General features: G+C 46.2%; 64 protein-coding genes and 5 pseudogenes (1 of these 69 running past the window's edge). 27 read left to right on the top strand and 42 right to left on the bottom strand.

Translation table 11 applies throughout. The features are described 5' to 3' along the window. The 23 genes from NFS31_RS15040 to NFS31_RS14930 all read right to left on the bottom strand — a co-directional run. Positions 1-1,252, bottom strand: the 5' portion of a protein-coding gene (locus NFS31_RS15040) for an MSCRAMM family protein (protein WP_251496607.1). Its footprint begins 389 nt before the window's first position; only the first 1,252 of its 1,641 coding nucleotides appear in the window; its start codon is at positions 1,250-1,252; the stop codon falls past the left edge of the window. Positions 1,253-1,265: 13 nt separating this feature from the next. Next, positions 1,266-1,991 carry a class D sortase gene (locus NFS31_RS15035; RefSeq protein WP_251496602.1) on the bottom strand — a complete coding sequence of 242 codons (726 nt, stop codon included), beginning with the start codon at positions 1,989-1,991 and terminating at the stop codon, positions 1,266-1,268. Further along, on the bottom strand, positions 1,975-2,184 hold the full coding sequence (locus NFS31_RS15030; RefSeq protein WP_251496599.1) for a hypothetical protein: 210 nt from the start codon (positions 2,182-2,184) through the stop codon (positions 1,975-1,977). The genes NFS31_RS15035 and NFS31_RS15030 overlap by 17 nt, the downstream gene beginning before the upstream one ends. A gap of 3 nt (positions 2,185-2,187) precedes the next feature. Then, positions 2,188-3,213: a DUF4366 domain-containing protein gene (locus tag NFS31_RS15025; protein ID WP_251496596.1), complete on the bottom strand. Its 1,026-nt coding sequence runs from the start codon at positions 3,211-3,213 to the stop codon at positions 2,188-2,190. Continuing rightward, positions 3,203-3,454 carry a DUF4315 family protein gene (locus tag NFS31_RS15020; protein WP_251496594.1) on the bottom strand — a complete coding sequence of 84 codons (252 nt, stop codon included), beginning with the start codon at positions 3,452-3,454 and terminating at the stop codon, positions 3,203-3,205. The genes NFS31_RS15025 and NFS31_RS15020 overlap by 11 nt, the downstream gene beginning before the upstream one ends. Next, positions 3,423-4,343 carry a radical SAM protein gene (locus tag NFS31_RS15015; protein WP_331482680.1) on the bottom strand — a complete coding sequence of 307 codons (921 nt, stop codon included), beginning with the start codon at positions 4,341-4,343 and terminating at the stop codon, positions 3,423-3,425. The genes NFS31_RS15020 and NFS31_RS15015 overlap by 32 nt, the downstream gene beginning before the upstream one ends. 35 nt (positions 4,344-4,378) lie before the next feature. Further along, complete coding sequence (locus tag NFS31_RS15010) at positions 4,379-7,573, bottom strand: CD1108 family mobile element protein (protein WP_251496591.1); 3,195 nt, start codon at positions 7,571-7,573, stop codon at positions 4,379-4,381. Continuing rightward, on the bottom strand, positions 7,570-8,469 hold the full coding sequence (locus tag NFS31_RS15005) for a DUF6674 family protein (protein WP_251496588.1): 900 nt from the start codon (positions 8,467-8,469) through the stop codon (positions 7,570-7,572). The genes NFS31_RS15010 and NFS31_RS15005 overlap by 4 nt, the downstream gene beginning before the upstream one ends. A gap of 27 nt (positions 8,470-8,496) precedes the next feature. Continuing rightward, a complete protein-coding gene (locus tag NFS31_RS15000; protein ID WP_251496645.1) occupies positions 8,497-10,851 on the bottom strand; it encodes a VirB4-like conjugal transfer ATPase, CD1110 family in 2,355 nt (784 codons plus the stop codon). Between the two features lie 40 nt (positions 10,852-10,891). Continuing rightward, positions 10,892-11,314 (bottom strand): PrgI family protein, encoded by a 423-nt coding sequence (locus NFS31_RS14995; protein ID WP_251496585.1) that lies wholly within the window; start codon positions 11,312-11,314, stop codon positions 10,892-10,894. Then, the gene (locus NFS31_RS14990; protein ID WP_251496582.1) at positions 11,315-11,830 is read right to left on the bottom strand and encodes a DUF3849 domain-containing protein; all 516 of its coding nucleotides are present in this window, start codon (positions 11,828-11,830) and stop codon (positions 11,315-11,317) included. It abuts the gene before it with no gap. Between the two features lie 52 nt (positions 11,831-11,882). Then, positions 11,883-12,500 (bottom strand): septation protein SpoVG family protein, encoded by a 618-nt coding sequence (locus tag NFS31_RS14985; RefSeq protein WP_251496580.1) that lies wholly within the window; start codon positions 12,498-12,500, stop codon positions 11,883-11,885. A 12-nt stretch (positions 12,501-12,512) separates the two neighbouring features. Then, positions 12,513-13,382 carry a VirB6/TrbL-like conjugal transfer protein, CD1112 family gene (locus NFS31_RS14980; protein ID WP_251496577.1) on the bottom strand — a complete coding sequence of 290 codons (870 nt, stop codon included), beginning with the start codon at positions 13,380-13,382 and terminating at the stop codon, positions 12,513-12,515. Positions 13,383-13,396: 14 nt separating this feature from the next. Continuing rightward, a complete protein-coding gene (locus NFS31_RS14975; RefSeq protein ID WP_251496575.1) occupies positions 13,397-13,612 on the bottom strand; it encodes a Maff2 family mobile element protein in 216 nt (71 codons plus the stop codon). Between the two features lie 225 nt (positions 13,613-13,837). Beyond that, positions 13,838-15,562, bottom strand: coding sequence for a VirD4-like conjugal transfer protein, CD1115 family (locus tag NFS31_RS14970; protein ID WP_251496641.1), 1,725 nt, complete (start codon positions 15,560-15,562; stop codon positions 13,838-13,840). 50 nt (positions 15,563-15,612) lie between these two features. After that, the gene (locus NFS31_RS14965) at positions 15,613-16,080 is read right to left on the bottom strand and encodes a PcfB family protein (protein WP_251496573.1); all 468 of its coding nucleotides are present in this window, start codon (positions 16,078-16,080) and stop codon (positions 15,613-15,615) included. A 37-nt stretch (positions 16,081-16,117) separates the two neighbouring features. Continuing rightward, entirely contained in the window at positions 16,118-16,585 is a 468-nt protein-coding gene (locus tag NFS31_RS14960; protein WP_251496571.1) for a hypothetical protein, read from the bottom strand. After that, positions 16,582-17,037 (bottom strand): DUF3846 domain-containing protein, encoded by a 456-nt coding sequence (locus NFS31_RS14955; RefSeq protein ID WP_251496569.1) that lies wholly within the window; start codon positions 17,035-17,037, stop codon positions 16,582-16,584. Before NFS31_RS14955 ends, NFS31_RS14960 begins: the two co-directional genes overlap by 4 nt. A gap of 95 nt (positions 17,038-17,132) precedes the next feature. Continuing rightward, positions 17,133-18,101, bottom strand: a complete 969-nt coding sequence (locus tag NFS31_RS14950) for a DUF6017 domain-containing protein (protein ID WP_251496566.1) — start codon at positions 18,099-18,101, stop codon at positions 17,133-17,135. 136 nt (positions 18,102-18,237) lie between these two features. Continuing rightward, on the bottom strand, positions 18,238-19,155 hold the full coding sequence (locus tag NFS31_RS14945) for a ParB/RepB/Spo0J family partition protein (RefSeq protein WP_251496563.1): 918 nt from the start codon (positions 19,153-19,155) through the stop codon (positions 18,238-18,240). Next, positions 19,152-19,934 carry a ParA family protein gene (locus NFS31_RS14940; RefSeq protein WP_251496558.1) on the bottom strand — a complete coding sequence of 261 codons (783 nt, stop codon included), beginning with the start codon at positions 19,932-19,934 and terminating at the stop codon, positions 19,152-19,154. The genes NFS31_RS14945 and NFS31_RS14940 overlap by 4 nt, the downstream gene beginning before the upstream one ends. Positions 19,935-19,936: 2 nt before the next feature. After that, positions 19,937-20,383 (bottom strand): DUF5348 domain-containing protein, encoded by a 447-nt coding sequence (locus NFS31_RS14935; protein WP_251496555.1) that lies wholly within the window; start codon positions 20,381-20,383, stop codon positions 19,937-19,939. Then, entirely contained in the window at positions 20,370-20,618 is a 249-nt protein-coding gene (locus NFS31_RS14930; RefSeq protein WP_251496552.1) for a SymE family type I addiction module toxin, read from the bottom strand. Before NFS31_RS14930 ends, NFS31_RS14935 begins: the two co-directional genes overlap by 14 nt. A 173-nt stretch (positions 20,619-20,791) precedes the next feature. On the opposite strand from NFS31_RS14930, the pseudogene NFS31_RS14925 reads away from it, so the two are divergent. From NFS31_RS14925 to NFS31_RS14875, 11 genes and pseudogenes are all read left to right on the top strand, one after another. Next, positions 20,792-20,968 (top strand): annotated as a pseudogene (locus NFS31_RS14925) (site-specific integrase); the annotation flags it as partial. Next, positions 20,965-21,354: a plasmid mobilization protein gene (locus NFS31_RS14920; protein WP_251496549.1), complete on the top strand. Its 390-nt coding sequence runs from the start codon at positions 20,965-20,967 to the stop codon at positions 21,352-21,354. The pseudogene NFS31_RS14925 and the gene NFS31_RS14920, both read left to right, overlap by 4 nt. 98 nt (positions 21,355-21,452) lie before the next feature. Further along, positions 21,453-22,430 (top strand): AAA family ATPase, encoded by a 978-nt coding sequence (locus NFS31_RS14915; RefSeq protein ID WP_251496546.1) that lies wholly within the window; start codon positions 21,453-21,455, stop codon positions 22,428-22,430. A gap of 352 nt (positions 22,431-22,782) precedes the next feature. Further along, positions 22,783-24,132, top strand: coding sequence for a plasmid recombination protein (locus tag NFS31_RS14910; protein ID WP_251496637.1), 1,350 nt, complete (start codon positions 22,783-22,785; stop codon positions 24,130-24,132). An 18-nt stretch (positions 24,133-24,150) separates the two neighbouring features. Then, positions 24,151-24,462 (top strand): hypothetical protein, encoded by a 312-nt coding sequence (locus NFS31_RS14905; protein ID WP_251496542.1) that lies wholly within the window; start codon positions 24,151-24,153, stop codon positions 24,460-24,462. Positions 24,463-24,572: 110 nt separating this feature from the next. After that, entirely contained in the window at positions 24,573-25,022 is a 450-nt protein-coding gene (locus NFS31_RS14900; protein WP_251496537.1) for a SufBD protein, read from the top strand. A 30-nt stretch (positions 25,023-25,052) separates the two neighbouring features. Further along, a complete protein-coding gene (locus NFS31_RS14895) occupies positions 25,053-25,814 on the top strand; it encodes an MBL fold metallo-hydrolase (RefSeq protein WP_251496534.1) in 762 nt (253 codons plus the stop codon). Positions 25,815-26,153: 339 nt separating this feature from the next. After that, positions 26,154-26,570, top strand: coding sequence for a YjdF family protein (locus NFS31_RS14890; protein ID WP_251496531.1), 417 nt, complete (start codon positions 26,154-26,156; stop codon positions 26,568-26,570). 95 nt (positions 26,571-26,665) lie between these two features. Next, on the top strand, positions 26,666-27,292 hold the full coding sequence (locus NFS31_RS14885) for a DUF488 domain-containing protein (RefSeq protein WP_251496528.1): 627 nt from the start codon (positions 26,666-26,668) through the stop codon (positions 27,290-27,292). A 14-nt stretch (positions 27,293-27,306) separates the two neighbouring features. Continuing rightward, positions 27,307-27,744 carry a DUF488 domain-containing protein gene (locus tag NFS31_RS14880; protein WP_251496526.1) on the top strand — a complete coding sequence of 146 codons (438 nt, stop codon included), beginning with the start codon at positions 27,307-27,309 and terminating at the stop codon, positions 27,742-27,744. An 18-nt stretch (positions 27,745-27,762) separates the two neighbouring features. Then, positions 27,763-28,392 (top strand): dual OB domain-containing protein, encoded by a 630-nt coding sequence (locus tag NFS31_RS14875; RefSeq protein WP_251496524.1) that lies wholly within the window; start codon positions 27,763-27,765, stop codon positions 28,390-28,392. Positions 28,393-28,833: 441 nt separating this feature from the next. Here NFS31_RS14875 and NFS31_RS14870 read toward each other — a convergent pair whose 3' ends face one another. Continuing rightward, positions 28,834-29,364 (bottom strand): helix-turn-helix domain-containing protein, encoded by a 531-nt coding sequence (locus NFS31_RS14870; protein WP_251496522.1) that lies wholly within the window; start codon positions 29,362-29,364, stop codon positions 28,834-28,836. Between the two features lie 173 nt (positions 29,365-29,537). Between NFS31_RS14870 and NFS31_RS14865 the strand changes: the two genes are divergently transcribed. From NFS31_RS14865 to NFS31_RS14820, 10 genes and pseudogenes are all read left to right on the top strand, one after another. Next, positions 29,538-29,738 carry a LysR family transcriptional regulator gene (locus NFS31_RS14865; protein ID WP_251496520.1) on the top strand — a complete coding sequence of 67 codons (201 nt, stop codon included), beginning with the start codon at positions 29,538-29,540 and terminating at the stop codon, positions 29,736-29,738. Next, positions 29,739-30,569 (top strand): annotated as a pseudogene (locus tag NFS31_RS14860) (tyrosine-type recombinase/integrase); the annotation flags it as partial. A 196-nt stretch (positions 30,570-30,765) separates the two neighbouring features. After that, positions 30,766-31,014, top strand: a pseudogene (locus NFS31_RS14855) (tyrosine-type recombinase/integrase); the annotation flags it as partial. 1 nt (position 31,015) lies between these two features. Beyond that, positions 31,016-31,351, top strand: coding sequence for a plasmid mobilization protein (locus NFS31_RS14850; RefSeq protein ID WP_251496518.1), 336 nt, complete (start codon positions 31,016-31,018; stop codon positions 31,349-31,351). Beyond that, positions 31,341-32,438, top strand: coding sequence for a helicase RepA family protein (locus NFS31_RS14845; RefSeq protein WP_251496516.1), 1,098 nt, complete (start codon positions 31,341-31,343; stop codon positions 32,436-32,438). Before NFS31_RS14850 ends, NFS31_RS14845 begins: the two co-directional genes overlap by 11 nt. 320 nt (positions 32,439-32,758) lie before the next feature. Further along, positions 32,759-33,916: a plasmid recombination protein gene (locus NFS31_RS14840; protein WP_251496514.1), complete on the top strand. Its 1,158-nt coding sequence runs from the start codon at positions 32,759-32,761 to the stop codon at positions 33,914-33,916. An 8-nt stretch (positions 33,917-33,924) separates the two neighbouring features. Further along, positions 33,925-34,302, top strand: a complete 378-nt coding sequence (locus NFS31_RS14835; RefSeq protein ID WP_120409994.1) for a TnpV protein — start codon at positions 33,925-33,927, stop codon at positions 34,300-34,302. Between the two features lie 137 nt (positions 34,303-34,439). Further along, positions 34,440-34,940 carry a GNAT family N-acetyltransferase gene (locus NFS31_RS14830; protein WP_199714844.1) on the top strand — a complete coding sequence of 167 codons (501 nt, stop codon included), beginning with the start codon at positions 34,440-34,442 and terminating at the stop codon, positions 34,938-34,940. Between the two features lie 39 nt (positions 34,941-34,979). Next, positions 34,980-35,684 carry an SAM-dependent methyltransferase gene (locus NFS31_RS14825; protein ID WP_251496512.1) on the top strand — a complete coding sequence of 235 codons (705 nt, stop codon included), beginning with the start codon at positions 34,980-34,982 and terminating at the stop codon, positions 35,682-35,684. Positions 35,685-35,707: 23 nt separating this feature from the next. Then, on the top strand, positions 35,708-36,178 hold the full coding sequence (locus NFS31_RS14820; RefSeq protein WP_120393853.1) for a GNAT family N-acetyltransferase: 471 nt from the start codon (positions 35,708-35,710) through the stop codon (positions 36,176-36,178). A 333-nt stretch (positions 36,179-36,511) separates the two neighbouring features. Here NFS31_RS14820 and NFS31_RS14815 read toward each other — a convergent pair whose 3' ends face one another. The 4 genes from NFS31_RS14815 to NFS31_RS14800 form a co-directional block, all read right to left on the bottom strand. Next, positions 36,512-37,273 carry a nucleoside 2-deoxyribosyltransferase gene (locus NFS31_RS14815; RefSeq protein ID WP_251496510.1) on the bottom strand — a complete coding sequence of 254 codons (762 nt, stop codon included), beginning with the start codon at positions 37,271-37,273 and terminating at the stop codon, positions 36,512-36,514. 1 nt (position 37,274) lies between these two features. Continuing rightward, complete coding sequence (locus NFS31_RS14810; RefSeq protein WP_251496507.1) at positions 37,275-37,841, bottom strand: helix-turn-helix domain-containing protein; 567 nt, start codon at positions 37,839-37,841, stop codon at positions 37,275-37,277. 22 nt (positions 37,842-37,863) lie between these two features. Continuing rightward, positions 37,864-38,316 carry a GNAT family N-acetyltransferase gene (locus NFS31_RS14805; protein ID WP_331482684.1) on the bottom strand — a complete coding sequence of 151 codons (453 nt, stop codon included), beginning with the start codon at positions 38,314-38,316 and terminating at the stop codon, positions 37,864-37,866. 92 nt (positions 38,317-38,408) lie between these two features. Beyond that, complete coding sequence (locus NFS31_RS14800) at positions 38,409-38,882, bottom strand: GNAT family N-acetyltransferase (RefSeq protein ID WP_251496501.1); 474 nt, start codon at positions 38,880-38,882, stop codon at positions 38,409-38,411. Between the two features lie 196 nt (positions 38,883-39,078). Here NFS31_RS14800 and NFS31_RS14795 point away from each other — a divergent pair, with 196 nt between their 5' ends. Together NFS31_RS14795 and NFS31_RS14790 are read left to right on the top strand one after the other, a co-directional pair. After that, positions 39,079-39,270 carry a helix-turn-helix domain-containing protein gene (locus tag NFS31_RS14795; RefSeq protein ID WP_016228662.1) on the top strand — a complete coding sequence of 64 codons (192 nt, stop codon included), beginning with the start codon at positions 39,079-39,081 and terminating at the stop codon, positions 39,268-39,270. Positions 39,271-39,282: 12 nt separating this feature from the next. Further along, entirely contained in the window at positions 39,283-40,419 is a 1,137-nt protein-coding gene (locus tag NFS31_RS14790; protein ID WP_251496498.1) for a site-specific integrase, read from the top strand. Between the two features lie 44 nt (positions 40,420-40,463). On the opposite strand, the pseudogene NFS31_RS14785 reads toward NFS31_RS14790, so the two are convergent. From NFS31_RS14785 to NFS31_RS14775, 3 genes and pseudogenes are all read right to left on the bottom strand, one after another. Then, positions 40,464-41,237, bottom strand: a pseudogene (locus NFS31_RS14785) (tyrosine-type recombinase/integrase); the annotation flags it as partial. Positions 41,238-41,409: 172 nt separating this feature from the next. Continuing rightward, positions 41,410-42,282, bottom strand: coding sequence for a tyrosine-type recombinase/integrase (locus NFS31_RS14780; RefSeq protein ID WP_251496495.1), 873 nt, complete (start codon positions 42,280-42,282; stop codon positions 41,410-41,412). Continuing rightward, positions 42,279-43,505 carry a tyrosine-type recombinase/integrase gene (locus tag NFS31_RS14775; protein WP_251496493.1) on the bottom strand — a complete coding sequence of 409 codons (1,227 nt, stop codon included), beginning with the start codon at positions 43,503-43,505 and terminating at the stop codon, positions 42,279-42,281. Before NFS31_RS14775 ends, NFS31_RS14780 begins: the two co-directional genes overlap by 4 nt. Before the next feature lie 151 nt (positions 43,506-43,656). Between NFS31_RS14775 and NFS31_RS14770 the strand changes: the two are divergent. The 3 genes and pseudogenes from NFS31_RS14770 to NFS31_RS14760 all read left to right on the top strand — a co-directional run. After that, positions 43,657-43,842 (top strand): annotated as a pseudogene (locus tag NFS31_RS14770) (site-specific integrase); the annotation flags it as partial. Next, entirely contained in the window at positions 43,839-44,228 is a 390-nt protein-coding gene (locus tag NFS31_RS14765; protein WP_251496490.1) for a plasmid mobilization protein, read from the top strand. The pseudogene NFS31_RS14770 and the gene NFS31_RS14765, both read left to right, overlap by 4 nt. A gap of 101 nt (positions 44,229-44,329) precedes the next feature. Beyond that, positions 44,330-45,307 carry an AAA family ATPase gene (locus NFS31_RS14760; RefSeq protein ID WP_251496487.1) on the top strand — a complete coding sequence of 326 codons (978 nt, stop codon included), beginning with the start codon at positions 44,330-44,332 and terminating at the stop codon, positions 45,305-45,307. 327 nt (positions 45,308-45,634) lie between these two features. On the opposite strand, the gene NFS31_RS14755 is transcribed toward NFS31_RS14760, so the two are convergent. The 5 genes from NFS31_RS14755 to NFS31_RS14735 all read right to left on the bottom strand — a co-directional run bounded on the left by NFS31_RS14755 (position 45,635) and on the right by NFS31_RS14735 (position 49,240). Beyond that, complete coding sequence (locus NFS31_RS14755; RefSeq protein ID WP_251496485.1) at positions 45,635-47,344, bottom strand: recombinase family protein; 1,710 nt, start codon at positions 47,342-47,344, stop codon at positions 45,635-45,637. A 95-nt stretch (positions 47,345-47,439) separates the two neighbouring features. Continuing rightward, entirely contained in the window at positions 47,440-47,604 is a 165-nt protein-coding gene (locus NFS31_RS14750) for a transposon-encoded TnpW family protein (protein ID WP_251496483.1), read from the bottom strand. Between the two features lie 515 nt (positions 47,605-48,119). Continuing rightward, entirely contained in the window at positions 48,120-48,515 is a 396-nt protein-coding gene (locus NFS31_RS14745) for an RNA polymerase sigma factor (RefSeq protein WP_251496481.1), read from the bottom strand. 11 nt (positions 48,516-48,526) lie between these two features. After that, positions 48,527-48,697 (bottom strand): hypothetical protein, encoded by a 171-nt coding sequence (locus NFS31_RS14740; protein ID WP_251496479.1) that lies wholly within the window; start codon positions 48,695-48,697, stop codon positions 48,527-48,529. A 165-nt stretch (positions 48,698-48,862) separates the two neighbouring features. Beyond that, entirely contained in the window at positions 48,863-49,240 is a 378-nt protein-coding gene (locus NFS31_RS14735; RefSeq protein WP_251496477.1) for an RNA polymerase sigma factor, read from the bottom strand. Positions 49,241-49,735: 495 nt separating this feature from the next. Here NFS31_RS14735 and NFS31_RS14730 point away from each other — a divergent pair, with 495 nt between their 5' ends. Beyond that, the gene (locus NFS31_RS14730; protein WP_251496475.1) at positions 49,736-50,101 is read left to right on the top strand and encodes a helix-turn-helix domain-containing protein; all 366 of its coding nucleotides are present in this window, start codon (positions 49,736-49,738) and stop codon (positions 50,099-50,101) included. Between the two features lie 246 nt (positions 50,102-50,347). Here the strand turns inward: NFS31_RS14730 and NFS31_RS14725 are convergent, their stop codons facing one another. From NFS31_RS14725 to NFS31_RS14700, 6 genes are all read right to left on the bottom strand, one after another. Next, complete coding sequence (locus NFS31_RS14725) at positions 50,348-51,328, bottom strand: hypothetical protein (protein WP_251496473.1); 981 nt, start codon at positions 51,326-51,328, stop codon at positions 50,348-50,350. A gap of 27 nt (positions 51,329-51,355) precedes the next feature. Continuing rightward, positions 51,356-51,880 carry a hypothetical protein gene (locus tag NFS31_RS14720; protein ID WP_251496471.1) on the bottom strand — a complete coding sequence of 175 codons (525 nt, stop codon included), beginning with the start codon at positions 51,878-51,880 and terminating at the stop codon, positions 51,356-51,358. A 94-nt stretch (positions 51,881-51,974) separates the two neighbouring features. Next, positions 51,975-52,496 carry a hypothetical protein gene (locus NFS31_RS14715; RefSeq protein ID WP_251496469.1) on the bottom strand — a complete coding sequence of 174 codons (522 nt, stop codon included), beginning with the start codon at positions 52,494-52,496 and terminating at the stop codon, positions 51,975-51,977. Between the two features lie 128 nt (positions 52,497-52,624). Then, positions 52,625-52,993 carry a BlaI/MecI/CopY family transcriptional regulator gene (locus NFS31_RS14710; protein ID WP_251496467.1) on the bottom strand — a complete coding sequence of 123 codons (369 nt, stop codon included), beginning with the start codon at positions 52,991-52,993 and terminating at the stop codon, positions 52,625-52,627. Positions 52,994-53,016: 23 nt separating this feature from the next. After that, entirely contained in the window at positions 53,017-54,369 is a 1,353-nt protein-coding gene (locus tag NFS31_RS14705; RefSeq protein WP_251496465.1) for a M56 family metallopeptidase, read from the bottom strand. Between the two features lie 52 nt (positions 54,370-54,421). Next, a complete protein-coding gene (locus NFS31_RS14700; protein ID WP_251496463.1) occupies positions 54,422-54,787 on the bottom strand; it encodes a BlaI/MecI/CopY family transcriptional regulator in 366 nt (121 codons plus the stop codon). Positions 54,788-55,049 lie beyond the last annotated feature (262 nt).

The raw sequence follows: 55,049 nt of genomic DNA, 5'->3' as shown, positions 1-55,049 counted from the left end.
CCCGCAGGGTTCCGGTCTCTTTGTCTGCTGTATCCCGGCTCTCCCTGCCGTCTGTCCGGGCAGACGATGCAGAACCGGCAGAGGACGATGTGTCCGAGATCGGAACGGACGAAAGGGCGGAGAACAGGCTGTCAAACGGAGAGGTCTGTGCGCCGGTCTCTTTCCCGCTGGTTTCTTTCTTTTCTTCTTTTTCTTCCTCTTTTACGTTTTTAACGGCCTTTTCCGTCGTTTTCCCGGACTGCACACGGAATCCGATCTTTTCTTCGTCCAGACGGTATCCTTCCGGGGCTTCCAGTTCCAGGAGGTAATAACTGCCCGGTTCCAGTTCGATCTCCGCCACGCCTTTCCGGTCGGTAGTAACTTCCCCCATGCAGTTATCGGTGTTTTCATCATAAATGCCGAAGATAGCGCCCTTTAAGCGTTTCCCGCTTTCCGGATCCCGTTTTGTGATACGCAGTGCGCCGGGGATTTCGACCTCTTCTGTTTTCTTTTCCCTGCGGTTTGTGACTGTCAATTCCTTTATGGTGCCTGCCTGCAGGGAGATCCGGATCGGATCAGCAGAAAGGGCGTACCCTTCGGGGGCGGAGGTCTCTTTTATGATATAGCCGCCAATGGGAAGTTCCACGTCTGCCATGCCGTCCTTTCCGGTCATGAGTTCCCCTGCTTTCCTGCCGCTTCCTTCTTCATAGACGGAGAACACGGCTCCGGACAGAAATGTGTCTTTTTTCTCCGCGTCGGTCTTTATGATCTTTAATGTCCCGGTTTCCGTTTTTAGATCCGGCAGGGGGCTGTTGGAGACGGTAAGGGTTTTGGTCTCCCCGCCTGCCACGGCAAATGCGTATGTTTCTCCTGACAGCTGGTAGCCTTCCGGGGCGCACTGTTCCAGCAGGTAATATTCCCCCGGAGTGAGGGCTGTCTGTGCCGTGCCGTCGCTTCCTGTCAGCAGTTCCCCGGCTTCGGTGCCGTCTACCGCATGGTACACTTTGAACGACGCTCCGGGCAGTGATCCGCCGGTCGTTTCATCCGTTTTTGTCACATGAAGCCAGCCTGTTTCCGGTGTGGTCTCCTCCAGGGCTGTCTCTGCTGCACGGTTTTCTGTTTCCGGTGTCCCCGCTCCTCCTGTATCATTTGCAGACACGCTCTCTGATGTTTCGGCGGCGGGCAGTTCCTCCGCCGCCCACACAGCCATGGGCGCTGCCATGAGGACAACAAGACACAGGGACATAAAAAATGGGATGATCTTCTTGGTCATAAATTTCCTCCTTTCATTCTTCCACGCGCAGCGCACGGACGATCAGCCGGTGCGTTGCGACTTTGGCTGGGGTACAGGTATAAAGGGTTAATTGCGCCCCGCCGCCTAAAGGCAGGGCAAACACTGCCGGGTCGTCCGGCTCTACGGTCAGGATCTCGCTTACAGAAAACGGTATGGTCTCGCCGTCAGATGTGGTAAAGACGATTGGATCCCCGGCCTCCAGTTCCTCCAGGCGGTTGAAATGTTGCCCGAACGTATAGCTGCGGTGGCCCGCGATCACGGCGTTCCCTTCACTCCCGATCCGGTCGGTCTGTCTTACCCATCCTTCGGAGACTTTCAGCTGTTCCTCTGACACGCCTGCCGTGACCGGGAGCGTCGCATCTATTTTGGGGATCGAGAGGATCCCGATCTCCGTGCCTTCTTGCGGTTTTTGGATCCTTCGGCATACAGCTTCTGTTTCTGATCCCGGGGGCGGGTTTTCTGCGGTTTTGGTTTCTGCTTCCTGGGAAGCCTCCGAAGCTGCCATAAGTGCAGGAGGTTCTATGACTGGCTCATCGGACATGGGTGCCTCCTTTTCCTGGGCTTCCCCTGCTTCCTTTTGGATCCGCGTGAGCATTGCCTCCTGTTTGCACATCTCCCTGTGCCGCACCCACAAAGGAGACAACGCCAGCAGGGTTCCGGCAAGAGCCGCAGACAGAAGTGCGGCGGTTAAAAGTGCTTTTTTATGTATTTGTTTCAAACTTCCTCCTTTTCTTGCTGGTGCCGGACAGCAGGGCCTTCATACAGAACCCGACACAGGGGCGGTCGCGTCCATAGGGACAGCCCCGGCACTTGCCGGGCAGGGAAGGCGCAGGCTCTTTTTCCCTTTCCTGCCTGGCTGACGGCTTCTGTGCCATCATGTACTCATACGGGGAATCGGTAAACTGCGCCATGCGTTATCCCTCCTGTTCCTGCCCGTCACCCATGTCGTCCCCGTCCGGATAATCGTCATAAAATACTGCATCCGGATCCGGCTGTTCCGCATTCAGTTCTTCCAGATCCGTTTGTTCCTGCATCTGGGTATCTTCATTGACTTCCGGCTCGTCCTCGTCCAGCAGGTCATCCAGATCCTCCGCATCGTCCAGGTCGTGCTTAGGCTTATAGACTTTCAGATAATATCCGGCTCCGCCGGCTGCCAGAGCAGCGAGCAGGATAAAGAGAAAAGTTCCACCCCCGCCTTTTTTCGGTTTTTCCGGCTCGGTTTCTTTTTCTTCCGTTTCTTTTGGCTCCCCTGTGCAGGCTTTTCGGTCGTTGCTGCACACCGGGCAGGCCATATCCACCTCCCCGGCCTCACATTGTCTGGTGCAGGAGCAGACTTCGGCCACCGGCACGGCGCTTTCTCCTCCGGCTGTCCCTTCCTTGCTCTTTTCCGCCAGTTCCAGCAGATCATTTTCCGTGACCGCGTTTAAGAAATACACGTTTTCGGATTCCCTCTGGCGGTCGATCACCAGGTAAAAGATGTTTTCCTCCGGCGTGACAAAGGTATAAAATTCCTTTCCTTCTTCCTCGGTGGCATGGTCAAGGACAGAAGCCTGCCCGTCCGGGGTGAACGGCCTCTGCTCCGGTTCCGGCTCGGGCGCCTGGTAGCGGGGATTTTTTACTTCCACGGTCTCTGACTGGTTCCCGGCAAAGTCGATCCCATAGACTTCCACGGTTTCCTGCCCGTCCGGTGCAAAATCCTCGAAATCCAGATCCAGTGCGCCGTCCACACGGTAGTTGACCCGCTTCCCGGAGATGTAGATGGCTTCCACACCGGAATCGTCATCCGTCGCCTCGATATGGAGCATACCGTCAGCGGCTTTGGCGCTGACCCTTGGCGGTGTGGTGTCGGCTCCGCCTGCCGCAAATGCCGTCGCAGGCGTTAAAAATGCGCCTATGCACAGCACAAGCGCGGATAATGCGTATCGGATATCAGTTTTCATATGGTGTTGTTTCCTCCTCTACTTTGATAGGGTTTCCCTGGGGTACTTCCTTCATGGACTGGATCAGCCCCAGGATCGTTCTCAGTTCTTCCGGTGATGCAGTAACGCCGCGCACAGCCTGGATGATCTCCATGTTCTCATGCTCCGTGATCTGGCGTTCAATGTCCTTTGCCCGCGCTTGCCACTGGGCGGCTTTCTGCCTTGCGTTTTCAAGATCCGCTCTCAGACGTTCGATCTTCATTTCCTGCTCCTTTCTGCTTCCTGCGCCAGTTCGGGTCAAACTCATCAAAATCCGGCACGGCGCGGAAGAACCATTTGTTGTTCACCCACTGCTGGAGCCGGCGTGTATCAGGCGGGGCGGTGGGTTTCTCATAGATCATCACATAAGGGTCATATCCCATGTCACGAAGGGTATAGATGCGGTACAGATCCTGTTCATGGGTGCTGCCGAAATTGGTGAGGACATAGACGCGCCGCTTCCGGCAGTCCTTCACAGATGTCAGTTCCGAAAACCGCCGGAAATACGGTGTCAGGTCATCCTCCGGATTATCCCACGCAAAATGCAGCATCTTTGTCTTTACCTGGTTCAAAGCAGCCGCCTTCTCCGGTGTCATGAGCCGTATATCAAGCCCCTGGGTGAAATCCACCATCGCCCCGCTGTCTGCAAGCTGCCCCAAGAGCCGCTCCCAGTCCGGGCAGGCTAACAGGTTCGCGTCCAGAAGTTTGATCTCTTTTTCCCCCGACCAGAACTCGGAGAGGTCTGCCACCGCCACCGCCTTTTTCCCTTCTTTTTCCCCTACGATACAGAACCCGCAGCCCCTGGGACAGCCGCGCGATAAAAAGCCGTAGGCAGTCCCGGCAAACTGCGGGTAGATCCCGTAATCCGGGCAGATATGTTCCACGGCATCGGGCAGGCGGTTAGAAAGCCCGTAACCCGTACCGCCCCTGATGATCCGGTCAGCGCGGATCGTGCCGGTAAAGTCTTTGGAATAGCTGTCCGTAAAGACGCGGCTCATGTAAACAAGGTCATACCGCCTGCGCCCGTCATGCCATTCCACGGTGTCGCCCCGTGCCTTGTGGTAAGCGGATAATTTCATCAGGCAAAGGTTCGGCCATCGGTGGCCGTCCACGTCGATCAGTCCTATTTTCAGTGTGATCCCTCCTTTCAGGGCAGTCTGCCCCCACTGTAGAATTTTGATAACCAGTAACTTGTATCAAGATTGGCGTAGGAAATGGGGTTGCCGCAGTGTATCATGCGGTTCCCGCCTACATAGATCCCCACATGGGTGACCGGAGCCGCTGTAGAACGAGTTCCGGTAAAAAAGACCAGATCCCCCGGCTGCATGTCGTTTCTGGAAACCGGAGTGCAGAGGTTATAAAGGCCCTGCGCCGTCTGCCGTCCCACACTGCCCACGCCGGAATGGTTGATCACCCACGACACATATCCGGAGCAGTCAAAGGAAGTAGCAGGCGAGGAGCCGCCCCAGACATAAGGGAATCCCAGGTATTTCTCTGCTTCCGTGAGCATGGCCGTAAAACTGCCGTCACCCATAGCCGCCCCTGGATTTTCCGGGAAGTCAGGCATACCGGCTGCACCGCCGCCCGGAAGGTATCCGTAACCACCGTTGTCCACATAATAATAGGGATTCAGATACTGTCCGTTATGGGTGACTTCCAGATGTAAATGCGCCCCGGTGCTGTTTCCTGTACTCCCCACAGCGGCGATCACATCGCCACGCCTGACCTCCTGGCCTGCCCTTACCGAGAGGGAGGAGCAGTGGGCATACTTTGACTGGTAGCCGTTCTCCCCTTCGATCACCACGCACAGGCCATAGTCCCCGGCATTTCCCGCCGATACCACACGCCCGTCCTGCGCCGCCTTGATCGGGGTTCCGGCTGCCACACCGATGTCGATGCCCCGGTGGAGATCTTTTGCGCCGGTAACAGGGTGCGTCCGATAACCATAGGGACTGGTGACATAAGAAAGCCACGCAAGATCAAAGGGATTTGCGTAGCACTGGCGGTTGCCACAGGTCTGCATATACACGCCATAGCGGTCTGTCTGGTCTCCTGGGGCAAGGCTGGACGCGATGATGCCAGAAAGCGGGCGCACGGTCAAGGTGGTCTGGAGAACATACCAGTCATATTCCTGTTCCTCGCCTTCGTCATCTATGTAGGTGCGGGTTTCTACGATCTGTGTCCGGGTAAGCCGATACTGTTGCCCGAACAGGCGGTTCAGTTCCGCCTCCACTTGTGCATAAGTGAAATCTCCATATGCCGCCGAAAGGTATCCCATCAGTTCATAAGGGTTGTGGCCGATCTCCCCGATGCTGTAACGGTATTCGTCATAGCCAGGATTGTCCGTTTCCGTACTGTTAATGTTCCTTTGCAGGTCTGTCTCCAGTTCGGTATAACGCAGTTCGCTCCGTTCAATCTCCGTATCCTCTGCCACATAGCAGGTAGATATCACCGCAGACTGTACTCCGGTGAGCATGGCGGAGCAGGATGAGAACAGGGAACCGGACAAAACTATGATAAGGACACCGATCGCAATGATCCCCAGGATAGCCTTGTGCGCCACGATCTTCTGGACCATGGCGCGGATCACCTGTCCGGTTGCGGTCAGGACATTCATGGTATGCTCCGCACCCTTGGCCGCCTCCCTTGCCGCCGCCGCATATTTACGTTTCAGTTTCTGCTTCTGGATCCATTTGGCAAAGGCTTTCTTTTGTAACTGCGGGTTATCCATAAGGAGTTTCTGGTAGGCCGCGTCCACGTTGGCTTTGGCAAGGCGTTTTTCCGCACGGCGTACCTCGCGGTAAGGCTTTTCATGAAGCCTGCGTTTATTCCAGCGCAAGATCCGTCCTCCCACACGTTCTGCCGTAAACTCCGCTTTATGTGCTGCCTCCACGCCCACGTTGTCCCGCTCGGTTTCCCGGATCTTCTGATGCAGCTTTAAGGCAGCGGCAGTGGTGGCCGTCCTGCGAAGGGCGGTTCCCGCCTGTTTGGGCAGGGAAGGCTTTTCATATTCCGGTATCACCTCCGTTTCAAACTGTAGGCGGCGTTTCACTTTCCCCGACCTGCTGTCATACTGTTTCTGCAGATGGACGCGGCGGCGGGTGGGAAGCCTGGATTGTGCTTTTTCCAGCTTTTTTCCGGCTGTCTCCACCCGGCGCTGTGCCGTTTCATATTTCTTTTGCGGGCGGGTCATTCCCTGCGCGTTGTCCGGTTCTGGCGCGCCGTTTTTTGCCGGGGTAGTAGTCTTACGTTCCTCCGGCGGAAGTTCGCTCCGGTCATATTGCAGGCGGGGCGGGCTTTCCGGCCTTTTTTCTTCAGCGGAGAATTTCGCCGCCAGTTTCTGTTTTTCCTTTGCCCGGTTCCGGGCGGGTGCCTTCTTCCTTTCCTCATGGTCAAACCGCAGCCGTCCGTTTTCCTGGGGCACGAGGGGTTTCTTCCTTTCCTCTGTCGTTTCCGATTTTGCGGCGTTAGCGGAAAACTTCCTTGCCTGCTTCTTTTTTAAGGCGGTTCGGTATTTGGGCGTTGTCTCCTTTCTTTTTTCATGGCCGAACCGCAACCGACCCGGTTCCGTGGATTCTTCGGCTATGTTCCCAGCCCCTGGCAGGCTTTCATCCGCCGGTTTTTCGGTATCCGCAGAGAATTTTACTGCAAGTTTCTTTTTGAGTGCTGCCTGGTCTTTTTCCGGTTCCCCGGCCTTTTCCCCTTTGTCAAATTGCAGCCGACCGGATCCATGGGGCGCAGGTGTCCGTTCCTTCTGTACACTGCCCGATCCGGTATCTTTGACCGGAACGGGTGTGTCCGCCTCATAAAGCCGCCTTACCGCCTCCTGCGTTTTCCTTCCAGATCCGGTTTTCTCCATAGTATCAGGCTTCCGGCTGCTTTCTGGTGTGTCTCCCTGTCTGGCAGGGGCCGTCTGGTGTTTTTTCGCCGGTTTCTGCGGTGCGCTGTTATCACTGGCGGCTCTTTCCGCCTCAGAGGAGGACTGTTCCTGGAACATGGGCGCATCTGCGGCTTCCCGCATGGAAGCGGGGGCATTGGCCGGCCCCCACACCTCCGGTGCGGTAGCATCCGAAAAACGGTCTGCGGCATCCGGCTGTATCGGAGATGTTTCCGTCTGCTGGTACAGCGGCTTATGTGCCTGGCCTTTTTCCTGCTCCTGTATGCGTCCCTGGGCGCGATGCCCGGCGGCGGTGTCCGGCTGTTTTTTCTGCCGGAAAGAAGCATCCGCCAGCCGGCTGCTGATCCGCTGTTCCGTTCCCTGGGTCAGATTCTTTTCCGTCAGGCCGTCGCGGGTCATTTTCTGGACTTTCTTATCCCGCGCCTTAAATTCCTGCCCCCTCATAAAGCTGCCTCCGGCGTCCTGCGTTCTTTATCCGGCACAGGGGCAGTGTGGGCGGCTGCCCGGTCTTTTTTCTCTTTCAGGTCTTTCAGCACGGAAGGTTTTTCTTTTATCCCCTTCGCCTTGTCCGGCGGAGGTTCCAGTTCGTCCAGATCGACTGTCCCTTTCTGTTTTTCTTTTCCGCCTGCGCCGTCTTTGGTCTCCATCTGTTCCTTCCCCGCCGTCTGCTCCAGACGTTCCACGCTGCCGATTGCGGCAAGGGTCAGGTTGTTCAGCTTACCCAGGATATTCCGCTCCGTGCGCAGGGGAGCAAGGACAGCCGCCTGGAAACGGCCTTCCGTGCCTCCGTCCACTGCCACAAGTTCTTTCCCGGCAGCGGCACGTCCTATATTTTTTAAATGCCCGCCCACACTCCGCAGTTCCTTCCCCATCGTCTCCACTTTCTCAATGGACTGTCTGATATCCGTCATGGAGCCGGACAGGTTCTCCTGCATGGCTTCCAGCGTCTTTCTTATCCCCAGCGCAGAAACCGCTTTGTCCAGTGCTTTTACGCCGTTCTGTTTCACTCCGGCGACCGCTTCCTTTGCGCCTTCTATAATGCGATCCCTTAATCCCACGATCCCCTCCTGCATGGCATGGAGCCGTTTCTCCACTGCGTCTGCCGCACGGGAAACAAAACTTTTTTCCGGGCTTTCCTGCATTTTGGCCAGCTGCTCCTTTGCCTGCGCCAGTTCATGGGTCGCTGCCTTTAACTGCTCCATCATGCTTTCCATCTGCCAGAGCATAATGGAATAGTCCTGTCCAGCATCCGGCCTGTTTTTCATCAGCAGATCTAAAAACTGCCGTACCGCTTCGTTTTCCATAAGCTGCCCGCCCTGTGTGTTGCCCTCGTTCATCATTTCAGCCTCCTTTCTGCCGATGTTTTATCAGGCTTCTGCCAGATCTTCGGGCCGGGTCGTCAGCAGCTTATATAAATGGGTCTGCTTGGGAAAATGGTCGATAAAAGGTATGATCACATTCCCATAAAACAAAAGCCCCTCACCGGCATTGGAATTGGTCACATAGGAAAGCTGGTGCGGGGAGATGTTCAGCTGTCTTGCCAGGATCTGCCGGTCGCCGGCGGCCTGGTTGAGCATGTAGATAAAATCGCTGTTCTCAAAGATGTTCTCGATCTCCCGTGAGGAAAGGAGGTCTTTTACATTCTGGGTGATCCCTGTCGGGATCCCGCCCCATTTCCGGAAACGCTTCCAGATCTCCACGGAATAGGCGGCGGTCTGTTCCTCCTTCAGTAAAAGGTGGAATTCGTCAACATAGAGCCTGGTAGACTTATGGGCTTCCCGGTTCACCGTGACGCGGCCCCAGACCTGATCCTGCACCACCAGCATCCCCAGCTTTTTCAGCTGCTTCCCCAGTTCCTTGATGTCATAGCAGACGATGCGGGACTGGATATCCACGTTCGTCCGGTGGTTAAATACGTTTAAGGAGCCGGTCACATAGATCGCCATGCAGTCCACCACATGCCGCGCCCGTTCCCCGCCGTACTTCTCGATCTCCTCATACAGATCCTGTAAGATCGGCATCTTCTCCGGCACCGGGTCGTCAAAAAAGCGGTGGTATACCCGGCGCAGGCATTGGTCGATGATACTCTTTTCATCCGGCTCCACCTTTCCCATCATCAGTTCCATCAGGGAGAGGATAAAGTCGCTCTTTAAGATCAGAGGGTCATCGTCCTCACTGTAATTTAAGTTGATGTCCATAGGATTGATGTAATGGCTGGAAGTCGGTGATACCTTGACCACCTGCCCGCCCAGGGCTGTCACCAGCGGGGAATATTCCGCTTCGGGGTCGATAATGGCGATATCGTCCGTCGTGATCAGAAAAGCGTTGGTGATCTCCCTTTTTGCGGAGAAGGATTTTCCGGCTCCGGGGGTCCCCAGTATCAGGCCGTTGGGGTTTTTCAGCTTTTTCCGGTCGCACATGATCAGATTGTTGGAAAGGGCGTTGACCCCATAATACAGCGATTCCCCTGCATGGAAGAGTTCCTGGGTGGTGAACGGCACAAAGATCGCCGTGCTGCTGGTGGTAAGCCCCCTCTGTATCTCCACCTGGTTCACGCCTAATGGGAGAGAGGACAGAAAACCCTGCTCCTGCTGATAGCTCAAACGGCGCAGGACACAGTTATATTTCTGGGCGATCCCCGCTGCCTGGAACACGTTGTTCTCCAGTTTCTGCCGTTTTACTGCCGTGTTCATCACAAGGATCGTGACAAGGAACATGCGCTCGTTGCGGCTCTGCAGATCCTCCAGCAGCGACTTGGCTTCATTTCCATACGTTGCAAGGTCAGTGGGGATGATGTCCATATCGTACCCTGCCCGTACCGCCTTTTTCTGCTCCTCAATGCGCATTTTGTCCAGGTCGGTCAGCTTGCGCTTCACCGTCTTTATGGCCGCGCTCTGGTCTATGGACTGGATATGCAGCGTGACGATCATGCTGTTCTCCAGGTCAAGGAAATCCGCCAGCATACGGTCAGTCAGTTCCGGCGCTAAGATCTGCAAAAAGGAGACGGCCCCGTAGGTCTGCCCGATCCTGAAATACTGGCCGTTCTGGAAGGTAAAGCTGTCCGGCGCGATAAAATCCTTGCTGGACAGGCCCGTTTTCCAGATCGCGTCCCAGGCAAAACGGAACTTCCTTTCCCCGGAGGGGTGGAACATCTGGTGCAGGATGGAAAGCCGTTCATATCCGTCCAGAGACCGGGCTTTCACCCCAAGCACCTTGAAATTTGCCAGGATATCGGCCTCGATCCGTTCCAGGCGGGTCTTTGCTGCCTTGATGTCGTCCGCCTCGATACCAAAGGTGATATATTTGGTCTTTGTCAGTCCGTTGTTGCCCCTGGCGAGTTGTCCCCGGAGCATACCGGCATATTCCCGCCGGATCTCGTTGAACCTGTCGTCCTGTTCCGGTATCTCAATAGATTTCCGGAATTTCTCCATATCGGCTTTCTGGTTCAGGAAGGAAAGCTGAAAACGGATCGATGCGTCAAAATAGTTGAGGAAATCGCACCAGTTCTCAAAAATGATGTTTTTGTCCTCATTCTGTGCAAGCTGGTAGTTGATGTCCAGAAATTCGATCTGTTTTGTGTAATAGTTCCCACCTGCCACACAGATACCATCCTGCCGCATCTCCTGGTAGGGAATCGTTTCCTGTGCCGTCTTTGGTATCCGTCCATCGCGCTTTGCCTTTTTAATAGAAGCGACAAGGCGTTTTTTCTCCCTGCCCGTCAGTTTCCCGTCCGGTGAGAGACGGAGTGCCCTTAGATCTGCTTTATCTTTTTTGTACTGGTTTTTTGCGGCTTGCAGGACTTTTTCCTGCTTTGCCTGCTGTTTTGTTTTCAATCTTTTCTGCCTCCTTATCAAGATCTGCCTGCCGCATGAGGGCGGCATAGCCATTGTTGGTACGGTAAGGCCGGGCCGGAGGCCGCAGGAAGGAAACATTGATAAAGTTCCTCAACGCTTTTTCCAGCGGCTGCCCGTCCTTCTCATAGATGCCAAATGCGAAAAAAGGCAGCATGAGGGCGATCATCAGCAGGGCCGCTGATTCGTTCCCGATGCTGCCGCGGCTGAAAAGGTAAGCGGGTATCCCAATAAGCCCGCCCAGGCCGAAGCATACAAGCTGCCGTTTCGTCAGGTTCAGTGCCACTTTGGTCTTAACCTTTGTCAGATCCTTTGGCACAGGTACAAACGCCATTTACCTCACCTCCCGGTCTTTGTTTTTTATCTGGGGCTTTTCCCCGGCAGACGGCGGTACGGATAGCTGCTCCCGGATCGAGCGTTTCCCTTCTTCCTTCTCCACTGCCGTTTTTTCCCTGCCCGGTTCCTGGCGGACAAGGCGGATAAACCCGTCCAGCACAGCCGGGTGGCTCTCCACGATATATTCCAGCCGGTGGTCAAACATAGAAGAACCGCCTTCCGGGATAGGGAATGTCTTTGCCCATGCCTTGTTGTCCCTGGAAAAGCGGCCATCATAGTCTTTCTTCTGGACGGTGTTTGCCAGCACCCAGTCCACCCGTTCGATCCCGTATTCTTCGATCACCGCTTTCGTGCAGCCTGCTTTCAGGTGGAAACCGTCAAAATTTTCACGGATCGTTGCCTCAACTGCGTTTTTACATGCGATGTTCAGCTTATGGGATTCCCGGAACATGGTGATCTCGTCCCTGGCCCGCGCTTCTGTTACTGATAATTGATAGAGTTTCGGATATTCCATGTTGTTTTCCTCCTGGTCATGATCTTTTCCGCCCTGTATCTGGTTGGAGCCTTTACCGTGCCCCCTTATCTGCCGTCCTTGGCATATTCGGCGCGGGGCGTGCGGCGGCTTCTTTTGCCGCATTTTGCAGTGCCCCGCGCAGGGAAGGTTTTTCTACCGTTTTCTGGTATTCCCCCAACACGGCCTTGTTGATCGCCTGACGCATTTCTGCTGTAGTTGGGCAGCATATGTCATGGTATTTACCGTCTTTTCCTTTGCTGCTGGGCATGGCGACGAATTTCCCTTTTTCGCTGTCCATAATGCGGATCCCGTTGACGGCAAAACAGCCTCCGATCGTTGCGCTGGCAAAGGCAAGGAGATTTCCCCCTTTCTCCTGGAGGGGGTATACTTTTACACTGACCTCCAGCGTGTTTTTCTGGTTTTCCATGATGTCCTCCTTTTTCTGTGTCTCCAGGGGCAGGAGGTTCCCGTCCTCATAACGGTAGCCTGCCTCCCGGATCGCGTTTTTTGTTTCGGCTGTCACGCGCCCGTTCACCAGGATATCCGTGTCTATGGCAAACAGGAGCAGGTCTTTTTCCTTAAATTCTTCTGGCAGCTTCCCATTCCATGTCCGGCGCATCTGCCCGGTTTCATCCATGCGGTAACGCGCCGGCATCCGTCTTTCCCCCATAGGCCGCCTCCTTTAATGTGCATTGAATATGGAGCGGGATATGGAACTGGTCTTAAACAGCGAAAAGCATAGGAGCAGGGTATATCCGGCACAACTCCAGATCGCTTTATGGATATTGGGGGCAGCGCCGATGCCCGCTATCAGGGCAGAATAAATGGCGATGCAGACCATGATAAAAAATCCCTGCAATCCAAGGGCTACCAGCCCACGCAGGTAATTGTTCCCCATCTGGCCCCATTCCCGGTTGGTCATGGTGGCAAAAGGGATCGCGCCCACGGAGCAGTAGATGTAGATCTCCACCATGCGCCCCACAAGTACCAGCATGACGCAGACGGAGAGGATAGGGGTCGTGACCCGGATCAGCACAGTCTCAACCAACAGCCCGAACAGTTCCCCGATCCCCATCGTATCAAGCTGTGTGGTTAGGTTCCCAAGGACGGTACTGAACGGGATACTCGTGTTCCCGGTGATCACGGCGGCGCTCCTTTGTACGACCCTCTGTGACAGTTCAAAGATGGCCATAGTGATGTCAAACGTATGAGTCACAAGGTAAGTTGCAACATATACCTTGAAGATCCACTTAAAGAGATTGAAAGTGTCAAAATCGTGCATATTGTTCTTTTCCACGATCATGCTGATAAGTTCATAGCACAGGACAAAGGTGAGTATGATTCCGGCTATGGGGACGATCACATTATCTGACAAGGAGCGGATCATGGAGAACACCCCAGAGTTCCATGTCTGGGGTGTCCTTGCCACGTCCACTGCCACGTCCCCGACCGCGTCATTCACCTGGTCGAACAGCCCGGCAAGGTTCCCTGTGATGCACTCAATCAGGAAATCCTTGATCCACTGCCCGATCTGGTCGAGGATATTCAGCATAAGCGATACCTGCCTTAGTTAAACAGGGTCGCCAGCAGGGGGATCAGGTTCATGCCGATCAGGGCAACACCTCCGCCGGCCATCAGCTGCTTCATTCCCTGCGATTTGGCACCAGGGTTGTCATTGCCGTAGCCCTCAAGCAGATTGATCACGCCCCATACGCCAAGTCCTGCGCCTAATGCGATAACGAGTACTTTCAAAGTGTCGATTGCGCTTGCGAAAAATGCCATATAAAATGTTGAAACCGGAATTTTTGTTTTGTTGTTTTTGTATCATTGATTCTCAGGAAAGAAAGAGCAAATCCCGACTGATTTGTTATTTTTATGGGATCCATCATCCGGTTCCGTCTCCTTTCTTTTTATGTGCATACGCTTTTCTGTCCTGAGATGTTTTTAAAAGGCGGTGCGCGTATCCTCATAAAGATTACCTCCATTAAAAAAGCCGCCTGAACATAGTCAGACGGCGGAGTTGCCAGTTTCTGGTGGTGCTTCCAGTTCGCAGACCTCAAACACATCATCCGGCCTGACCTTCAGGCGGCGTTTCAGGAATCTCGCCACGTCAAACGTGTTTTTCGGGTCTGCATCTGAAAGGTATTTGTATTGCGGGTGTCTTGTGATGTCAAACTTGTCGGAGAAAAATGGACGCACGCCTTGTACCTGGAGGATACATTTCCCTCCGTCCATGACCGCAAGTTCATCGGGTGTCATCAGTTCCTTTCCCAATTTTTGATAGTTTAGCCCATAGCTGCGCTGGCTTCCCCGCGTGTCAGATGTGTTAAAACTGTCTATGGTCTCTTTTCCGAGCATGGAGGAGATCTCCTTTAAGGTACTTTGTTCCTTACCGCCCAGGAAAAGAACGCAGGAGCAGTTGCCGATAATGGTTTCCGCATGGTCTTTATAGACGGCTTTCAGCTGGCTCTGGGTCTGGACGATCACATGGGCGGAGATCTCCCGGCTCCGGATCACGGAGATCAGGTGTTCAAAGTTGGGGATCTTCTGGTTTGCAAACTCATCCAGCAGGCAGGTGACATGGGTTTTCAGTGCGCCGCCATTTTCCAGTGCCCGGTCGCAGAGTACATTGAACATCTGGGTATAGACCATGGAAGCGATGAAATTGAAAGTGGTATCCGTGTCGGAGACGATACAGAACAGGGCGGTCTTGCGGTCGCCCAGCTTTTCCAGTTCCAGTTCATCATCCATCATCAGGTCGCGGACTTCCTTGATGTCAAAGGGGGCCATCCTTGCGCCGCAGGAGATCAGGATAGATTTTGCGGTTTTGCCCGCCGCCATTTTATACTTTTTATACTGGCGGACGGCAAAATGCTCCGGATCCCTCTGCTCCAGGCGGTCAAACATCATATCCACCGCATTTTTAAAAGTTTCGTCCTCCTCGCGGACTTCGGATGCGTTGAGCATTTCCAGCAGCGTGTTAAAATTCTTTTCATTCTCCGGTGCCTCATACCAGATATAGGCGATCAGCGCCTGATAGTAAAGGGCTTCCGCCTTGCTCCAGAAATCTTCCCCGCCTTTGCTGTCCTCGCCTTTGGTGTTCTCCATGATACAGTTGACCAGCTTTAAGATGTCGTTCTCGCAGCGCAGATAGCGGAATGGGTTGTACCGCATGGACTGTTTAAAGTCGATGGTATTCAGGATCTTGATCTCATATCCGCCGCGCTGGAGCATCTTCCCACACTCCAGAACCACCGTGCCTTTCGGATCCGTGACCACATAGGAACTGTTCATCTGCATGAGGTTCGGCTTCACATGGAAGCGGGTCTTGCCGGAACCGGAACCGCCGATGATCAGTACATTTTTATTGATGTTATACTTCGGTATCTTGTTCCTGCCGATCATGATCCGTTCCGTCTGTGTCAGCAGGATATTGTTCTCAAACTTTGGGTCGATAAAAGGTTTTATATCCGTATCCGTCCCCCAGCGGGCACTGCCGTATTCTACGCCGTGCCGATATTTCTTTGCGTTTTTTCCTTTGAAATACACGACAGCCCGGACAGCAATGGCTCCAATAACGCCGATCAGCAGGTCACGGGGGTGGAAACCTGGGAGCGGGTTCTTTGTGATAGCCGTTCCCAGGCCGGAGATCGCTGCCATAGCCTTTGTGACCACATCTCCACCAGCGGAAAGACGGTAGCACTCCGCGATCTTGGAGAAAAACCAGAACATGAACACATAGGGCAGGTTCGGGATGACATATTTTTTGATCTCAATATTTTTCAACGCTCATGTCCTCCTCTGTCCCGGTTCTTCTCCCTGCCGGATACCAGCCCCTTCACGATCTCCTTGAACTGAGAAAGCTGTTTTTTCAGCGACGGCTTCCTCTGCTTCTTCAAGGTCTTTGCGGTATAATCGGCAAAAGCAGCATTCAGTGCATCCGCATCACGGGCCTTGAAGAACACAAGGTATCTCCCCTGTGCCGGATCTTTTTTCAAGGCAAAATCCACACCGTATTTACGGGCGCACCGTTCAAAAGACTTGATGTTCTGGTCTGTGATCTCGATGTTCTGTACGCCGGCTCCCTGCTTCACAAGGCTCTTGACGCTCTGTTTGCCGTGTTTCTGCCCATGCGCCTGTTTCTGGTACTGCCGGATCGCCCATTTCAAAAGTTCCGTTGTCAGCCGTCCGCCGTCTTTCCCTACCCGTATCACAAGAGCGACGGATTTATCCCTTATTTCGTCCTGCATGATGCTTTACCTCCCTTCCTGCAAACGGTTGGCTGCTTCATCGGGCCTCACCGCCTTTAGACTTGCCCTCGGCCATATTACGCTGACCGGCTTCACGCTTTTTATCGCTCAGGTCGCTTAAGATCGAGGGTTTTTCTGAACGTACAGAGGGCTTTTCCTCTGCTGCGTCTCTATCGGCATCCATGATCGCTTCGCGCATCTGCCCACTCATTTCAAACAGTTCAGCCATATTAGAAGGCCACTGGTCAGCAATAAATCTCAGAGGGTTTTCCATACGGAGTAAAGTCTCTGCATCGCCCCGTTCATACTTGAAATCCTCTTTCATAAAGTCGTATGCCGCCTGCATAGCAGCGATCTCTGCGCTCTGGGCAATGATATCTTCCTTATCCATATCCAGAAGTGATGCATGGAATTCGGTCATGTTCTGATCCAACACCGTTTTCAGTGTGGTTACCATCTGCTCCGTTAAAGGGTGTTTTGCTCCATAGTCCATAGAGTTGCTCATGCGTTTTCCTCCTGATTCCCTCCCCACTTGGTCAGCACTACCGTATCACCATCGGAGAGGGTATCCCACAGGCTGTAGACCGCATCCGCCACATCATCCGGATCCGCATAAGCTGTGCTGCCGACCATCATAAATTCCCCTGGCCTTACGAAAATGTCCTGGAACTCTTTCTGCTGTCTCGCGGTAAGGGAATCCAAAAGGCATCCCTCCTCCGGTATGCCGCACAACAGAAATGTGCCGCTGATATAACCGTCTTTCCCCGGCAGGCAGCGGTTCGGAGCAAGCCCCGTTGTATCTTCCCGGCTGAAAAGAAGCACCCTCTGGGGCAGGAAACATCCCACCTGCACAGCGCCGCCCAGCACCGTTTCCACAGATTCCAGTGTGTTGGGGATCACAGCCGGACGGGGCGCTTTCCCCGGCTCTACGATCAGAATGTCCATGTTTTGTGTCATGTTTGTTATCCTCCTTTAATTCTTCTTGTTTATGTGCCAGCCCGCAGGGGCTTTCACAGCGATAAAAATTTACCAGCGGAAAAAGAAATCTGCCTTTATCCCACGCCAAAGCCGTTTGCCATGTCGTGACTGACAAGGCTGGAATAATACTGGCTGATCGTCACCGGGGCATTGAACAGGGCGGAGAGGGTATATGCCCGGATATTGCCGATTAGGGTGGTGTTCTTGTCCAGGCAGTCCATAACATAGCGGATATGCTCACTGTCCAGCTTCAGCAGGCGGCTCTTTACCACCTCCGTACACATATCCTCCTGGTTGATCCGTACAGTAAGCCGTCTGCTGCAACAGACCTCCGCCATCAGTTCCACAAAGCCGTCTAGCCGCTCCTTATCGTAAGGGTTATCCTGCAAGAGTATCTCATAGCTGATGTTCTCTTTTATCAGTTCACGGTAAGCAGACATCTTATCTATCCCATCCATCTCTCCGTGTTTTGCCTTTGAAAAGTTATCCACAGTTTCCACAGCCACAGGTTCCATCCCTGCCGGATAGATAGATGGGTCAGTATCACTCTGGTCAGTTTTATTTAAGTCAGTATTATTAGTTTGTGATTTTCGCAATTCCTGACTTGTGGTTTTCACATTTCCTGATTTGTGATTTTCACAATTCTTGATTTGTGATTCCTGCCGGAGTTCCGGCTTTCCTTTGTCAATAAAGTTTTTGACATAGATCACGTTGGGTTTCCCAAGCCCGCGCCGGACACGTTCCACCAGCCCCACGCCTTTGGCCATGTCCAGTTCATTTAAAAGTTTGTTTGCCTTCTGCTCCGCACAACCAAGGGTTTCCATCACGTCAGCGATGGTGTAGATGATATATACGCGCCCATCCTGATCCATCCAGTTGTTTTTCACGGAAAGCGCCATACGATCGAGCAGCAGCCCATAAAGCACCTTTGCCTCCACAGACAAGCCTTTAAAGCGTCCGTCCGTAAACAGCACTTTGGGGATACGGTAAAAACTGTATTGTTCCGCTTCGTTGCCATAGTAATAATCCAGTTGTAACGGCATTTTTTCTGCCTCCTTTTCCGGTTTTTGAAACAAAAAAAGCCCCGGCAGGTAAAAAGTCTGCCAGGGCAAATGTATCGTGAACGCAAAAAAGCCGCCCAGTAACGAATCAGTCAGTCACCGGGCGGCTTATGCGGCCTTATTCCTGTTTGGTTTTCCATGCTTCCAGAAGGGAGAAGATCACTTGCTCCATCTGTTTTTGGGTGTAGCTTTGGGGAAAATATTTCTTTAACCTGTCATTTTTCAATGTCACCTGGACGGGAACCGGGCGTTCCTCCGTCAGAATTGCGTCCATTACATCCGCACCCAGTTTCCCCTCCCGGCTGTACTTTTTCAGGCGTTTTGCCTGTTCCAGAGAGGGGACTGCGGCCAGTTTTTCCATCAGTGCAAGGAGCATTTCCTGTTCCTCCCGCGTAAGATAGGACAGTTCCACGGCCGGATTAAACGGCAGTTTCTTATCATCAACCATTTGCAGGAGCCGGGGAAGGAGTTCTGTCAGGCGGATAAACCTCTGCACCTGCTTGTAGTTTTCCCCCGCGTTTTCTGCTACAATTTCCACCGATGCCTTCCCCTTTAAATTCTGGACAACTTGTCCAGAATTTCCTTTACCCGGCCTGCCGGCCCTGCGGCGGATCGCGTCCAGCTTCATTTTATAGGCCCATGCCTTTTCACTGGGGAGCAGGTTCTCACGCTGTAGATTGCTGTCCACCATAAAAAGAGTTGCTTCTTCATCATCCAGTTCCCGGACGATCACCGGCATGGTTGTATTTCCGGCAAGTTCACAAGCATGTCTGCGCCTATGGCCTGCGATCAGTTCATATCCGCCTTCCTCACGGGGACGGACAATCCCCGGAACGAGGATGCCATGCTCCCGTACACTTTCCACCATTTCTTCCATGGCCTGGTCGTCCAGCACCTTGAACGGGTGCCCCTTAAAAGGGAAAAGGTCTGTAAGGGCAATCTCCCGGATTGCTCCGCCAGCCTCCCCTGGCGGGTTCCCAGCTGTGAACAGGTCATCAAAAGTGGTCAGTTCAATGTTCTTTGCGCTGCTTTTCACCTGCCCACCACCTCTCTGGTCAGTGCCTGGTAAGCTGCTGCCACTTTGCCGGCGGGGTCATGGAGATAAATGCTCTTTCCCTCCGCGCTGGTTTCCGCTGCCCGGACGGACAGGGGGATAATGCTGTCAAATATCCGCAGCTTCCCATCGTAGGTTTTATGCAGGATCTCCACGATGTCCTTTGCATAATTTGTCCGCATATCTGCCATCGTGACCAGGATCCCGGCAATAGACAGCCCCGGATTGATCTGCCGTTTTACCTTTGCGATCGTCCGGATCAGCTGCTCCAGACCCTTGATCGAGAGGTATTGGGCCTGTACGGGTATGAGTATTTCATCCGCTGCCGCCAGAGCATTGATCGTCAGCATACCAAGGGAAGGCATACAGTCCAGGATAATGACATCATATTTGTTACGCACGGTTCGGAGATACTGGCGCAGGATCGTTTCCCTGCTCATGGTATTGACCAGCGTGACCTCAAGCCCGGACAATTCAATATTGGCCGGAAGAAGGTCAACACCCTCCTCGTGGTGGAGGATCCCCCCGCCATCCGGCAGGGGAGAATCCGTGATGACAGCGCCCAGTATTGTCGCCAGCGTGACCTCCATACGGTCAGGGTGCTGATAGCCAAGGCTTGCGGTCATGGAACCCTGTGCATCCACGTCCACCAGAAGTACCTTTTTCCCTTCACGGGCAAGCCCGATCCCCAGGCTTACCGAACTCATGGACTTGCCGCATCCGCCTTTTTGATTACACAGGCAGTAGACCGTCGCTCCCATTGCTATGCCTCCTCTCTTACACGAACAGTAAGCCCGTCCATGCACACATCATGATGCCCCACCAGATAATAATCTTTTCCGTCATGCTCCACCCGTGTCCATACCCAGCACATCACTTCTGGATACCCTTCCGGCACCAGAGCCTCGATCCCCTGGCCGCTCGTGTAGTAATGCCCGTCTGCGGTTTCGTATCTGCCGCTTCGGTTCTTATGTAAGCGGCTGGTTTTCCTGACCGGGCGGGAAAGGTATTTCAGCCTGTGGTTTACGGTGGAAAGCTTCTCCAGGATCTCCCGGAGTTCCTGGCTGAGAAAAAGCTGCTCACTGTCCTCATAATCAATATGGAGACCGCTCAGATCCCCATACGGTTCAAAAGTTGATAATCTCAAAAGGTTTTCAATATTCCAGTTGAGTTTCTGTGCTTCTGCGAAGACTTTTTTAATATCTGCCATTTGTATTCCCCTTCCTCTGACGTCTGCCAGCTTCCTGTTTTACATCCTGCTCCTGTTGTTCCTGATCCTCTATGATCCGTTCGATAATGACTTTATTCTGCTGACAGGATAAAGTCACCTTGTCACCTATGGAAAAGCCCAGATCACTAAGCCAGTGCCCTTGCAGTATGATCTTGGGGATTGGGTTGTACGCTTTGGTACTTCCCCAGTAAACGGTCAATTTCCTGGTTTCCATCCATGCCTCCATTTCTGTTAAAATAATTTTGTCGCTAATGTAACATTACCCTTTCTGGCTCACTTTTCGGAGCCTGATTTTTATAAAAATAAGCGGAAAAAGAATAAAGACAAATCGCGGAATCCCTTGATTTTACGGGGGTTCTCCGATTTGTCTTTATTATACTGTACGGGCATTCCCACGCTTCGCTGCTCGTGGAAATGGGTTTTACGCCATTAGCGATTGCGGAACGGTTAGGGCATGAGAAAATCGAAACAACATTAAATACTTATTCACATTTATATCCCAATAAGCAGGGGGAACTTGCAGATAAATTGGAGATTGAGAACAGCAGGGAGGAAGAAGAATGAGTGGAGTGCATAAATACCCGACAATCAGCTTTCGCATTTCCCCCAGAGAGAGGGAAGAAATCGAAGCAAAGATTTTGGCAAGCGGACTTTCTAAGAAAGATTATTTTGTCCGTTCCTGTATTTATAACCGGGTGTGCGTGGTCGGCAAAAAAGAACTGGTTTATCAGTTGGTAGAGGAACTAAAGATAATGCAGACCAATATCCGGGAAGTGACGGAACAGTTTGAAAAGACAGATGCAGATTTAACGCCGGAGGGACTGGAAGATATGCGGAATGACTGTCTTGATATGCTGAAAGCTATCCTGTGGGTATTGGACGGAGCAAAATATCTGTGGCAGGGTAACATCAGCGGAGAAGAAAATAGCCCCGACAGCGGCAACTGTTAGGGCTGTGATAACTGGAAAACCTCTGTTATCAACCTCACAATACAAGTATAGCAGAGGTTTCTTCCAGTGGCAACGATTTTTCAGAAATGGAGGGCATTATGGAAGAAACAAAAATTGAATTACAGTTGATTAAATTGTCGGAGATACAGTCGCAGGAAGTTTCTTGGCTTTGGTTCCCATTTATTCCTTATGGCAAGCTGACTATTGTTCAAGGCGATCCGGGTGACGGAAAGACAACATTTATACTGAATGTAGCGGCGAAGCTATCTAAGGGAGCAAGTTTAGACGGAGGAATGAACTTTACAGAGCCTTTGAATGTAATCTATCAGAGTGCGGAGGACGGTCTTGCCGATACGGTAAAGCCCCGGTTAGAACAGGCAAAGGCAGACTGTGAGAAAATCTCGGTCATTGATGAAAAGATAAAATCCCTTTCTATGATAGATGAACGCTTGGAAGAAGCTGTTATAAAGACAGGCGCAAAGCTGTTGATTTTAGACCCGATACAAGCCTATTTGGGCGGCGGTATGGATATGAACCGGGCAAATGAAGCAAGGGATATGACGAAGAAATTAGCGGCACTGGCAGAGAAATACCAGTGTGCGATTGTCCTTGTCGGGCACATGAACAAGGCGGCGGGAAATAAGGCGGCATACCGGGGAATGGGTTCGATTGATTTCTTTGCAGTCGCTAGAAGCGTTCTCTTAGTCGGCAGGGTTGAGGGAGAAGAAAATATAAGGGCTGTGGTGCAGATTAAAAACAACCTTGCGGCGTTCGGACACCCGAAAGCATTTGCACTGTTGGAGGACGGTTTTGAGTGGCTTGGAGATTATGAGATTACAGCTGATGAAGTGTTAGGCGGCATTGCTCCAAAAGCAAATAAAATGGAACAGGCGAAACGGTTACTTCGGGAACTGGCAGAAACAAACAACGCCATACAAAGCAATGAGGTTTTCAATCTTGCAGACGAACAGGGCATATCGAAGCGGACGCTGGAAAATGCGAAGAAAGAGTTGGGTGTCCGGGCGAAGCGGATAAACAACACATGGTATTGGGAACTGGATAAAATCAGACAGTGACGGACGAGCAAGGCAACAGCGCAACAATGCAGGGTATTAGAATTTTGCAGTCTTGGAATTGCGCTCTTGAAGATTGCAAGGTTGCAAAAATTATAGACATTGCAATGTTGCGCTGTTGGGAGGAAGCCGGGAAGCGGCGGTATCAAGGCGGCGAAAAGCCGCCCCGTCCGGTAGGACGGAAAAGCCCCCGGCAGGGCGCAAAACCCGCTTGCGGGTTGCATTTTTGTTGGCGTAGCTGACAAAAGTGCTTTTGCGTTACTTTCGCAGAAAGTAACAAAGGCTATGCGCCGTGTCCGGCGCTCATTACCCGATAGGGAGAAAGGGAAATTGATTGAAGCGGACTATCAGCGTTATGACAGGGAAAGGCTCTGTCAACCACAACAGCAGAAAATTCCACGCAAAGAACACTGACCCGGAACGGAGTTGTCTGAACGTGGAATACTGCAACGAAAATATCAAAGATGTTTACCATGAATTATTTGATGAAGCACTCGCCCGGTACAATGAGAAGCAGATCAGAAGTGACCGCCGGATTGATGATTACTATGAGAAAATCTGTTCCGGCAAACAGGAAAAGCCGTTCCATGAAATTATTTTGCAAATCGGGAATAAAGACGATATGGGAGCAAAAACAGAGGACGGACAGCTTGCGGCAAAAATACTTGATAAATATATGCAGGACTTCCAACAGCGCAATCCTACATTGAGGGTGTTCTCTGCCTATCTCCATATGGACGAAGCAACGCCACATCTGCATATAGATTTTATACCTTATACGACTGGAAGCAAGCGGGGGCTTGAAACAAGGGTGTCCTTAAAAAAGGCATTGGCGGCACTTGGATTTAAGGGCGGCACAAGGAGCGAAACAGAGCGTAACCAGTGGGTAGCGGCAGAGAAAGAACGGCTTGCGGAGATTATGCTAAAGCATGATATTGAGTGGGAGAAGAAAGGAACGCATGAGAAGCATTTATCTGTTTTAGATTTTGAGAAAAAAGAACGTGCAAAAGAAGTTGATGAACTGGAGCAGACGATTTCCGGCGGCAAAAAGAAATTATCCAATATTCTTCATCAGCAGATAACGGCAGGACAGGAAACGGAACAGATACGGAAAGAGGGCGAAGCGATCCGGGAGGAAGTATCAGAACTTTCCGCTACAAATCTTCTTTTGAAAGAGCAGGCGGAAACATTGGCAGAGGATAAAGAAAAGCTGTTATCCGAAAATGAAAAGTTGGAGAAACAGCAGAAAAAGTTACAGCAGGACATTAACAAAATGGCGCAGTCAAAGGAAGTCATGGAGCGCAATATACACGCCTATGATGAAGATATGAAATGGCAGTTGGCAGAGCCGGGCGCATTGATGAGCGCAAAGGCATTCCGGGATAAAAAGGCTTTACCGCTTGTGGAGAAATTGAAAGAGGTCGTTAAAAATCTGACTATTAAATGCGTACAGCTTACGGAGCAAGGCAGGAAGCTGACCGCCAAAGTAGACGGACAACAAGTGCAGATTAGCCGCTTGACGGATAAAGTCATGGAGCAGAACGATACCATAGACCGATTGCAGGAAAAAGCGTCTGATTTGGAGCTTTTGGAGCGTCATTTAGGAAGGGAACAGGTACAGTCGATAGTGGAACGGTCAAAAGCATTAGAGCAGGCAGAAAAGGCAAATAAACGCCCGAAACGTACCTTAGAAATGAGCCGATAGGAAAGGGATTGATAGGATATGACAGATATGGAGAAAAAAGTGATGATACGGCTGTGCGCTAAAATCGTGGCAGATACAGACCTTTACGAAACGGACAAAGAAGTGCAAAATCTGATAGACTGGGTATGTCTGTCGGAACAGATAAAGGAAAACAATAATACAATCCGCAATCTGACCGGAGAATATAAAAAGATAGAGCCGGATTGCCGGGAGGGAGTGCGGGCGCAGTTGGAACGTATGAAAGAACTCTGTAAAGAGCGGAACAATCTTTATGAAAAACAGAAGGATTTGAAAGGGCAGAAATACAAAATAGAAAAATCGTTGGAATGATAAAAAATATGGGGCGTGGCGGTTTCTATGCCCTGTATTTTATAGTGGCAGATACAGAGAGAAAGTGCTATAATCGAAAGCATGATTTAAGATATGGGAGATGAAACGGCATGGAAATAAATATTGAGGATAATTTTTCGCTGTTATTTGATAAAAATAATAATACGGCATACAAGGCATTGCAGACGTTACAGAAAGAATGTAAGGAATCTGACAAGGTATATTGTTATATGGATAAGTTAGCCGATATGATTGCCAATGATAATTCCTACATTCGGACAAGAGGGCTTACGCTGATTGCCTATAACGCTAAATGGGATAAAGATAATAAAATTGATGAAATCATAGACGAATATTTGAAGCATATAGAAGATGTTAAGCCGATAACGGCAAGACAGTGTATAAAATTGCTACCTATGATAGCAAAAAATAAGCCGGAATTAAAAGAAGATATTGTTACGGCATTACAAAAAGTGGATATATCTATTTATGCAGAAAGTATGCAGTCATTGGTCTATAAGGATATTCAAAATTCTTTGGCAGAGATAGAAAAACTATAAATTCATTGGGATTTTAAGGAGCGTGGAGTAGTGGATAACTGGTTTACAATAGATAAAATTGATGCAAATACATATATTATCAGTGAATACCGCCATTGGGAGGAAACGCATTGCTATCTGTTGAATGGAAATACCCGAAGTCTGCTTATTGATACGGGGCTTGGCATTTCCAATATCTATGAGGAAGTGCTGAAGCTTACCGATAAGCCAATTACGGCAGTAGCCACGCATATTCACTGGGATCATATTGGCGGGCATAAGTATTTCCCGGATTTTTATGCTCACGCTGATGAATTGGATTGGCTGAATGGTAAATTCCCTTTATCAATCGAAACGATAAGAGAGATGGTTGTAGACCGCTGTGATTTGCCCGAAGGTTTTTGTGTGAACGATTATGAATTGTTTCAGGGTGTGCCAACAAAAGTGCTGACAGACCATGACATCATTGATATTGGCGGTAGGGAAATTGAAGTGCTGCATACTCCCGGACACTCTCCGGGGCATATGTGCTTTTGGGAAAAAAGCAGGGGATATTTATTTACTGGCGATTTGGTTTATAAAGATATTCTGTTTGCTTATTATCCGTCTACTGACCCGGAAGCATATCTTGATTCTTTGGAAAAAGTTGCGGCATTGCCTGTAAAAAAAGTGTTTCCGGCGCACCACTCACTGGATATAGAACCGGAAATCTTAATTCGTATGCGGGAAACGTTTAGAAATCTCAAGGCGGACGGAAAACTTCATCATGGCAGTGGAACATTTAATTATGGGGATTGGGGAGTATGGTTATAGGAAATAGGCTGTGACAAAGGTAATGCTTCCTTTGGTGATGATTGTTACATGGTGCTAGCACCATGTAAGTTAGAGCAGATAAGGGAAATGATAATATGGCAGTTTGCAGTTACAAGCGGATTGCCATATTTTTGTGGAAAAATGGGCGTTTATGTGGTAATATATGCTTATTGGACTACTAATGTCCAATAAGATATAGAGGCAAAGATAAAAACACAACGCAAGGCAATCTTGCAGAACTGGTAGGTAGTCCAGTCGCACCGATTTGGTGTAAGTAGCCCTCCCTCCTTAGGGTCGTCCGTTCTTTGTTCATTACAATTATTTTAAGGAGGAATTGTCATGGACAAAGTATTGGGAAAGTTGACAGTATTTTTTGAAGAACCCTTTTGGGTGGGTGTGTTTGAACGTGTATCAGACGGAAAGCTATCTGTGTGTAAGGTTACATTTGGCGCAGAACCCAAAGACTATGAGGTTTATGATTTTGTTTTGAAGAATTATTATCGGCTACGATTTAGCCCGGCTGTGGCAACTGATGTAAAAGAAGCTGGTCGCAATCCTAAACGGGTACAGCGTGAAGTGCGGAAACAGATACAGAATACCGGGATAGGAACAAAATCACAACAGGCTTTGAAATTACAGCAAGAGCAGTTGAAAACTGAACGTAAGATTGTGAGGCGGGAACAGCGGGAAGCGGAAAAACAGCGACAGTTTGAACTGAAACAGCAGAAAAAGAAAGAGAAGCATAGGGGCAGGTAATATCTGCTTTGGCTTATCGACAAGATAGTCTATCATTAATAACTTATAGGTAAAGAATATAATTGTAAGCAAAATGATTTTAAAGAGGTGTAATAATGGGATGGTTATATACGGTGGGGCATTCTCGATTTGAATTTGAATATTTTGCAAATTTGCTAAAAAAGTTTGAGATAAATTATTTGATTGATGTAAGAAGTACTCCATATTCAAAATATGCGGAAACATTCAATAAAGAAAAACTTGAGAATTTATTATTTGCAAAAGGAATAAAGTACTTTTTTATGGGTAAATTTTTTGGCGCAAGATCAGATAATGTTGATTTGTACAGTAAGGAAGGATATTTGGACTTTGAAAAGACTTCTCATTCAGATTTATTTGTCAAAGGCATGGAAAGTGTAAAATTAGGATTAGAAAGAGGAAATAATATAGTGTTGATGTGTACAGAGAAAGATCCCATTGATTGTCATAGAGCTATTATGGTTGCAAGGGCGTTTTCTTTAGATGGGATTGATGTAAAACATATTCTTCCAAATGGGAAGTTCCAAACACAGCAGGAATTAGACAAGAGATTATTAAATAGATATTTCCCAGATAGAGCACAGTTAACGCTATTTGATTATAATGATCCCGTAAGTGATGAAGATAATATAAAATTAGCTTATCGAGAACGAAATAAAGAAATTGGTTACCATTTAAAACAAAAAGAAAGGGCTATTGTATAGGGAGAAAATTAGGTATGCAAATTTTCACAATGGGTTTTACAAAAAAGAGTGCAGAAGATTTTTTTAATTTGATTCGGGAACATCATATAGAAATGTTAATAGATGTTAGATTGAATAATCAATCTCAACTAGCTGGTTTTACAAAAGGACGAGATATTGCTTTCTTCTTAAAAGAAATTTGTAATTGTGAATATAGTCATGAAATTCAATTTGCACCAACGAAAGATATACTAGATCGTTATAAAAAAGAGCAAATAAGTTGGGAAAAATATGAGGTTGAATACAATGAGTTAATAAAAAGAAGAAATGTTTTAGATATTTTTAAAACTAAATATCTTAAATTTGATAAGGTACTATTGTTGTGCTCGGAACCAACACCCGAATATTGCCATAGAAGGCTGTTAGCGGAAGCTTTGAATGAAGAATTAGAAGATAGAATTGTTCATATATAACGTAGGAGGATATGCATTATGGGAAACATTAGAATGGTAGTATTAACAAAATCGTCTAAATATGGTAATAACTGTGTTGCAGGTATTGATTTGAGTAATGGTGATTGGATAAGACTTGTAACAGAAGATGAAGCAAGTCATGGTGCTGTATCAGACAATGATTTAATATGTGAGGGCGGTAGAAGTGTTGAAGTTCTAGATGTCATAGATGTACCTATACTGGGAATGTGTAATGATTGTGTTCAACCAGAAAATGTTTTACTTGATTTGGATACATATATTGAGATAAAAGGAAGAATGACTCTTGATGAGGTGCTGAAAATTCATCCATTAGAAAGAAAAAGAAATATTTTGGGAAATGATTATGGATATATCACAGAGGCACGAGTGAATACAGTTGGGTATTCTTTGATTATAGTTGAGGTATTCGATTTGGTCATTACTCAAGAGGAGAATCCTTATGGAAAACCTAAAACGAAAGCGAAGTTTATTTATCAAGGAACAGAGTATGAAAATATGTCTGTAACTGACCAAAAATTTTATTCAATTCGGAGCGGAAGTAAATTCGAAAGAGCTATATTAGTTGTTAGTATTGGAACCCCATATAATAGTCGATATTATAAATTTGTATCTGCAATTTTTATCTAGGGGGTTGATGTCTTGTGATATAACAAATTAAGATACATGATACTTGCACTATGTAAATAAAGGATAGATGGCGGTTTCGATTGGCTCTATTTTGGCTCTAAAAATTTAGACTGGCACAAAAACGAGAGCGATTTTTGAATAATATGGATAATAAGTGCTTGAAAAATGAGGAAAGAACAGTCAGTTCAAGCTATCCGCCGAGGAGTTCGAATAAATAAAAATGTTTAGTAAGTCCAGTATTTATGCGGGTTTGCAGACTTTGGAAAGGTCTTTTGATAACAAATTGATAACAGTCGTTTGAGTACGATTATTCTTACTGTCAAGTGGTTTGTTGGTGGGGGAATGATTGAGAAGTGGTTTGGATGGCTGAAATAAATCCATATTATAACGCCCTTAGCTGTGGGTAGGAACTCATGGCTAAGGGCGTTTTTGTCGTGCTTGTTAATCGGTTTTCAGTTTGTCCTTGAACGTTTCGACTAAGGTATCGCTCAATTCATCAGAGGGAGATTTCGCCCAATGCTGCGTAGTGTCAAACTTCGGGTAATTGTACCGCCACTGGTCGTAATCTTCTTTGCTGATTTCCTCGGCAGAGAGCTTGTCCGACTGCTTTTTCCAAGCGCAGAGCATTTTCAGCAGTTCGGCGGCATCCTTACTTTTGTCTTTGTTGACTTTCAAACAGACTTCTCCGTCTGCTTCACTGACGGTAAGACCGTAAATGTCCTCAAGGGTAAATAAGGTGTGCATAAGCCCGATGTAGCTGTCAATGTCGGGTATGTCAAGAGCCTGCGGCGCAACGTCCAGAGCCTGCGCTAGTGCAGCCGTCAAGTCTGCCTTTGGCTTGCGTGAGCCAGTTTCATACTGTGCTAAACGCACATCCGCTGATTTTTCGGGAAATCCGACAAGCATACCAAGATATTTCTGTGTCATGCCCCGCATAATGCGGAAAAAATGTATTCTTTCGCCAATTGCCATAATGTTTCACTCCTTGTTCCTATGTTTATAAGGAGTATAGCATATATGTTTAGAACAAGTCAATAGAAACAAAACAAAAAAGTTTAACATTTTCTTGCAAACCTATTGACAATAGCAAAAATGTTTAGTATTATGAATTAGGCAAAAACGCTTAGAGAGAAAGGAGAGGTTGTATGGACAACAAATTTATCCGTGTGGATGAGGTGGCGCAGGAGCTTTCCGTATCAAAGCCTTATGCTTACAAGCTCATCAAGAAATTGAATGATGAGCTGAAGGAGCAGGGGTTTATCACGATTGCAGGGAGAGTAAACCGCCAGTATTTTCAAGAAAGGTTTTACGGGGCAAGACAAAAACAGGGAAGGGAGATGGAATAAATGCCAGTATTTAAGAATGAGGGAAACGGCACATGGTATGTGATGGCAAGGTATGTAAACTGGAAAGGGGAGCGGAAACAGAAGTGTAAGCGTGGATTTGCTACAAAACGTGAAGCGCAGGAGTGGGAGCGCAAGTTTCAGCTACAAAATTCTGCTGACCTTGACATGGAGTTTGAAAATTTTATGGAGCTTTATAAAAATGATGTAAAAAATCGTTTAAAGGAGAACACTTGGCTGACAAAGGAGCATATTATTCGGACGAAGATTCTCCCGTACTTCGGGAAAATGAAGATTAGCGAGATTGGCACGAAGGAAATCATTGCATGGCAGAATGAGCTGCTTGCCTACCGTGATGAAAAGCGCAACCCTTATTCGCAGACGTATCTGAAAACCGTCCACAACCAGCTTTCCGCTATCTTCAACCATGCAGTGCGCTATTACGACCTCCGCTCAAACCCTGCGGCAAAGGCGGGGAACATGGGAAGCGAGGAACACAAGGAAATGCTGTTCTGGACGAAAGAGGAATATAAGAAGTTTGCGGATGAAATGATGGACAAGCCAGTTTCCTTTTACGCCTTTGAAATGCTTTACTGGTGCGGAATCCGAGAGGGAGAATTATTGGCTTTGACCGCCACGGATTTCAATTTTGATAAGGAAACGGTCACGATTAACAAATCCTACCAACGCCTGCATGGGGAGGACGTGATTACCTCTCCGAAAACAAAAAAGAGCAACCGCACAATCAAGATGCCGAAGTTTCTCTGCGAGGAAATGCAGGAGTATATCGGTATGCTGTACGGCTTAAAAAAGAAAGACCGTATCTTTACAATAACCTGAATCCGTGAAGTTCAATTGCATAATTAGGCATAGAAAACCAAGATTTATGCTGTATTCCAGCTTTTCGAGATGCTAAAATTCTATCACCCAATGGGTGAAGAAATTTTGGTACTTCTAAATCCCAAGAGACCTTGTAAAATATGGTTCTAAAGGAAATAGTACCGACTTAAATTTCACGGATTCAGGAATAACAAAGAGCTATCTCCATCACGAGATGGACAGGGGTGCAAAAGTCGCAGGGGTGAAACGCATACGGATTCACGATTTGCGTCACAGCCACATCAGTTTATTGATTGATATGGGGTTCTCGGCGGTGGCGATTGCTGACCGTGTGGGGCATGAGAGCATTGAAATCACTTACCGCTATGCACACCTGTTTCCGTCAAAACAGACAGAAATGGCAGACAGGCTTGACGATTTAGGAAAGGGGGATTTTTAATATGTCGAATAAGAACTTAGATAACTGCAACCGATGGAGAAATAAAACTGTTGCTTTTCGGGTATCTCCCGAAGAAAATGAGCAGATTGACAAAGCGGTGCGGCTTTCGGGGCTTACCAAGCAGGACTATATCACAAGGCGGCTCTTATGCCAAGACGTGGTCGTGCAGGGCAATCCGAGGGTATATAAGGCACTCCGCAATGAACTTGCCGCCGTCCTTGCAGAATTGCAGAGGATTGAAGCGGGTGAGGGTGTAAATGAAGAATTGCTTGACACAATCGAGCTGATTGCTGTTATCCTCGGCGGTCTGAAAGGAGAGTGTGAAGATGGCAAATAAAAAAGAAACGGCTGCCCCGAATGTATCTGTTGGCGCAGATACGGAGCAACCGCCTAATGTAAACAATAACAGTATAACCAATTACCCGCCGAAAAACAATAGCAAAGCTCTTGAAACTGTATCTATGGCTGAATTGTATGATTCTGTATATCCGAGCAAGCCGCCTTTGATTGACGGTCTGCTCTACCCTGGCACTTATCTTTTCGCAGGCGCGCCAAAAGTCGGCAAGAGCTTTCTTATAGCGCAGATTGCGTACCATACCAGTATGGGAGTACCACTATGGGAATATCCCGTCCGAAAAGGAACGGTCTTGTACCTTGCCCTTGAAGATGATTACCGCCGCCTGCAGGAAAGGCTGTACCGTATGTTTGGCACGGACGGGGCAGACAATTTATTCTTTTCTGTTTCGGCGGGTAATCTTGGCAATGGTTTGGATGAACAGTTGCAGGAATTTATGAAACAGCATACAGACACAAGACTGATTATTATTGACACCCTCCAAAAGGTGCGTGAAGTCGGCGGGGATAATTACAGTTACGCAAATGACTATGAGGTTGTTACAAGGCTGAAACAGTTTGCAGACAGCTATGGCATCTGTATCTTGATTGTCCATCATACCAGAAAGCAGGGTTCTGATGATAAGTTCGATATGATTTCGGGAACTACTGGCTTGCTCGGTGCGGCTGACGGTGCGTTCCTGCTGCAGAAAGAAAAACGCATCGGCAACGCCGCCACGCTTGAAGTGTCGGGCAGAGACCAACAAGAGCAGAAACTCTATCTTCTCCGCAATCCCGAAACATTGTTATGGGATTTTCAAAAGGCAGAAACAGAATTATGGCGAGAGCCGCCAGAGCCTCTGCTTGAGGAGATAGACAAAAGGATTACTGCGGACTGCCCTTTATGGCAGGGGACTGCGACGGAGCTTGCGGCTTGGCTGGGAACAGAGTTACAGCCGAACAGCCTTGCACGGAAACTGAATGTCTTGTCGGGGCGTCTGCTCAACGAATACGGCATTTTCTATAAACGTGAACGGTGTCACGAGGGGCGTATGATAAGGCTGTACCGTGGGGAGCGTGACGGTATGTGACGGTGTGACGGTATTTTTAGGAGTGGGGTGCGGTACGGAAATAACCGTCACATCGACGCAAACCGTCACGGATAAAGTTTTTGCGGGGGTGCAGGGGGCTTTTTACAAAAAGCCGCCCTGTCTCGTCTGCCGACTCGGGCGGTTCGCAGCTTGTGTGCCACTGGCACACGCTCACCCCTCGGAGAGCGCAAAACCTGCTTGCAGGTTGCATTTTTGTTGGCGGAGCCGACAAAAGTGCTTTTGCGTTACTTTCGGGAAAGTAACAAAGCCTACCAGCCGAAAAGAAAGGGCGTGATTTTATAAGACGGACGATTAGCGCAATGGTGGGGAAAGGCTCAGTCAACCATAACAGCCGCAAGTTTAAGGCTGAAAATGTGGATGGGGAGCGTTCACACCTTAATGTAAACTATTGCAACGAGAGCATTAAGAAAGTGTATCATAAGCTATTTGATGAAGCATTACAGAGATATAACGAGAAACAGACGAGAACAGACCGCCGTATTGCTGACTATTACGAGAAGATACGGAACTCAAAGCAGGAAAAACCGTTCCATGAACTGATTTTGCAGATTGGCGATAAAGAAAATATGAGTGCAGGAAGCGAAAACGGACAGCTTGCAAGGCAGATTTTAGATGAATATTATCATGGATTTCAAGAGCGAAACCCGAACCTTTATGTATTTTCCGCTCATATCCATATGGATGAAGCAACGCCGCATCTGCACATTGACTTTGTTCCGTTCACGACAGGCAGCAAGCGTGGGCTTGATACAAGGGTATCATTGAAACAGGCGTTAGCGGCACAGGGATTCAAAGGCGGCTCCCGTGGCGATACGGAGTGGTCACAATGGGTATTTTCCGAAAAAGAACAGCTTGCCGCCGTAATGGAACGGTACGGAATTCAGTGGGAGCAGAAAGGCACGCATGAAAAACATTTGTCTGTCCTTGATTATAAAAAGCAGGAGCGGGAAAAAGAAGTTACTCAGCTTGAGGGGCAGATTTCGGAGAAAAAAGAGGAATTCCAAGTATTGTCGGACAGGGTGGAGAATTACGACAAAGGAATGGAAAACCTAAAAACTCTGGAACAGGCGCTTGACACTTCGCCAGAATACCAGTTGCCAGAGCCGCAGGGGTTGATGTCGGCGAAGTCGTATAAGAATAAAGTGGCAGAACCTTTGGTGCAAAAGCTGAAATCGCTTGTTAAAACGGCACTTATAAGGTGCTTTGAAGCATGGGACAGCTACTATCGGCTGAATGTCACAAACAGCAATCTCCACCGTGAGAATGAGAGGTTAAGGAAAACCAATGAGAAACTGGCAGGGGAAAATGAAAACCTCCGTGTAGAAAACAAAGATTATAAGCTGCTCCGTAAGACATTTGGGAGTAAGCAGATAGACAGCCTTTTAGAGCAGGCAAAAGCAGCACAAAAATCAAAACAGCGTGAAAAACGCTTTAAAAACAGCAAAGAAGAAAGGTAGGAAACACTATGGAAAATAGGATTTATGACGAAAATAACGGTCTCTGGTATGCAAGGCAAGACGACTATTACCTCCCAGAGCTTGCATTACCTCCCGAAGAAGAAAAGCTGATTGGTATTTGGGGACAGCGGCATTTACGGTATCTTAAAGAGCATAAACAGTTCGTTTATCTCAATCTGCTGACAAGCGGCAGGCTGAATGAATACCTTGCAAGCATAGATGAACAGGCAGAGGATATGTTTTTTCGGCTGGTAAAGGAGTATGCCGGCAAGCATGGAGTAACGGAGCAATTAAAGGCAGAAAACCAGCTTTTATGGGTTCAAAAAATGAATAATATTCGGGTTTGTGTGAGGGAAGTTGTGGAGAGCGAGTTTATCTATTCGTAGTGATAAGCGGCACTCCTGCAATATGTGGGAGTGCCGTTCAATTAAGCAAAAATAGTTCGGGGAATTGAAAAATCTTACAAATTCGTGTATACTTAAAATAATTAGAATGAGAAATTAGAATTTGCGAGGAAAAAGTAATGATACTAAAATATAGAAACGCAACTCCAAATGATATTGAAGAAATATACAGTATAATTCGCACTGCTATAGATGCTATGGAGCGAGATAATATTTTTCAATGGGATGATTTGTATCCTACTAAAGAAGATTTTCAGGAAGATGTTGATAAAAGTCAACTCTATGTTGGTTCAGTGAATGGTCAAATAGCGGTTGTATATACCTTAAACCAAAAATGTGATAAAGAATATGAAAACGGCAAGTGGAAATATAAAGATAAGCCATTTTATATCGTACATAGACTTTGTGTGAATCCGACTTTTCAGAATAGAGGAATTGCTAAATCTACGCTATTATATATTGAAAAGCAATTAACGGAAATGGGTATTCATGTTATTCGATTAGATGTATTCTCTAATAATCCATTTGCATTAAGGCTATATAATTCTTTAGGTTATTCGGAAGTTGGCTATGCTGACTGGCGAAAAGGAAAATTCTTTTTGATGGAAAAGTGTTTTTAGCTACAAGTTACGTTTTTTCATACTGGAAAACCGGGAATTATGGAGGAAAAGAAAATAGCATTTAAGTTAGATGGCGTTGTACCTTGGGGCAGAAATATGGAAGAATACAAATTGATGTTCCGTTTAGATGATAATGATATGTCAAAAAAAATTGCAGGGTTTGGCGATGGTCCAGCCTGTTTTAATTATGAGGTGACTGAAAGAAATGGAAGTGTTATTTCGTTTGATTTGATATATCAGTTTTCGAAAGAAGATATAGAAAAACGTATTGGGGAAGTTCGAACTACAATAATGCAGCAAATGCGGGAAAATATGGATAACTATGTGTGGAAGAACATTAAAAGTTTAGAAGAACTTGAAAGTACCCGTATGTCTGCTATGAGAAAATTTTTGTCTGATTATGAGAAGGGAAAAGCAGAGAGACGTTATGTATTCCATGAACTGCCTGATAAATTACCCTATGGAGCAGATTACTTTGATATTGGGTTGAGTTCTCACTTCCTGCTAATGTATACATCATTAGGATATAATTTTCATATAGCATCAATGACAGAAATGCTTAGAGTATGCAAAGAAATTAGAATTTTCCCGATTGTAGATTTGGATGCAAATAAGACAGACTTAATTAAAAACGTAATAGATTACTTCCAAAGGGATTATAATGTGGAAATTGTTAAGACAGAATATGAGTTCCAAAAGGGAGATAATAAATTATTGATTATAAGAAATAGAGATGTGATTTAGGAATAATGAGGTTTTAAAAAGATATGGATTATAAAATTCGGGAAATTAGAAAAAATGAATATCCAATATTATCTGATTTTTTGTATGAAGCAATTTTTATTCCAGAGGGCATGGATAAGCCGCTAAAATCTATTATCAAACAGCCAGAGTTACAAGCATATATTAAAGATTTTGGAAAAGCAGACGATTGGTGCTTGGTTGTGGAAACAAAAGAGCAGATTGTGGGTGCAGTATGGGTGCGTATTATGAACGATTACGGGCATATTGATGACAAAACGCCCTCATTTGCCATATCACTGTATGAGGAATACAGAAATTTGGGTATTGGTACAGCACTTATGGGAGCTATGTTGCAACTTCTAAAAGTGAAAGGATATAAGCAGACATCTCTATCTGTGCAGAAAGCGAATTATGCAGTCAAAATGTATAGAAAAGCAGGATTTGAAGTGGTTGACGAGAACAAAGAAGAATACATAATGATTTGCAAATTATGATAAAGTAGTGGTTTTTGACTATTGCATTTCTTAACAAAATCGCTTATAATCTAAGCCATAGCATATAGCTATTATCCGCAGTTACAGAGTTGGTGTTATCAACACCGATAACAAAATGATAACATTAGCTCATATAGGCAGGATAATATGGACATATCAAATAATCAAAAGATTTACATACTCGACAGAGAATAAATCCTAAATAAAATTAGTTAGTAAAAGTCGAGTTCGAATAGTAAACAGAGAGCCGGGAAGCCGCATAAACAGCGGACTTTCCGGCTTTTGAGGTGAGGCGTGATACCTTTTTGATACCTATATAATAGCAAGCCTTTATTAATCCAAGGCTTTTAATAATTTGTCTCTTAAATCTCCGGCATGGCTATATTCTATGTATTCTATACTTCCTAAGTCGCTTATTGCGTTGGTGTTTTTATCTTTGATTATGATAACGGGCTTTCCTAATCCATATACTAAACCTTGTTCCAACATAACATTAGGATTAAGTCCTGATATGTTTATGATTACCATTTTGCAGGCTTGTATCTGTTGACAAATTTTACACATTATATCTTTATTAGTGATTTCGTTATCTGCCTTATAATGTTCATAGCCTAAAGCATTTAACGCAGGAACAATACCATAATTATAGCTATCTAAGTATTCTGCGGAAAATGGCATGGCGATAAAAATTTTGTTGCGTTGATATTGAGGATTAATAGGACAACCACTGATGTCTAATTTAAAACATTTACGCATTTGATGTGGTGCAATCTTTTTTTCTGCCATTTTTAAGCGATTAGCTTCTATATCAGATTCTAATTTTCTTATTAAATTAGATAAATTGTTTAAGAAGAATTCAATAGTAGTATTTCGGACGGTTTTTTGTGTAGAAGACAAATCATGAGTATTAAATGACATATGGGTAATGTTGAGATTAGCGAGTGCATTATATTTGTCTAATAAATGGTTATATTCAACAATCCATGATTTATAAACATCAGTGTACACATAATCTTTGTTTTTTGAATAGATTTCTACCTTATCATGTAGATTTTTGATTTCGAATGATAGAGCTTGCATATCGTTAAAATTCATTTTATTTCCTCCACATATAGCTGTTATTTTTCTTATCATTCCCTTTTTCATTAACACTACTACTTGTAGCAGGCCAGTTGATTTTCCACTCAAAATATTCGTCCTCGGAAATCTCCCCATTCTTCAACTGCTCTTTCCGCAGACACCACTCCCGCATGAAATCATTGACTAATCCATACTCTAGCCACATACCCACCGGGGCATGAGCAGGCCAGTCATCATTGTCATAGTAACGTACCGATTTATCATCAGAAGCGTTGCATTTGCCGGGATTGCGGACAAGCTGAAATAAGTGGATCGTGCTGCGGTCATCTTCATCAAGCCAAAGGAATGTAAGCATAATATCTTCGGCGCAACCGGGGGTAACACCAATAAAATGGATGTAATTGACGTTCAGTATTTTTGCCATTTCCATTAAAGTGTTGTTTTTGGGAACACGATAGCCGGATTCATACTGTGCGATACGAACATCAGCATTTCGTTCCTCATATCCCAATTTTAAGCCCAGTTCACGCTGTGTCAAGCCCCGGAACGTGCGTATTCTCTTTATCCGTTCTCCTAATACCATAATCATGTGTCCTTTCTGAAAATTAGAATGATTGTTTTGATGTTATCATGTTACATCTGCTCCACAACTCGTCTTTATATGAAAACACATCTTTGTCAATCTTTCTTTCAATAAAGCCGACTTTTTCATAACATTGCTTCGCTAATGTGTTTTCATTGAAAATATTCAGTTGAACCGCTTTTGCGCCGGTTATCTGAAAAGCGTATTGCAGAGCCAGATTCAGCATTTCTTTTCCATAACCTTTTCCACGTTTTGTTTTATCAACGATGACAAATTTGAGAAAGCCGATATTGTCTGCTGTATTGACAGAATAACAGAAAAAGCCTACTGTTTGTCCGTTGTTTTCAGTCGCGACATGAGCACTGTCCGTCCAGTCCATTGCATTTTTCTCTAATAAATCATGGAAAGATTTTGGTGTCATGGGGTATGGCAAGGGATTTGCACACCAAAAGGCATGGGTTCTTTCGTTATCAATCTATTTTAATACATATTCGTAATCTTTATTTGGTATATACGGTCGGATTCTCATAAATGAAATGTTCTTTCTCCAATTTATTTATAAATTTGTTATAGGTAGTACACCAGTATATATTCTTCCTCGTTCTCCTTTACAATCTCAAAACCAATCTTTAAATACATCTTTGCCGCATAATTGGCTTTTTGAACAGAAAGAGAAACCCGGCTGTACCCATGTGATTTGAGCATGGTAAGAATTTCTTTCATCATAGCCGTTCCAATGCCAAAGCCCCGATATTCTTTATAAAGAGAGATTGCTAAAGAGGGCGTTTCATCATCTATATGTCCGTAATCATTCATAATACGAACCCAAACGGCACCGACAATCTTATTGCCAACCTCTGCCACTAATCCCCAATCATCTTTGGATTCCCCAAAATGCTTAACATAAATCTGTAATTCGGGAGATGAAATAATACTTTTGGTTGGAGGTTCGATACCCTCTGGAACAAAAATTGCTTCATATAGAAAATTATCCAGTAACGGATATTCCTGTTTTTGTATTTCCCGTATCGTATACTCCATAGCTTACCTCTCAATTCTGTATTCTCCATATATTCTAGCATAATTCAGATAATACAGCAATAAAAAACTTATCAGAAATGCTAAATTTAATAAAAAAGATAAGTTTAACAAATAAGCTATTGACAATAACAGAAATGTTAAGTATAATTCAAATACAGAGCTTAACAAAAACGCTAAATAAAAAGGAGGATATTGAATGAGGAATGAACTATTTGTAACTGCCGGGGAGGTAGCGCAGGAGTTGGGCGTTTCCAAACCATTTGCTTACAAATTAGTACGACAGATGAATGAGGAACTGGAAGAAAAAGGTTTTATCACAATCGCCGGACGTGTCAGCAGAAAATATTATGAAGAAAAATTCTACGGCATGGCGCAGGCGGCGAACTAAGGAGGGCAGATTATGGCGGCATATAAAGATGAACAGCGTGGAACGTGGTATGTATCGTTCCATTATTATGACTGGACGGGGAAGAACTGCCGAAAAGTCAAGAGAGGTTTCAAAACCAAAAGAGAAGCTACGGAGTGGGAACACCATTTCCGTATGAAAGAAGCGGCTGACTTGGATATGACTTTCGGTGAATTTGTGCAGGCATACACAAGAGATATGAAACCTAAGTTAAAACACAATACTTGGTTGACAAAGGAGCATATCTTACGCACAAAATTGTTACCGTACTTTGAGAATAAGAAAATGTGCGATATTCGTGCAAAAGATATTATCCAGTGGCAGAATGAGCAGATTTCCTATCGTGATGAAAAGGGAAAGCCTTATGCGCCGACTTATCTGAAAACTCTGCAATCAGAATTGAGCGCATTGTTTAATCATGCGGTACGGTTCTACGAATTAAAGAGCAATCCCGTTGTCAAAGCCGGTCCGCTTGGGAAAGGGAAAGCAGAGGAAAGGCTTTTTTGGACGAAGGAGGAATATCTGAAATTCATTGAAGCAGTAAAAGACAAGCCATATTCCTATCAAGCATTTCAAATTTTATACTGGTGTGGCTTGCGTGTTGGCGAACTTTTAGCACTCACGCCGCAGGATATAGATTTTGATAACAAGGTAATTCGGATAACAAAATCTTATCAGCGGTTAGAGGGAAAAGATGTGGTAACAGACCCAAAGACACCGAAAAGCAAGCGCAACGTCAGTATGCCGGATTTCTTGTGTGAGGAATTAAAAGAGTATCTCGGCAGACTGTACGGACTTCTCCCGACTGACCGTATTTTTCATCTGACAAAAAGTTTCCTGCACCATGAAATGACGAGAGGGGCAGGAAAAGCAGGGGTAAAGCGCATTAGAATCCACGATTTAAGTTATCCAAACTTAAATAAAAACCAAACCTTTCAGAAAAAAGACGTAAACCGCAACAAATACCGTCTGAAAAAGTTTGGATATTATTTTTATCTTTTTCTCTTGATACCGCAAAAATCTACAAGAGAGCCATCAGGATTTTTCCACTTTGCAGATACCTTTCTGTCGTTTTCATCCTCCAGAGTGGCCAGTGCCGTTGCTTTCTCTTCCACAGTGATATCAAGGTAAACCATCGTGGTCTGGAGCTGTTCGTGGCCGAGTAAAAATGAAATCTGTATGATGTTCATCCCATCCTCCAGCCAGTGTGAAGCCTTCGAATGGCGAAGCTGGTGTGCATGGAGCCCTAGCGGCACATCACTGCAGACCTCATGCGCCATCTTGGCATATTTCCTCAACATCTTGCTGATGGCAGGCTGGGCCAGCTTCCCATGGCATCCAGTATTACGGGAATAAAAGACATAAGCTTCCGGATCCGGTGTTTCCCCATGGAACTCTGCCAGGTAACGCTTTAAATGCGCGACGGTCTTGGGCAGCAGGTAAAGGGTGCGGATCTTATTTCCTTTCCCGATAATAACCGCATATGGTTTTTCGTCCGACAGGTGGAGCTGGCTGTTCTTCATCGACAGGAGCCCGTCCAGCCGGGCAGCGGTGCTGTAGAGCAGGATAAGGAATGCCATATCCCGGCGTCCGGCCCTGCTTAATGGGCTGGGGGCATCCAGCAGTGCCTTTACCGCTTCCCTCGTCAGGCCTTCCACTTTCTTTTTCTGGCATTTCCTGCGCGGGATCTGGGCCGCCTCCAGATACAAGTGCAGGTAAGCCACATCCCGGCTGCCCAGGTACTTCAAAAATGTCCTTAAAGATGCCAGCCTGTTGTTGCAGCTCTCCGGGCTGCATCCCCTGGATTCCCGCAGCCAGACAAGCCATTCTTCGATAACCGTATGCCGGAAGCAGTCTGCATTCAGGCTGTCACTGTGTATCTTTTTCTCATTCTCCAGAAAGAACAGGTACAGCACGATCGCATCCCGGCAGGATTTCAGGGTGTTCATGCTGTCTGTTTTCTGTGAAAGGACATAACCGTCCAGAAACCCTGAAATATATCCGGCTATCAGGATGCTTTCCTTATTAGGTTTCTTCATCTGCGGGCACCTCCGGCATCATCCATTCCGAACCGGCTTGTGTCTGTTCCTTTATGATCTCCGAGAGCCCGGGCACAATCGATTAGTAGTACTTCGTGCTCTCCACTGTCGTATGCCCCATGCTCTTACTGAGGAATACCAGCCTGTCATGGAACTCAAAGCCCCGTCCCACCCACCGGTTGATGTTTTCCACGGCATAATGGTGCCGGAATTCGTAGGCAGTAGCGTGGGATGCGTTCACCCCGCGCCACAGGAGGTTAAAGTTTTTGGCCACCCACCCCCTGCCCAAATGCGAATTCCGTATGGAAGGGAAGAAATATTCCCTCCCGGGCACAATCTCCCCAATGGCCGTATCGTACCTGCGCATGATTTCCAGCATGGAGTCATGCAGGACAATGTAATGCTGGTCATGCCCCTTGGAGTACTGTATATCCAGGACGCCCCTTTCAAGGTCTGCATTTTCCCTGGGGAGCAGCCTTGCTTCATTCGTGCGGATCCCGCTGCTGTAAAGGAGCCGGAAAAAGACGGGGATGGTCATTTTCCTTATGGCCGTCTCTTTCCGGTTGTTGATGACGGGGATATGGTCGCACTCATGGAAGAAACGGCTGAGCTCTTCCTGTGTAAAGGCATGGGGGATGTAAGTCCGCATTTCCTTACGGGGAATCTGCGGGGGCTGTACAGGGGACAGACCCCGCCCATTCAGGAAACGGACAAAGCTGTCCACCACATAGATCCTTGACCGGCAGGAATTGTTTGCTTCCGTGTGCCGCTGGCGGCACCAGCCGTCAACCATCTCCTGTGTCAGCATGGTATCACCCGGATAGTTTTCAAGGCAGTAGCGGCCGAAAAGCATCAGGTTCTCTTCATAGGAAGAGTCGTTCCAGCGCTGCGACGCCTGCCGGTACCGTATGAAATGGCGGATCTGCGGGGCAAGAAAAGACCGGAACTCTTTCATAAGGAAAACACCTCCTCCGCCAGCGGGAAAGCTTCTATGCTTAACGCGCACTCTTTTAAATGCACAAAGTCCGCCCTCAGGTAAGGCTCAAGGGAATCCGGGGCTGTATGTCCCAGGGTCTGCGTGATGACGGGCTGTGGGACGCCGTTCTCCAGCATGGAGGACGCCAGGTTGTGCCGGAAGATATGGGTGCCCTTCCTGTCTCCGGGCTCCTGCCTTATCCCCGCCAGCCTGCAGGCTTTTGCCACGATGTTGCCAATGCTCCTGGCAGCCAGGGGTGAAAAGGGATGTGTTTCTGACAGGAACAGGCGCAGGCTCCCGGTATCCGGCCTTTCCTCTGCCAGATAATCGTATATGGCATTGCCTACAACAGCAGAAAGAGGTATCTCCACCGGCACGGATGTCTTCTGCTGCTCCACCAGTATCCGTTCTTTTTCCCAGTCGATGGAGCTGAATGTAAGGCCGGCGATATCGCATCCCCGCAGGCCTGTAAAAAGGAGCAGGAGGAGAATGGCTTTGTTGCGGGCGGAGAATCCATCATTCTCTGCCGCATCCCGCAGGAGCCTGACTTCATCCTGTGTAAGGTATCGTATGTTTTTCCTTGTTTCGCGCAGCAGCGGGAGAAAGCCCAGTATCCTCCGGCACTGTGGTTCCTTCCATTTGAGTCCGGCCTTAAAGACAGCAGATATGTTCTTCTTGTAGGGACAGCTCTTCTGCAGCGTGCCGTCGTCCGAAACGAAAAACGACAGGACAGCATCTTCTGTCACTTCATCCAGGCTCCGGGCTCCCTGCTCCTGCATCCGGTATAAAAAAGATGCCGTGTTAAGGGACTCACCCCGGATGGTTGATTCTTTTTTGCCGCGCTGAACTTCATACGCACGGTAGAAATCAATCAGTTCCTGGAATTCCGGCACCAGCAGGTGGTAGGAGCCCCTTTCAAAAAGGGTATGGCGGTGTCTGCCGTCCGGAAAGTGGCCGAAGAGATCGAATTGCTCCAGGGCTCCGATGATCGTCCTCTTGTTGCGGAGATAGTCCTTGGAATGCGGTACCTTTAAGTATTCAAGGTAAATATCCTGGTATGACTGCCAGCGGTGGCTGTCTGCATCCGCCAGTATACGGTTGATTTCATCTCTGGACCGGTGTATGTAGGTACTGCAATAGCCATTGTTTTCCATGAAGGAAAGAAGTTCTTCATGGTGTTCCTTTAGGTTTTGTAAATCCATGGTATGACCTCCCTTTTTTTGTTATAAAGGAATCATACACCAAAAATAAAATCCAAACCTTTTCAGACGGTATTTGTTGCGGTTTACGTCTTTTTTCTGAAAGGTTTGGATTTTATTTAAGTTTGGATAACGGAGGAAATCCAAACGTTTGGATTTCTTAAGGCATTCGCACGTTTCGTTGCTAATCAGTATGGGATTTTCGGCGGTATCAATAGGGAACAGGGTAGGGCATGAAAGCGTGGATATTACGTTTCGATACGCCCATATGTTCCCGACAGAGCAGATACAAATGGCAGAGTTGTTGAACGCAGAATTTAAGGAGGGTACAGAAGAATGAGCGGCACACACAAATATCCAACAATCAGTTTTCGCATTTCTCCCAGAGAAAGAGAAGAAATCGAAGCAAAGATTTTTGCAAGCGGCATGAAAAAGAAAGATTATTTTGTCCGTTCCTGTATTTACAATCGTGTATGTGTGGTAGGGAAGAAAGAAACGGTATATCAAATTGTGGAAAAATTACAGGAAATGCAGAGTCGTATGGAAGAGCTGGCAGAACAGATAAAAGACGAAAAGCCGGAGGTCACTACCGAAGAAATCAGAGAGTTACAGACATCTTATGAGGATATGTTGAAAGCAATTCTTTGGATGTTGGACGGAGCAAAATATCTGTGGCAGGGAAGCACCAAAGGAGAAGAAAAAAGCCCCGACAGCGGCAACTGTTAGGGCTGTGATAACTGGAAAACCTCTGTTATCAGTATCCACAATACAAGTATAGCAGAGGGTTCTTCCAGTGGCAACGATTTTTCAGAAATGGAGGGCGTTTTATGGAAGAAACAAAAACAGAATTACAGTTGATTAAATTGTCGGAGATTCAGTCGCAGGAAGTTTCTTGGCTGTGGTTTCCGTTTATCCCCTATGGCAAGCTGACAATCATACAAGGCGATCCGGGTGACGGAAAGACAACATTTATTCTGAACATAGCGGCAAAACTGTCTAAGGGAGAAAGTTTAGACGGTGGAATGAATCTTACAGAGCCTTTGAATGTAATCTATCAGAGTGCGGAGGACGGTCTTGCCGATACGGTCAAGCCCCGATTGGAACAGGCAGGGGCAGACTGTGAGAAAATCTCGGTCATTGATGAAAAGATAAAATCCCTTTCCATGATAGATGAACGCTTGGAAGAAGCTGTTATAAAGACGGGCGCAAAACTGCTTATTTTAGACCCGATACAAGCCTATTTGGGCGGCGGTATGGATATGAACCGGGCGAATGAAGCAAGGGATATGACAAAGAAACTGGCGGCACTGGCAGAGAAATACCAGTGTGCGATTGTCCTTGTCGGGCATATGAACAAGGCAGCAGGAAATAAAGCGGCATACCGGGGAATGGGTTCAATTGATTTCTTTGCAGTCGCTAGAAGCGTTCTCTTAGTCGGCAGGGTTGAGGGAGAAGAAAATATAAGGGCTGTGGTGCAGATTAAAAACAACCTTGCTGCGTTCGGACACCCAAAAGCATTTGCACTGTCAGAGGACGGTTTTCAATGGCTTGGAGATTATGAGATTACGGCTGATGAAGTGTTAGGCGGTATTGCCCCCAAAGCAAATAAAATGGAACAAGCGAAACGGTTACTCCGGGAACTGGCAGAAACAAACAACGCCATGCAGAGCAATGAGATTTTCGGTCTTGCAGACGAACAGGGCATATCGAAGCGGACACTGGAAAATGCGAAGAAAGAGTTAGGTGTCCGGGCAAAACGGATAAACAACACATGGTATTGGGAATTGGATAAAATCAGACAGTGACGGACGGGCAAGGCAACAGCGCAACAATGCAGGGTATTAGAATTTTGCAGTCTTGGAATTGCGTTCTTGAAGATTGCAAGGTTGCAAAAATTATAGACATTGCAATGTTGCGCTGTTGGGAGAAAGCCGGAAAGCGGCGGCAACAAGGCGGCGAAAAGCCGCCCACCGTCCGAAGGACGGAAAGCCCCCAGCAGGGCGCAAAACCCGCTTGCGGGTTGCATTTTTGTTGGCGTAGCTGACAAAAGTGCTTTTGCGTTACTTTAGGGGAATGTTCTTAGCGAACCTTTTTAGATTTAAAAGACTGGCAGTGCAAAATAATGAAATATATCACGCTGCCGGTGTTTTTCGAGTTCGTTGGGCGACCACATGAGAACTCTCCAGGTCGCCAACGAAAGAATAGTAGATTTCAATTTTCTGTATGCGGTGGCCGCTGCTTTTATCGCCTTCATGGACAATGATCTTCTCAACCAGTTCATGAAGCATTCCGGGGGTCAGTTTTTCAAAGGAAGTATATTTCCTGGCAAGTCCCACAAAGCTGTTGATATTGACCACTTTGGAATCCTGCTCTGCGATCTGGTTCCTTATGTCCAGGGCCTCCGCTTTCAAGGTATGCTGTTCATTTTCGTAATCCCTGGAAAAAATTATGTAGCGCTCGTCTGACAGTTTCCCGGAGAAATTATCTTCATACAGCTTTTTGATGATTCCGTCCAGTTCCACAATCCGGTGTTCCTTAGTCACAAGTTCCTTCTGCAAAGTCTTGACATCTTCCTGCTGTTTGGAAAGCGTCCGATTCATAATGAGCCTGACAAATTCCTTTTCCTGCTCCGTGGCAAGTTTTGTAATCTGCCGCAGGTTTTCAAGAACCAGTTCCTCCAACACGGGTTGGCGGATATAGTGGGCGCTACAGCACTTCTCGACACTCCGTTTCCGATAACTTCCGCAAATATATCGTGGGTCTTTGCCAGAAGTATTACTCCCGGTTGAGAAGTGCAGAGGAGAGCCGCAATCCGCACAGTAGAGCATACCGGAGAAAAGTCCAGGCTCATGGTCATTAGTACGCCGCCTCCGGTGTTGGGAAAGCCTCTGGACGGTTTCCCATACTTCCTCGGTGATGATTGCCTCATGGGTATCTTTGAAAACCATTTGTTGATCTTCCGGGGTTGGGTAACGTTTCTTGAATTTATAAGACTTGGAAAATGTTTTAAAGTTTACCGTATGTCCCAGATATTCTTTGTGTTTTAAAATCATGGTGATTGTCGTTGCGCTCCATACGCATTCCGCATGAGGAAGATATCTGCGGGTTTTTCCAGTTCTCCGGTATTCAATGGTTCCGGGAGTGGGAATGTTCCTACGAGTCAGTTCGCTGGCAATCCGTCCAACACCTAGCCCTTCCACACGTAAGTCAAAGATCAACTTTACTACCGGGGCCGTTTCTTCATCAACCATAAGTTTTCCACCCTCACCTTTGATATAGCCATATGGGGCGTGGGAGGAAACCCGTTCTCCTGACATTCCCTTCATCCGTTTGACCGCCCGCTGCTTTTTGGAGCAGTCACGGGCATACCATTCATTAAATAAGTTACGGAAGGGAGTAAGGTCATTCTCACCTTTCTGGGAATCTACTCCGTCATTGACCGCCACAAAATGAATATCATACTCGGCAAACATAATCTCTGTGTACATTCCCACCTGAAGATAATCACGCCCAAACCTTGACATATCCTTGATGATTACCCGCTTGATTTCACCGGATTTAATGCCCTCAATCATTTTCTTAAAACTGGGACGTTCAAAACTTGTACCGGAATAACCATCGTCCACGAAAAATTGGGTGTTGATATAGCCGTTTTCCCTGGCATAGTTCAGAAGAATTTTTTTCTGGTTCTGGATACTGTTGCTGTCCCCATCGTTGGCATCGTCTACGGATAACCGGCAGTACAGGGCTGTCATGGCTTCTGGAGCCAACACGTTGCGGATAGAATACAAAGTATTTATGGCTGTTCTGTTTGTATCTTTTATCGTCGTCTGTAACATCATAACCTCCATTCCGACGAACTTTAAAAGACACGGGTTCGTGGTTCCATTATACCGTATCCCATCCGTCTTGTGAAGCGATTTATCAATTTAAAGCGCTAATATTTTCTTTTTGGGGACACAACATCAACATCACGCTCAGCGATATGCTGTAATTTATCAAAAATGGTTTCTTTGGCGGCTGTATTGAAGAAAGAGGATACCACATAGGTTGTGCCTTTGACTTTCTTCTCCATGACTGTTGCGGGCTTATTATCCGCCATTTCATCACACCTTTCTATGGCAAGAGGAAAATGCCACACTGGGATAACCAGCGCAGCGCCTCATTGTTCTTATTTTTCGTACCGTATTGTCTGGAACAGCGGGACTGTCCATCGGCTCGCCCCCGATACGTGGGAGTATTCAGGCCGGTTCGTGGCTGTCAGCCGGGTGGCTGCCGAACCGCCGCATACCGCCGATAGGTGGGTACACCATATTCGCAGTAAGTTTCGGTGAGAGGCACGGTTCCTCCCGCTGGTGGTCTTGGCGCTTTCCAGCCTGCCGGGGCTGGTTATCAAGCCGTCAAATGGTCGCTCTGGCCCTTTGATGTCATCGTGTTGACGGACGCTCTGGCCGTCCGCAGGGGGTCTTGGCGTTTGCGCTTGCGGCGCTCACACACAGCGTTTGGAAATCCTGAATACTGATATGAACGGCTGTCCGTTATTTGTCAAAGAACAAAATTGAAAAAAGGGAGTTTTCCCTTTCACTGTTAAGGACAAAAACCAGGCAAAAGTTGCTATCAGACCACCAGTTTTTTTCGGATTTTTTTCAGTGCGGCCCTGGCAGAGCGCATGACGGTAGACTTGTTGCTGCCTTCCATTTCCGCAATCTCCATGTAAGTATAGCCATAGGCAAAATGGAGAAGGAAACGTCGCCGCTGCTTGGGGCTAAACTCTTCCAAAACGTCCCGGATTTCTTTTAGGGTTCGCATACGCTCATAAGTCTGCTCAAGCGGTTCCGTGGACACTTCAAAGAGCAGGCAGGTATCCCAGGAGCGGCAGTCACGGTGGCGGGAATCCGCTTTCCGCTGGCGTTCCATCTCCCGGTCATACTCCGCAAATACCTGGAAAACCTCATAGGATACCTCCACCACCAAAGGGGTTCCCGCTGCGTCAAAGATCGTAACATGAAACATGAATCCCCTCCTTATGCGGCGCCGTCCATATGAATCAGGATTCCTTTAGGCAAAGGAAATTCTTCTTTACGTTCTGGGACAACACAGGCATGACCGCACGGGCAGGGAGCGGGGCGTTCCTCCGCAACGATAAGGACTGTTTCACCAGGGCGCAGCTTAATGACACGAACTAATTTCTCCATATACAAAAACCTCCAATATTTTTATTGAGGGCTTGTCCCTCAATAATCGGAGATTCCAGAAGGCAAAAATTAACGGGGTATGGGAAATTTCTTGAAAATGTTTTGGTCTGGAAAGAGAAGGGGCAGCAATCCATAGCTGGACGCTGCCTCCTTGAAGTCATAGGGTTATCTCATTAAGTAAATGCGGAGCTGTTTAAAAGCCCGCTGTATTAAATTCGTTACCGCCGCCGGACTACAGCCAAACATGACGGCAATCTCCTGGCATTGATATCCCTCCCAGAAACGAAGCCGTATCGCCTGCCGCTGGCGGTCAGTGAGGCGGCGCAGTCCAGTCGCTAATTCCTCATTCTGAACCAGGTCGGTAAAGTCCCGGATTCCGCACAGTATAGTAAAATCTTCTTCCGTGTCTATGTAATGTTCCAGAAACGTTAATTCCTCGCTCATGCTTTCCAGAGATTTGCAGTGATACCGATACTTCCGGTCAGAGTTGTCTAACAAGCGATCTTCTGCCTTTAATATTTCAATCCAATATTCTTCAGTCATTGCCGGTTACTCCTTTCATCAATTTTTTGAAGTGAAAATTGATGAAGGGCGGCCCACGGCACTGGTGAATAGCGGGAGAATCCGACAAAAATCGACAAATAAAAACGCCAGGATATTGATTAGCGATCCTGACGTTGTACTCTTGTGTTCGGTATAAGGTTTGATAACGGTGTTTATATAGGCTTAATCGTGCCTGTTTTGGGATAGGGAATCCCCCTGAAAAGTATATGCTTTTTTTGGTTTATTACCTGGTTTTACTGATTGTTTATGGAGATAAACATTGCCCGCCATGATTTCCTCCGACAGCAAATCATAGGCGGCGCACAATTAAGCCCTGCTACGAGAAGCCGTTTTTTTTATCTGGCTTCCACTTCCCATAGGGGGCTATATCATATTCTTATTCAAAATAGGCATAATATTACCTTTTTTAGAGAACCTATAAGGTAATATGAAACCATGAACCGGTAAGATAGAATAGATACGAGGTGACTAATTATGCCGGTTGACAAGATAAAATATTTGGGCGCTTGTATCCGCACCGCAAGAAAACATTGTGGGCTGACCCAGCAGGAACTGGCGGATCAGTCTGGTGTATCCGTGAAAACCATCAGGAATATTGAAACAGGGAAGATGAATCCCTCCTATGAGATTCTTTTTCCCATTATCAACCGCCTGGGGCTGTCCACAAGTGATTTATTTAATTTATCCCCAGACGAGCAGGAGGAAGAAATCCAGCGCTTCATTGGAAAGTTCAGGGCCTGCAACCGGACAAACCAGCTTATCCTTCTGGGGACTTTGGATTATCTGGCAGAGCAGTTATTGGCTGTCCAGAATAAATCTAATTTAAAACGTTTGGAGTAAATCAACTTTTTTTAAAACAAAAAAGAATCGGTCAGACAAAAAACCATGTCGCCCGATTCTTTTTCAAGTTAGGTTAAAATATATTTTAATCTCTCAGGTTCGGATTCTTTACCGTTAATAGAAATATAAGTGATAAAACTAATGAAATCCTATGTTTCCTTTTTTTATAAAGAAACTGCCGCAGGTTTTTATTAGGCGGCAGTTCTTCTTCCTATGGAATCAATTTGACTACTTTCTGCATATAGCTTAATTATCTCCCGTTCGTTTTACCATTTCTTCCATAATTGAAGTGATTTTTTTATACAGATCTACTTCTCGTTTGGTTTCTGTTGTTTTGGGGTCATAGATAAGTGAACTCTGATAGCGAACAAATGCTAGTACATTCCCATCAGCAAAATCATGAACCGGCTCCAACGGCGAGTACCATGATTCTGGTTCACCTCTATCAAGCCTTTCTCCTCCATAACAGACATATTTTTTATCTTCCTCAGATATAACTCCTTTACTTTGAAGAAAATCTAAAAATTCGTCATATTTTTCCTGGGATATATTTTGGGGATTCCAGTTGGAGGAAAGGTACTCATAGTCTTTGTCCTCCAACTTTCCGTTCGGTTCCGTTGCTGTAGACGAAATACTGCTTGTATCTGAAAATGTTACTCCCTTCGTGCGGTGATAGAAAAGGTAGCGTTCCAATTCACTCATGTAAATTCCGGCATTTTGTTTCAATCCCACATTTTCCAGATTAGAAGCCCAGTTTTCATAATACTGTTTAAAATCCATGGCTGTGTTTACATCCTGGTGACTGCCAAGTGCCATAAGTGGTATCCCGCTGCTTGCCTTTACGCTTTTGTCCCCCTGCTGTGCCAGGTGAACACGTAACGCAGTCATTTCCGCAGGCGTGGCATTTTCTGCGTTCACATCGTTTAAATGAATTTTCTGGGTAAAAGTTTTTCCTTGGATATCTTTTCCCTCGACATACATCACCGGATCGTCATCTGTGGAACTTTCGTCATACTTCATGTGAAGTTCCTGCCCCGAAACAGGGCTGAACTCACTATGTAAATAGCCCATTTTTAACGTACCATGATAATTGCCGCTGGGAGTAGATGATGACTTTCCACTTATCTCGCTTTGACCAAAAACATTTCTCATATTATTTCTGGACGTAGTTCCAACCGGATATCTTGCCGTGGGAAAGCCTGTGCCTTGTAAACCTAATACACTCATTTTTTCTCCTCAATCTGTTTTTTTGATTTATGCTTTTAATTGTTCCAATATCTCTAAGAATTTTCTGTAATCCTGAAAATGCTGCGATTTATTTACATCAACATCGGTAGCCGCTTTTGAATACTCATATAAATTTTTATACGAATCCAGTCCTCCAACTTCCAACATAGTTCCCAGTCCTCCTAAACTTCCAAACGCATGGTTTTTTCTGTCAGAAACGTCATCGCATTTTGTTAAAACACCTTCCGGTTTTGTTGGATTGATCTTGCTTTCATCTAATGGTGTAATGCCTAAATAGATAGCGGTAGCCCTTCCTTTAGAAATAATACCGGCTTCCACCAGTTCACCCATGAGCGCAATCGAATCTTCTTTTGACATATTTGTGGAATTATATTTCTTTTTCAGGTTTTCCAGTTCTTCATCAGAAAGTTTATCTTTTTTTGAACCCTCCACCCATTTCTCTGCCTGCTGTTGAAAGTAAGAAGGGTGATAGGCTACTTCTTTTTTTGTAACTGCGTACACGGGATATCCATTTACCATCTGAATTGTCATAATCGTGTTACTCCTTACATCTCAGTCTATGGTTCTTCTGTCAGTCAGAACCATTTATGCTCCCTTAAATATAAGTCCAAGCATATACTGTTGTTTAACTATTTTCTTGTAACATACGCTCAAATATAGCCGTAATTTTACGGTACAGTCCTTTCGTTTCTTCATTAAACGATAATGGGTTAGAATATACCAGAGATCCCTGACTGCGTGTAAAGGCTAACACATTCCCGTCAATGAAATTATCCACAACAGGTTCCTCAGAATAATATGCACCTACCATGCTGTCCACTTGTTTTACAACTGTGCCATTATATCCAATTCTCCTTTTCTCATCATCTGATATAACATCTTTGCTTTGGAGATAATCCAAAAAAGAATTGTAGTCATCTAAGGTCATATTTCTGGGATTGAACTTTAATGCAAGCTGCTTATAATCATCATCACTAAGTCCATTGATTTTCAGAGCAAAAGCCGCAGGGCTATTCTGGTTAATTGGTTCTTTACTTTTTTTAGCCGTATTCAGTTTTGAAGCAAAACTGCCGGCTTTGGAAAATATGGTTTCTGTTTTTCTAGTGCCAGACCAATTAAAGGAATTGTCCACACTATTTATATTCATATGTTCACCTCTCTAATCTTTCTTGATTTTATATTTTTAAGAAATAATCAGAAACTGTAGAGAATTATTATTTCACCTCCTTTTAACTCGAACTCTCTAGTCTGTTCATTTCGTAAAAATCAACTTTCCTATAATAATTTTCTTAATTCCTCCACATCTTTTTCGGGTAATTTTCCGTCTCCAATGAAGGCAGCTACAAAACGACTAAACGAATTGCCATAGCAATCTGCCACTAACTTCTTTGTCCAGTTATGAATATGCTGTTCTTTTGTACATAAAGCATAGTAATAATTGCAAGATGTACCTTTCTCTGCCCCAACCAGTTCCATTTTTTGTAGACCCAAAAGAAACGTGTTCAGTGTTTGGACTTTCCACGCTTTTCCCCATTCACTGGTTGCAATATCCATAATCTCTCTGAATGTCATGGGGGCTTTTGCTGCCCACAATAGTTCCATGATCTGTTCCTCTGTTTTTGTCAAACCATAATTTTTTTTCATTTTATCATTCTCCTTTCCCAATATTAATGTGGGCAGGACATATAAGTTGCTGTACTCAATAATTCTCCCACTTTCTTATCCGAACATTTTGAACATTTAAGTGCCGAATATGTTTCAACTATACAACCACCATTACCATCTTTTTCGTGATATGTCATCTTTATAGGAATGGAATAATCATGCTCACAAATCTTTCTATCGTTTTTGTTCACATGACAAAAATCGTAAACAGTTCCATCATCCGCAATTGCAAAGCAATCTGATAATAATTTTTCCGGTAAAAAAGATTCATCCAAAGTAGACATATTTACGCCAATCGCTTTATCATTTTCATTTGTAATCGTAGACGGTGGCTCATATGCAAAAACAGTAACTCCACCAGCCATACAAATAAAGGCAGCCATAATTACAGATAAAATTGTTTTACTTGTTTTATTTCTTTTTATTTCCAAAATTCTCCTTTTATACAGTTTCTTTTTCCTGAAATTCGCAAACCCAACCCCAAATTGCTCTTTATCTAAAGACACATTTTCTACAATAAGTCTTAATAATAAATTTCCATATTTGCTACGTTCTTCTTCCCCCTTCCCTTCCATCACCACACTGTCACAATACATCTCACTAATACAGGAAAGTTCAGCAACCAATAAGTATACAAATGGATTAAACCAGTGAATTGCTATAACAAGCAAACCCACTAATTTTATCAATATATCATTGTGTTTAATATGTACCAATTCATGGGTAATCATATATTCACATAGTTCATCGTCCATCTGACAATCTTTATCCCAGATTGGAAACAACACTGTGGGGGATAGCACCCCGATTGTAATTGGTGATTCACAGTATTCAGAACAGATAAGTTTTACGTCCTTTTTAATATTCAACATTGCTTTCTTCCTGGAAAAGAATTCCCGCATTTTCCATTCGGTTGATCCTTCCAAATCAACAAAACATATTTGCTTCATTTTTCGGTATTGTATAATTTGTTTCCATATGATGAAAGAAGAAATCAATGCAATAAATAACACAGTCAAATAAATGGACTGAACTTTTGGCGACAACAATATTGAATCACGATTTGCGACAATAATGTAATCGCTATTCATTTCCAGTGGTTCATGTTGACTAGCTATTTCCCGTATAAATGAAAAATTATCATAAAAAAATCCCCACACATAATATTTGCATAATGGAAATGGAATCAGGTAAAACATCAATGCTATTTTTAATAGATTATACCTCCATTCCAGTGAAAAGTAACGTTTTGACAATGGATAGAGCAATAAATAGAAAACAAAAACAACCGTCCCTGATAATGACATAACAAAAAACATATTTTTAAATATGATAATGAGAAGGTTCTTAAGCATGATTTAAGGCCTCCTTTACAGGCTCTTTTAAAATTTAACCAGTTGTCTGCCGCTATAACAGTTTCCGTAGTTCTTCAATATCTTCCTTTGACATTTTTTTCGTTGTCGGAAAGATTCCATATAAGCGGCTTGGCTCATTAAGATAGTTCTTTATCTGTTCTTTTTTCCAGTTATCAATAAATTCCCCCTTTGTACACGCCGCACAATATATGTGGATAGCAATCGTTTCATCTATAATGATAGCACCTGCTTTTTGTAAATCAACCAAGCAAGATTTCAGCTTTCGTGTCTTCCAATTTTTACCCCACTTGGATTTAACAAGAGTTATGATTTCCTCATAAGAAAGCGGTTTGTCCATTGACCACAGCAATTCCATAAGTTGCAGTGATAAACGATTCAAACCATACTTTTTAAACAAGAACCTCACCTCCTCGTCCCTTACCAATACAATGCTATCATCACTCGGCATAGTGTATGTATTAATATATGCTTGTTTGTTATTAGTTTTTTCTAGTAACCACTAACATTTTCATAATACCTTAATCTGGAAATTTTGTCAATATATTGTTTGTGCATTTATTAGTATTTTCTAATAAGTCATTTGTTATAGGAATAAAATTTTTATCGGAACAAGCCGCAAAAACCATTGTAATCACAAGGATAATGCGGTAAAAAGTTCC

The organism is Otoolea muris (assembly GCF_943193115.1).
In the GTDB taxonomy this organism is placed as follows: Bacteria; Bacillota; Clostridia; order Lachnospirales; family Lachnospiraceae; genus Otoolea; species Otoolea muris.
This window is presented reverse-complemented; position numbering and strand designations above follow the sequence as displayed.

Bases quoted from the DNA above. Each gene is read 5' to 3' on its own strand.
- NFS31_RS14755 (WP_251496485.1), bottom strand. From the start codon at position 47,344: ATGATGTTACAGACGACGATAAAAGATACAAACAGAACAGCCATAAAT.
- NFS31_RS14825 (WP_251496512.1), top strand. From the start codon at position 34,980: ATGGAGGAAAAGAAAATAGCATTTAAGTTAGATGGCGTTGTACCTTGG.
- NFS31_RS14880 (WP_251496526.1), top strand. From the start codon at position 27,307: ATGCAAATTTTCACAATGGGTTTTACAAAAAAGAGTGCAGAAGATTTT.
- NFS31_RS14965 (WP_251496573.1), bottom strand. From the start codon at position 16,080: ATGCAGGACGAAATAAGGGATAAATCCGTCGCTCTTGTGATACGGGTA.
- NFS31_RS15030 (WP_251496599.1), bottom strand. From the start codon at position 2,184: ATGGCGCAGTTTACCGATTCCCCGTATGAGTACATGATGGCACAGAAG.
- NFS31_RS14790 (WP_251496498.1), top strand. From the start codon at position 39,283: ATGGCGGCATATAAAGATGAACAGCGTGGAACGTGGTATGTATCGTTC.
- NFS31_RS14720 (WP_251496471.1), bottom strand. From the start codon at position 51,880: ATGACAATTCAGATGGTAAATGGATATCCCGTGTACGCAGTTACAAAA.
- NFS31_RS14845 (WP_251496516.1), top strand. From the start codon at position 31,341: ATGGCAAATAAAAAAGAAACGGCTGCCCCGAATGTATCTGTTGGCGCA.
- NFS31_RS14715 (WP_251496469.1), bottom strand. From the start codon at position 52,496: ATGAATATAAATAGTGTGGACAATTCCTTTAATTGGTCTGGCACTAGA.
- NFS31_RS14935 (WP_251496555.1), bottom strand. From the start codon at position 20,383: ATGGCAGATATTAAAAAAGTCTTCGCAGAAGCACAGAAACTCAACTGG.
- NFS31_RS14970 (WP_251496641.1), bottom strand. From the start codon at position 15,562: ATGTTCTGGTTTTTCTCCAAGATCGCGGAGTGCTACCGTCTTTCCGCT.
- NFS31_RS14875 (WP_251496524.1), top strand. From the start codon at position 27,763: ATGGGAAACATTAGAATGGTAGTATTAACAAAATCGTCTAAATATGGT.
- NFS31_RS14800 (WP_251496501.1), bottom strand. From the start codon at position 38,882: ATGGAGTATACGATACGGGAAATACAAAAACAGGAATATCCGTTACTG.
- NFS31_RS14905 (WP_251496542.1), top strand. From the start codon at position 24,151: ATGACAGATATGGAGAAAAAAGTGATGATACGGCTGTGCGCTAAAATC.
- NFS31_RS14930 (WP_251496552.1), bottom strand. From the start codon at position 20,618: ATGGAAACCAGGAAATTGACCGTTTACTGGGGAAGTACCAAAGCGTAC.
- NFS31_RS14795 (WP_016228662.1), top strand. From the start codon at position 39,079: ATGAGGAATGAACTATTTGTAACTGCCGGGGAGGTAGCGCAGGAGTTG.
- NFS31_RS15020 (WP_251496594.1), bottom strand. From the start codon at position 3,454: ATGAAGATCGAACGTCTGAGAGCGGATCTTGAAAACGCAAGGCAGAAA.
- NFS31_RS14750 (WP_251496483.1), bottom strand. From the start codon at position 47,604: ATGGCGGATAATAAGCCCGCAACAGTCATGGAGAAGAAAGTCAAAGGC.
- NFS31_RS14840 (WP_251496514.1), top strand. From the start codon at position 32,759: ATGGTGGGGAAAGGCTCAGTCAACCATAACAGCCGCAAGTTTAAGGCT.
- NFS31_RS14960 (WP_251496571.1), bottom strand. From the start codon at position 16,585: ATGAGCAACTCTATGGACTATGGAGCAAAACACCCTTTAACGGAGCAG.
- NFS31_RS14975 (WP_251496575.1), bottom strand. From the start codon at position 13,612: ATGGCATTTTTCGCAAGCGCAATCGACACTTTGAAAGTACTCGTTATC.
- NFS31_RS14885 (WP_251496528.1), top strand. From the start codon at position 26,666: ATGGGATGGTTATATACGGTGGGGCATTCTCGATTTGAATTTGAATAT.
- NFS31_RS15010 (WP_251496591.1), bottom strand. From the start codon at position 7,573: ATGAGGGGGCAGGAATTTAAGGCGCGGGATAAGAAAGTCCAGAAAATG.
- NFS31_RS14990 (WP_251496582.1), bottom strand. From the start codon at position 11,830: ATGGAATATCCGAAACTCTATCAATTATCAGTAACAGAAGCGCGGGCC.
- NFS31_RS14890 (WP_251496531.1), top strand. From the start codon at position 26,154: ATGGACAAAGTATTGGGAAAGTTGACAGTATTTTTTGAAGAACCCTTT.
- NFS31_RS14850 (WP_251496518.1), top strand. From the start codon at position 31,016: ATGTCGAATAAGAACTTAGATAACTGCAACCGATGGAGAAATAAAACT.
- NFS31_RS14865 (WP_251496520.1), top strand. From the start codon at position 29,538: ATGGACAACAAATTTATCCGTGTGGATGAGGTGGCGCAGGAGCTTTCC.
- NFS31_RS14765 (WP_251496490.1), top strand. From the start codon at position 43,839: ATGAGCGGCACACACAAATATCCAACAATCAGTTTTCGCATTTCTCCC.
- NFS31_RS14995 (WP_251496585.1), bottom strand. From the start codon at position 11,314: ATGGCGTTTGTACCTGTGCCAAAGGATCTGACAAAGGTTAAGACCAAA.
- NFS31_RS15005 (WP_251496588.1), bottom strand. From the start codon at position 8,469: ATGATGAACGAGGGCAACACACAGGGCGGGCAGCTTATGGAAAACGAA.
- NFS31_RS14725 (WP_251496473.1), bottom strand. From the start codon at position 51,328: ATGAGTGTATTAGGTTTACAAGGCACAGGCTTTCCCACGGCAAGATAT.
- NFS31_RS14835 (WP_120409994.1), top strand. From the start codon at position 33,925: ATGGAAAATAGGATTTATGACGAAAATAACGGTCTCTGGTATGCAAGG.
- NFS31_RS14815 (WP_251496510.1), bottom strand. From the start codon at position 37,273: ATGAATTTTAACGATATGCAAGCTCTATCATTCGAAATCAAAAATCTA.
- NFS31_RS14910 (WP_251496637.1), top strand. From the start codon at position 22,783: ATGACAGGGAAAGGCTCTGTCAACCACAACAGCAGAAAATTCCACGCA.
- NFS31_RS14950 (WP_251496566.1), bottom strand. From the start codon at position 18,101: ATGCCGTTACAACTGGATTATTACTATGGCAACGAAGCGGAACAATAC.
- NFS31_RS14775 (WP_251496493.1), bottom strand. From the start codon at position 43,505: ATGGATTTACAAAACCTAAAGGAACACCATGAAGAACTTCTTTCCTTC.
- NFS31_RS14745 (WP_251496481.1), bottom strand. From the start codon at position 48,515: ATGTTTCATGTTACGATCTTTGACGCAGCGGGAACCCCTTTGGTGGTG.
- NFS31_RS14810 (WP_251496507.1), bottom strand. From the start codon at position 37,841: ATGGTATTAGGAGAACGGATAAAGAGAATACGCACGTTCCGGGGCTTG.
- NFS31_RS14920 (WP_251496549.1), top strand. From the start codon at position 20,965: ATGAGTGGAGTGCATAAATACCCGACAATCAGCTTTCGCATTTCCCCC.
- NFS31_RS15025 (WP_251496596.1), bottom strand. From the start codon at position 3,213: ATGAAAACTGATATCCGATACGCATTATCCGCGCTTGTGCTGTGCATA.
- NFS31_RS14870 (WP_251496522.1), bottom strand. From the start codon at position 29,364: ATGGCAATTGGCGAAAGAATACATTTTTTCCGCATTATGCGGGGCATG.
- NFS31_RS14705 (WP_251496465.1), bottom strand. From the start codon at position 54,369: ATGCTTAAGAACCTTCTCATTATCATATTTAAAAATATGTTTTTTGTT.
- NFS31_RS14985 (WP_251496580.1), bottom strand. From the start codon at position 12,500: ATGGGGGAAAGACGGATGCCGGCGCGTTACCGCATGGATGAAACCGGG.
- NFS31_RS14980 (WP_251496577.1), bottom strand. From the start codon at position 13,382: ATGCTGAATATCCTCGACCAGATCGGGCAGTGGATCAAGGATTTCCTG.
- NFS31_RS14940 (WP_251496558.1), bottom strand. From the start codon at position 19,934: ATGGGAGCGACGGTCTACTGCCTGTGTAATCAAAAAGGCGGATGCGGC.
- NFS31_RS14955 (WP_251496569.1), bottom strand. From the start codon at position 17,037: ATGACACAAAACATGGACATTCTGATCGTAGAGCCGGGGAAAGCGCCC.
- NFS31_RS14735 (WP_251496477.1), bottom strand. From the start codon at position 49,240: ATGACTGAAGAATATTGGATTGAAATATTAAAGGCAGAAGATCGCTTG.
- NFS31_RS14760 (WP_251496487.1), top strand. From the start codon at position 44,330: ATGGAAGAAACAAAAACAGAATTACAGTTGATTAAATTGTCGGAGATT.
- NFS31_RS14820 (WP_120393853.1), top strand. From the start codon at position 35,708: ATGGATTATAAAATTCGGGAAATTAGAAAAAATGAATATCCAATATTA.
- NFS31_RS14830 (WP_199714844.1), top strand. From the start codon at position 34,440: ATGATACTAAAATATAGAAACGCAACTCCAAATGATATTGAAGAAATA.
- NFS31_RS14710 (WP_251496467.1), bottom strand. From the start codon at position 52,993: ATGAAAAAAAATTATGGTTTGACAAAAACAGAGGAACAGATCATGGAA.
- NFS31_RS14900 (WP_251496537.1), top strand. From the start codon at position 24,573: ATGGAAATAAATATTGAGGATAATTTTTCGCTGTTATTTGATAAAAAT.
- NFS31_RS14740 (WP_251496479.1), bottom strand. From the start codon at position 48,697: ATGGAGAAATTAGTTCGTGTCATTAAGCTGCGCCCTGGTGAAACAGTC.
- NFS31_RS14915 (WP_251496546.1), top strand. From the start codon at position 21,453: ATGGAAGAAACAAAAATTGAATTACAGTTGATTAAATTGTCGGAGATA.
- NFS31_RS14780 (WP_251496495.1), bottom strand. From the start codon at position 42,282: ATGAAAGAGTTCCGGTCTTTTCTTGCCCCGCAGATCCGCCATTTCATA.
- NFS31_RS14730 (WP_251496475.1), top strand. From the start codon at position 49,736: ATGCCGGTTGACAAGATAAAATATTTGGGCGCTTGTATCCGCACCGCA.